At 40.3% G+C, this 44,995-nt stretch carries 35 protein-coding genes and 1 pseudogene; 26 read left to right on the forward strand and 10 right to left on the reverse strand.

Translation table 11 applies throughout. The annotated features are described in order from the left end of the window. Positions 1–111: pseudogene (locus V7L20_RS32275) on the forward strand (photosystem II q(b) protein); the annotation flags it as partial. Positions 112–181: 70 nt separating this feature from the next. Here V7L20_RS32275 and V7L20_RS32280 read toward each other — a convergent pair. The 3 genes from V7L20_RS32280 to V7L20_RS32290 form a co-directional block, all read right to left on the reverse strand. Beyond that, entirely contained in the window at positions 182–313 is a 132-nt protein-coding gene (locus tag V7L20_RS32280; RefSeq protein WP_334747994.1) for a hypothetical protein, read from the reverse strand. Continuing rightward, on the reverse strand, positions 300–530 hold the full coding sequence (gene mazE / locus V7L20_RS32285) for a type II toxin-antitoxin system MazE family antitoxin (protein WP_334747995.1): 231 nt from the start codon (positions 528–530) through the stop codon (positions 300–302). The genes V7L20_RS32280 and mazE overlap by 14 nt, the downstream gene beginning before the upstream one ends. Before the next feature lie 193 nt (positions 531–723). Then, entirely contained in the window at positions 724–1,518 is a 795-nt protein-coding gene (locus V7L20_RS32290) for a Tab2/Atab2 family RNA-binding protein (protein ID WP_334748025.1), read from the reverse strand. A 107-nt stretch (positions 1,519–1,625) separates the two neighbouring features. Between V7L20_RS32290 and V7L20_RS32295 the strand changes: the two genes are divergently transcribed. Continuing rightward, positions 1,626–2,048 (forward strand): hypothetical protein, encoded by a 423-nt coding sequence (locus V7L20_RS32295; protein WP_334747996.1) that lies wholly within the window; start codon positions 1,626–1,628, stop codon positions 2,046–2,048. Positions 2,049–2,071: 23 nt separating this feature from the next. Here V7L20_RS32295 and V7L20_RS32300 read toward each other — a convergent pair whose 3' ends face one another. The 3 genes from V7L20_RS32300 to V7L20_RS32310 form a co-directional block, all read right to left on the reverse strand. Next, positions 2,072–2,341 carry a YciI family protein gene (locus V7L20_RS32300; protein WP_334747997.1) on the reverse strand — a complete coding sequence of 90 codons (270 nt, stop codon included), beginning with the start codon at positions 2,339–2,341 and terminating at the stop codon, positions 2,072–2,074. Between the two features lie 107 nt (positions 2,342–2,448). Beyond that, on the reverse strand, positions 2,449–4,899 hold the full coding sequence (gene pheT, locus V7L20_RS32305; RefSeq protein WP_334747998.1) for a phenylalanine--tRNA ligase subunit beta: 2,451 nt from the start codon (positions 4,897–4,899) through the stop codon (positions 2,449–2,451). A 284-nt stretch (positions 4,900–5,183) separates the two neighbouring features. Further along, on the reverse strand, positions 5,184–5,678 hold the full coding sequence (locus tag V7L20_RS32310; RefSeq protein ID WP_334747999.1) for a hypothetical protein: 495 nt from the start codon (positions 5,676–5,678) through the stop codon (positions 5,184–5,186). Between the two features lie 1,135 nt (positions 5,679–6,813). On the opposite strand from V7L20_RS32310, the gene V7L20_RS32315 reads away from it, so the two are divergent. Beyond that, positions 6,814–7,998 (forward strand): hypothetical protein, encoded by a 1,185-nt coding sequence (locus V7L20_RS32315; RefSeq protein WP_334748000.1) that lies wholly within the window; start codon positions 6,814–6,816, stop codon positions 7,996–7,998. 341 nt (positions 7,999–8,339) lie between these two features. Here V7L20_RS32315 and V7L20_RS32320 read toward each other — a convergent pair whose 3' ends face one another. Next, a complete protein-coding gene (locus tag V7L20_RS32320; protein WP_334748001.1) occupies positions 8,340–9,770 on the reverse strand; it encodes a response regulator in 1,431 nt (476 codons plus the stop codon). Between the two features lie 754 nt (positions 9,771–10,524). Between V7L20_RS32320 and V7L20_RS32325 the strand changes: the two genes are divergently transcribed. The 23 genes from V7L20_RS32325 to V7L20_RS32435 all read left to right on the forward strand — a co-directional run bounded on the left by V7L20_RS32325 (position 10,525) and on the right by V7L20_RS32435 (position 40,955). Continuing rightward, positions 10,525–11,199: a vWA domain-containing protein gene (locus tag V7L20_RS32325; protein ID WP_334748002.1), complete on the forward strand. Its 675-nt coding sequence runs from the start codon at positions 10,525–10,527 to the stop codon at positions 11,197–11,199. Positions 11,200–11,250: 51 nt separating this feature from the next. Continuing rightward, entirely contained in the window at positions 11,251–12,033 is a 783-nt protein-coding gene (locus V7L20_RS32330; protein WP_334748003.1) for a PP2C family serine/threonine-protein phosphatase, read from the forward strand. Between the two features lie 55 nt (positions 12,034–12,088). After that, positions 12,089–14,257 (forward strand): tetratricopeptide repeat protein, encoded by a 2,169-nt coding sequence (locus V7L20_RS32335; protein WP_334748004.1) that lies wholly within the window; start codon positions 12,089–12,091, stop codon positions 14,255–14,257. 485 nt (positions 14,258–14,742) lie between these two features. Next, complete coding sequence (gene rfbF, locus V7L20_RS32340) at positions 14,743–15,516, forward strand: glucose-1-phosphate cytidylyltransferase (RefSeq protein WP_229555979.1); 774 nt, start codon at positions 14,743–14,745, stop codon at positions 15,514–15,516. A 171-nt stretch (positions 15,517–15,687) separates the two neighbouring features. After that, on the forward strand, positions 15,688–16,902 hold the full coding sequence (gene lhgO / locus V7L20_RS32345) for an L-2-hydroxyglutarate oxidase (RefSeq protein ID WP_334748026.1): 1,215 nt from the start codon (positions 15,688–15,690) through the stop codon (positions 16,900–16,902). Positions 16,903–17,451: 549 nt separating this feature from the next. After that, positions 17,452–18,480 (forward strand): NAD-dependent epimerase/dehydratase family protein, encoded by a 1,029-nt coding sequence (locus V7L20_RS32350; RefSeq protein ID WP_334748005.1) that lies wholly within the window; start codon positions 17,452–17,454, stop codon positions 18,478–18,480. A 110-nt stretch (positions 18,481–18,590) separates the two neighbouring features. Then, positions 18,591–19,859, forward strand: a complete 1,269-nt coding sequence (locus V7L20_RS32355) for a class I SAM-dependent methyltransferase (protein ID WP_334748006.1) — start codon at positions 18,591–18,593, stop codon at positions 19,857–19,859. A gap of 190 nt (positions 19,860–20,049) precedes the next feature. Continuing rightward, positions 20,050–21,057, forward strand: a complete 1,008-nt coding sequence (locus tag V7L20_RS32360) for a glycosyltransferase family 2 protein (protein ID WP_334748007.1) — start codon at positions 20,050–20,052, stop codon at positions 21,055–21,057. 49 nt (positions 21,058–21,106) lie between these two features. Then, a complete protein-coding gene (locus V7L20_RS32365; protein ID WP_334748008.1) occupies positions 21,107–21,958 on the forward strand; it encodes a phytanoyl-CoA dioxygenase in 852 nt (283 codons plus the stop codon). A gap of 214 nt (positions 21,959–22,172) precedes the next feature. Beyond that, positions 22,173–22,730, forward strand: a complete 558-nt coding sequence (gene rfbC, locus V7L20_RS32370) for a dTDP-4-dehydrorhamnose 3,5-epimerase (RefSeq protein ID WP_334748027.1) — start codon at positions 22,173–22,175, stop codon at positions 22,728–22,730. 92 nt (positions 22,731–22,822) lie between these two features. Further along, positions 22,823–24,055, forward strand: coding sequence for a glycosyltransferase (locus V7L20_RS32375; RefSeq protein ID WP_334748009.1), 1,233 nt, complete (start codon positions 22,823–22,825; stop codon positions 24,053–24,055). A 109-nt stretch (positions 24,056–24,164) separates the two neighbouring features. Then, a complete protein-coding gene (locus V7L20_RS32380; RefSeq protein WP_334748010.1) occupies positions 24,165–25,478 on the forward strand; it encodes an NAD(P)H-dependent oxidoreductase in 1,314 nt (437 codons plus the stop codon). A gap of 297 nt (positions 25,479–25,775) precedes the next feature. Further along, a complete protein-coding gene (locus V7L20_RS32385; protein WP_334748011.1) occupies positions 25,776–26,864 on the forward strand; it encodes a glycosyltransferase in 1,089 nt (362 codons plus the stop codon). 139 nt (positions 26,865–27,003) lie between these two features. Beyond that, the gene (locus V7L20_RS32390; protein ID WP_334748012.1) at positions 27,004–29,232 is read left to right on the forward strand and encodes a GumC family protein; all 2,229 of its coding nucleotides are present in this window, start codon (positions 27,004–27,006) and stop codon (positions 29,230–29,232) included. A 768-nt stretch (positions 29,233–30,000) separates the two neighbouring features. After that, positions 30,001–30,714, forward strand: coding sequence for a heterocyst development glycosyltransferase HepC (gene hepC, locus V7L20_RS32395; protein WP_334748013.1), 714 nt, complete (start codon positions 30,001–30,003; stop codon positions 30,712–30,714). Positions 30,715–30,801: 87 nt separating this feature from the next. Further along, positions 30,802–32,643, forward strand: coding sequence for a heterocyst formation ABC transporter subunit HepA (gene hepA / locus V7L20_RS32400; RefSeq protein ID WP_334748014.1), 1,842 nt, complete (start codon positions 30,802–30,804; stop codon positions 32,641–32,643). A gap of 119 nt (positions 32,644–32,762) precedes the next feature. After that, positions 32,763–33,602: a hypothetical protein gene (locus tag V7L20_RS32405; RefSeq protein ID WP_334748015.1), complete on the forward strand. Its 840-nt coding sequence runs from the start codon at positions 32,763–32,765 to the stop codon at positions 33,600–33,602. Positions 33,603–33,669: 67 nt separating this feature from the next. Further along, positions 33,670–34,872, forward strand: coding sequence for a glycosyltransferase family 4 protein (locus V7L20_RS32410; protein WP_334748016.1), 1,203 nt, complete (start codon positions 33,670–33,672; stop codon positions 34,870–34,872). Positions 34,873–34,934: 62 nt separating this feature from the next. After that, positions 34,935–35,927, forward strand: a complete 993-nt coding sequence (locus V7L20_RS32415) for a glycosyltransferase family 2 protein (protein WP_334748017.1) — start codon at positions 34,935–34,937, stop codon at positions 35,925–35,927. A gap of 209 nt (positions 35,928–36,136) precedes the next feature. Next, positions 36,137–37,339, forward strand: a complete 1,203-nt coding sequence (locus V7L20_RS32420; protein WP_334748018.1) for a glycosyltransferase family 4 protein — start codon at positions 36,137–36,139, stop codon at positions 37,337–37,339. Further along, entirely contained in the window at positions 37,257–38,210 is a 954-nt protein-coding gene (locus tag V7L20_RS32425) for a glycosyltransferase family 2 protein (RefSeq protein WP_334748019.1), read from the forward strand. The genes V7L20_RS32420 and V7L20_RS32425 overlap by 83 nt, the downstream gene beginning before the upstream one ends. A 105-nt stretch (positions 38,211–38,315) precedes the next feature. Then, entirely contained in the window at positions 38,316–39,752 is a 1,437-nt protein-coding gene (locus V7L20_RS32430; RefSeq protein WP_334748020.1) for an O-antigen ligase domain-containing protein, read from the forward strand. Between the two features lie 90 nt (positions 39,753–39,842). After that, positions 39,843–40,955, forward strand: coding sequence for a glycosyltransferase family 4 protein (locus V7L20_RS32435; protein WP_334748021.1), 1,113 nt, complete (start codon positions 39,843–39,845; stop codon positions 40,953–40,955). An 81-nt stretch (positions 40,956–41,036) separates the two neighbouring features. On the opposite strand, the gene V7L20_RS32440 is transcribed toward V7L20_RS32435, so the two are convergent. From V7L20_RS32440 to V7L20_RS32450, 3 genes are all read right to left on the reverse strand, one after another. Next, positions 41,037–42,269, reverse strand: coding sequence for an aspartate aminotransferase (locus V7L20_RS32440; RefSeq protein ID WP_334748022.1), 1,233 nt, complete (start codon positions 42,267–42,269; stop codon positions 41,037–41,039). Continuing rightward, positions 42,266–43,456 carry an iron-containing alcohol dehydrogenase family protein gene (locus tag V7L20_RS32445; protein WP_334748023.1) on the reverse strand — a complete coding sequence of 397 codons (1,191 nt, stop codon included), beginning with the start codon at positions 43,454–43,456 and terminating at the stop codon, positions 42,266–42,268. The genes V7L20_RS32440 and V7L20_RS32445 overlap by 4 nt, the downstream gene beginning before the upstream one ends. Positions 43,457–44,227: 771 nt before the next feature. Further along, positions 44,228–44,749 (reverse strand): Ycf51 family protein, encoded by a 522-nt coding sequence (locus tag V7L20_RS32450; protein WP_334748024.1) that lies wholly within the window; start codon positions 44,747–44,749, stop codon positions 44,228–44,230. Between the last annotated feature and the right edge of the window lie 246 nt (positions 44,750–44,995).

Consider the following 44,995-nt stretch of genomic DNA (forward strand, 5'->3'; position numbering starts at 1 on the left):
AACCTGGGTATGGAAGTAATGCACGAGCGTAATGCTCACAACTTCCCCTTAGATTTGGCTGCTGGTGATGTTGCTCCTGTGGCTCTAACTGCTCCTTCCATCAACGGTTAATTCTAAGCTCTAACTAAATAATAAAGCGCTCTCCCACAAGGGAGGGCGTTTTTTACTTTTAACAACAATATCAACAAAGAGATAATATTATATTTATTTTGCGATCGCACATGCGGATTTTTTTTGCTTCAGTCCCCACTGTTGGCTCAAGATTCACCCGACGTATTTCTCCTCGCCGATAAGTTAAATTACTCCCTGGCATTTATGCCGTCTCCAGCAATGCTATCCCAGGAAGCAATTTCAACTTGATATTCTGGATCTTCAGCATCCTGTTTGAGGGCTACAATCATTTCTGTTCCAAAAATTTTGCGGCGGTGTTCTGCTAGCAGTGTATTAATGTATGCACTACTATTTTCCTGTGCATACTGATCTACAAATCGCAGAATGTCTTCTTCTAAGGTAATTGTGACTTTGAGCATTTATAATTAATTTTTAGTATTACTATTTAGTATGACTTTATCATCATACGAAAATTTGCTAAACTTATACACCTGACCTATATAGGCAAATTACAGTAAAGCGTAGACATGTAGTGCCTTGCAGTCAGACATAGCTTTAGTCTATTTTTTTAGCTATAGAAATTAAGCGGATAAATATTTTTGGTAATTAATATCAATCTTCTACCCGCAACAACCAAAAGCCGCTATAAGTCATCCCGGAATCATCAGGTTGAACTAACAAAAAATGCAATCCTCGGCAATGCTTTTTTCGTTGTTCAAATGCTTGAGCTGCTGTTGTAACTTCTGGATCTTCAAAAGTGGCGACAATCCACCTATCCACTAAGCCAGCTTCTAATATTAAGCCGTCTGGTGCGCCAGATATATAATTCAAGCTTACGGGACGGGCTTGCTGTAACCATCTGGCTAGGCGCATTGATTGCCGTCCACCATAAATTACTACACCAGGGACGGGCACTGTTGAAGCTAAACCCAAATTGATGGGTTTACGATGTTCTGGAATGTGCAAAATGGGAATAGGGCGATCGCTAAAACTCGTTTCCACATCACTAGCAGCTAGACTCGCAAAACGCCATTGTTCTCCCCAGAGGTTTTCTGGTAATGGTGCTGGGGGTGGTTTATCCAGCGTTGAGGGATACTGCTTTTCTTGTAACCACTGCTTTAACGCCAAAGTGTGACGGGTAGGTTCGACATTTATACTTAAATTGCGTCCCGCCGCCTCAATTAAACTTAGTGACTGAGGACGAAATACCTGAATCACATCTGGCAATTTTTCACCTGCGGCTAGCTCAAGTTGAGCAGCTACCCAATTAGAATTTGCTGCTGACTGGAGACAGGTGGCTTCATACTCAAAGCTGCGAGTTGCGTCACAAATCAACAACTCCCATAAAACTTGTCCAGATGCATCTTGTGAGGGACGACGATAAAAATCAACCTGCCAAATTTTCATATATGGGGATGGGGTATTGGGCACTTGTACTGCCCTTCTCTTCTTAGGCTGCGCCCTAAGCGTAGCTATGCCGCAGGCTTTACGACTACGCTCAGGAACCGCGACTTGTGCCGACTTGTACTGAGCGGCGTCGAAGTAGCGAAGTCGAGGTAAGCCGAAGTATTGAGCATTGGGCATTGGGAGATGAGAGGGATGAGGGATCTGAGGAAGAGTTAAAACTGAATGTTTCAAGCTCAGAGGCTCAACGTTTGAGTAAAAAGGCTCAACGTTTGAGTAAAAAGGCTCAACGTTTGAGTAAAAAGGCTCAACGTTCGAGTAAAAAGGCTCAACGTTCGAGTAAAAAGGCTCAACGTTCGAGTAAAAAGGTTCAACGTTCGAGTAAAAAGGCTCAACGTTCGAGTAAAAAGGTTCAACGTTCGAGTAAAAAGGTTCAACGTTCGGGTAAAAAGGTTCAACGTTCGGGTAAAAAGGCTCAACGTTCGAGTAAAAAGGTTCAACGTTCGAGTAAAAAGGCTCAACATTTAAGCTGATCTGCCTATACCCCATGCTCAATTCAAAAAGCCTGAATCCATTCCTTAACAGAATACTCAGTCCAGATGCCATTTTTCCAGTAAGGGTCATTTTCGATTAACTGGCGTACAGTGGCTTCGTCTTCGGCTTCGTAGATCCCAAAAACTTTTGTGACATCCTTGGTGGGACCAATAGTAATCAGCACACCTGACTCTTTCTGTTTTGCTAATCCGTCTAAATGAGCTTCACGGTGTGGGGCGCGTTTTTCGAGAACGTCTTCGCAGTAACTTCCCCAGACTACATATTTAGGCATGGTTAATCAATTAAAAATTTAAATTCTTAGTTTACAGGGAACAGGGTACAGGGGATAGTTTTTCTTTGCTGTGCCCTGTCACCTGTAACCTTTTCCCTTCTTTACTCCTAACTTCTCAGGTTTACACCAAATTTTTCCACCAAGGCTTCGCGGACTTTATTGTGTACTGGTTCGACTTCAGCTTCAGTAAGAGTGCGATCGCTAGCCCGATAAACTAAGCGGAATGCTAAACTTCGCTGTCCTTCGGCGACATTTTTGCCCCGATATTCATCAAATAATTCCACAGATTCGAGCAAATCTTTACCAGCTTTGGTAATTACTTTTTCAATTTCCGCAACTGAGATTTTCACGGGTGCGAAAAAGGCGATGTCGCGATCGCTTGCTGGATAAGTAGAATATGGCTGGAATGTTGGAACCAGAACTTCATCTTCTCCCAGAGAATCTAAAAGTACATTTAGATCCAACTGGAAAACATAAACGGAATCTGGTAAACCTTTTTCTCGTCGCAATTGGGGATGGAGTTGTCCAAAAATACCCAGGCTGTTACCCCGAATCCACAGAGAAGCCGTGCGTCCTGGATGTAAGCGATCATCGCGGCGATCGGGTTGGAATTCTACCTGTAAGGCAAGTTGCCGAAATACACTTTCTAAAATGCCTTTGGCTTCAAACCAGGTGATGGGTTCTTCGCGTCCACTTTTTGACCATTTACCAATAGAAATATCCCCTCCCACAATCCCAGCCAGGGCTTCTGTTTCTTGCAAACCGTCTTCTTCTTGCCAGAAAATTTGCCCGATTTCAAAACCGTTAAGAGCACCATTACCCTGCTCTAAATTGTATTGAAAGGCATCAATTAATCCAGATATCAAATCGGTTCGCAGCGCTGAATATTCGACAAATAAAGGGTTTGACAGTACTATATTTCTGTCTTCCCCTGGTTTGACTAAAGAATAGTGAATTAATTCTGTCAACCCTTCAGCCCGCAGGAAAGCTCGTAACTTGCGAATCAATTCCTCATCTAAAGGTAGATAGCCAGCTTCCGCTTTTTCTGGCAAGGTATCACAGAATTTGTTGTAACCATAGAGACGGGCGATTTCTTCAATTAAATCAATTTCCCGCTCTAAGTCGCGGTAACGATAGGGTGGAACAGAAACTGACCATGTAGGTTGATGGTTAGTATCTTCTCTTGAAGGAGTTAATTGACATCCCAATGCAGTCAAGATGCGCTCAACGTCTTGTTCTTGCAGTTCAGCTGTATTTTCTCCTAAATCTATTGGCCCCAATATTTGATTAACGCGGTCTAAACGCAAGGCGATAGAACGACTCCAGGTAGACGGTTCGGGGCGGGTGTCGGCAATTTCTTGGTGAACAAGAATTCCACTAGCTAATTCGCTAATTAAGGATAGGGCGCGGCGATTAGCTATTTCCAACTCAGCGCGGTTAACTCCCCGTTCGTATCTGCCAGAAGCCTCACTTCTTAACCCGACACTCCGGGAAGAACGGCGAATTGCTACGGAATCAAATAAGGCTGCTTCTAAAACTAGGCTTTGAGTCCCTTGATGAACTTCTGTTTCTTCTCCACCCATGACTCCCGCCAGGGCAACGGGTTTGTCGTTCGCGGTGATTAATAAATTTTGGGTTGATAGGGTGCGAGTTTGTCCATCCAGGGTTTTGAGGGATTCTCCAGCATTGGCGAAGCGAACACCGATGGTTAAATTTTCGCCACCTGCAAGAGATTGTAGGCGATCGCCATCAAAGGCGTGCAGTGGTTGTCCCCATTCCAACAAAACGTAATTAGTAATGTCTACAACATTACTGATGGGACGTACCCCAGCAGCCCGCAAACGCTGTTGCAACCATTCCGGAGATGGGGCAATTTTTACCTGTTCAATTACCGTACCAATGTATGCAGGACAAGCTTGGGTATCGGCAATTTTTAAAGCTAAATTTCCGGCACTTTTGGTAATAGATACTTCACCAGGTTCAGGAATGCTCAACTTTTCACCAGTTAAAGCTGCTACTTCCCGTGCTACACCTACCATACTTAGAGCATCAGCGCGATTTGCAGTTGCGGTGAGGTCTAAAATTACATCATTTAAACCTAGCAACGGACGCACATCACTACCCAATGGTAGATTTTCCTGGGTAAAAATATGAATTCCGTCTACATCGGTGGGCAAACCGAGTTCCTTTAAAGAACAAATCATGCCCTGAGATGGGACGCCACGCAGTTTTGCAGGTTTAATTTTTAAATCAATCTTAGGTAAGTAAGTACCTGTAGTTGCCACTGGCACATAGATATCTGCCTTTACATTAGCAGCACCACAGACAATGTTTAAAGTTTCACCTGTACCGATATCCACTTGGCAAACACTTAATTTATCGGCGTTGGGATGGGGTTGACGCTCAAGCACTTTGCCGATAACCACGCCATTTGCCCAAGTGCGGCGATCTTCAATCTCTTCAACCTCAAACCCCGCCATTGTCAGGATTTCGGCTAATTCTTCTGGACTAAGTTTTATCTCTACTAGTTCGCGCAGCCAATTTAGAGAAATACGCATGGAATGTGCTTGTTTTAGGAATCGTCTTTTGCTCTTATTTTAGGGTGCAAGAAGCGATCAATGGCTACTCGCCCCGCAAGGCTTACCCTTTCACTTGAACAATCCTACTACGTTAGACTGGCAATGTAAAAATAAGTAAATACTGAGAATGTATCTACGCACAGAAGTAATACATTCTTTTTATTTGGTTGATTTTGACGTTAAACTACATACACCTCAATTTCTCACTTGTGAAAAATCTGGGTGTTTTGTTTCCGAAAAAAAGCGTGTCAAAGGTTTGTTATTTAGTTTTTATTAACAACAAGTTGAACAATGTAATCTTGGAGCGCGATCGTTTGTCCGCTTGGGTACGGGGAAACCCCTATCAATGTCACCGAATATTTATTTGAAAATTGAATTGGTAAAGCATCACGACCTGGTATAAGGGTTAGCATTAATGTTGAAAGTTGCTTACCATTTTTTCTGATGTCTAATTCAATAATAACTTGCCCTTGCCAAATACAAGTTACATTAGAAGGACACCGAGAATCTTCGATAACTTTTGAGAATTTGATTTCAATATTTTCAGTGGGTAGGTAAGCTGTCTTTCCATATTTAAGATAAAATGGACTATTTAAAATAGTTCCAACTCTAGCGATCAATTGTTGATGATTACCTTGAGCAATTGATTGAACTTCTATTCTTGAAGGTTTAATATTTGATAATAGTCCATAGCTAGGAAGACAATTTACTCCACCAATAAATGTTAAGATAACTGCTGCACTTACTACACTTTTCATTTTTTATACTCCATAGTCAGGAATTTTTATTAGTTGAGCCAGAAAGTAGGCTTATAAATTGTTCTGTTTTCTCCTATAGTGAAGCTTCAAAACACAAAATCTAATTAGGTAAATTTTGTGCGTAGGTGCAGCCTGCACTTCTCTACGAGACGCTCTTGCTAGCTTGCTTCCACGAAGTGGTACGGCAAGCTACTTCGACTGCGCTCAGTACAAGTCAGTGACTATCGTAGACATCGCTTCTGACATAACCATTACGATTGAGAGCCGTTTAGTTTCTCACGCTGCTTGAGCTAGAATCCCATAAAACCAGCAATCTAAAGACACTAGGTTTTCTCTCTGATTTCAAGAACTTCAACAACGCTTTTCAAAGAATTCATTGCTTAATTTATTTTGAAGATTCACTCTAGTTTTACTTTCTAGCATTATTACTCCATAGTTGAGCAATTATTACATTATGTAAAAGGGACATTATTTTTTCTCTGTTTTCAACAAACCCAGCTTTTTGCGATGAGCAATGACCACGATTTTACAAGGCGTAGTCCGCACTTTGACTGTGCTCAGTGACCATCGTAGACATGGTTTTGATGGAAAATAATCAAATGATAAATGCTGATTTTTTCGTTGGTTATTAACATTAGTTGCGCTCAAGAGTAATTTAGATGCGTTTGCTCTGGCGATCGCAGAACTTAAATCTTTAAAACTTAATAAAAACTCACAAGTAATACTTTTTCATTCAATAAACTACAAAAATAAGACTTTACTCTTTTTTGAAGTGTAATTATATTGCATTGTATTGTAGAACTCCAAAGAAATAAATTTGCCTTGTTTGATCTGAAAAATTCCTGTAAAAGCTGCCTCAAAAGCTTTCAAAATCAGGATTATCCGACAATTTTCTGAAATATACCTTAACAATATCGAAAGAATAGACAATCCAATCTAAAGAATCAGCAATCCAATCGAAATTTTGTTCATTTTAAATGTAAATTTTATTTTCTATACTTTTACTAAGTGTGGTGCTTGCTGTTGTTATTAGTATTTTTGATTGAAAATGAAAGTAAAAAAATGCTTTCATTTATGTCGTTGATGTTTCTCTTGATAGAGGAATTTAAGTTTAAGTAATAGGAGTTTAATTCTAATGGCAACTTCTGACAATAGCAATCAAACTGTTGGTTCACAAAGTACTAGCAACAATTTAACTGGTAATGGCAATTTTTCTTTCAGTGAAGGCAAATGGCAGTCTACCGATGGCAGCAGTTTAGATAGTAGCAGTGGCTTTGGTGGCGCTGCTAGTGGTAGTAATATTTTCGCTTCCTTCATTGGTGGTGGCAACTCATCCACAACCAGTGAAGATGGAAAGTACAAATATAATTATGAGCGACCACTTGACGAACGGGCTTTAACTGATACCAATAATCCGTTCAATCAACTAATCGGAGTCCTTGGCGGTGATATTAGTGCCTTAGGTGGTGGTAGCAACCCGTTTGCTGGCGCATCTGGTAGTAACGCATCTGGTGGCGGTAGCAAAGGGGTTGCTGGTAGTAACGCATCTGGTGGCGGTAGCAAAGGGGTTGCTGGTGGTGGCGCATCTAGTGGTAGTAGCAACCCCTTTGCTGGTGGTAGCGCATCTAGTGGTGGTAGCGACCTCCCTGGTAACTTACCATTTGACAGCACTCCGCCCTCCAAGGAAAGTAGTAGCAACCTACCTGAAACTGGCAATGGTCAACCTGTACCTTATAAGAGCGACAATTGGATATCTGATATTCAAAAACTAGATGGTGCAAATGCTATCAATAACAGTGGCCAAGGTAACGGTAACTGGCTATATGGTAGTAACAACACAACCGACGGTAACGGTAACTGGAATTTTGGTGGCGGTAACACAACCAACGGTAACGGTAATTGGAACTACGGTGATGGCGACAAAATCGAAGGTAATGGCAACTGGGGCTTTGGTAAGAATAACACAACCAACGGTAACGGTAACTGGAACTTAGGCAATAACAACGACATCTTTGGTAATGCCAATACACTACCTGGTAGTAAAAACGATATCCTTGGTAGTGGCAACACTGCCAATGTAACTAACAGCAATTTCCTTGGAAACCGGATTGAAGCCAGTGGTGATGACAAAACACTCGTTGGTAATGAAGGCTGGAATTTCTCTGTTAGTGGCGAACTGATATCGCTAGGTAGTACTAAGCCTAGCCAAAATATAGGAGCTGATGTCAACAGTTTACTCGGCAGTTCTGACCTTGTAACATCCGCCATGTCAAATCCTGGCTACAACAACCCAAATTATGATTTCTCTACCATAGCTTAAAAGTTTATAGCAGACAGGAGCCAGTTTTTGCATCGGTAAGTCTGTCTATTGTGGCAATGGCCCTTTTTGCCAACTTAAGTTGATTACATTTTGAATAGAATACTTCTGGGTTAAGCTTTGCAGATGATATTGCTCTTATTGAGCGGTGCAAGAATCAACCTTCTAGCACTTCAAAAATTTCAATCTGTAATTAACCCAGAAGTATTACTCTTTGAAATCTGGTGGGTGAGGTATAGAAAAAATAATTAACCGCAGATGAACACAGATACTTCTAGATTAGTAGTCATGTGTAGATTATCCCACAAAGCAATGTGCAAAAAAAGCTCATTGGAGTGTTTAATTTAAGTCAAATGCATAAAGATTATTTTTAGTAATTCGGCGCGAGTAAACGGTTTAGTCAGATATCCAGATGCCCCAACTAATTTGGCTTTCACTTTGTCTAAAACCCCTTTATTCCCAGTAATAAAGATGATAGGAGTCTTTTGAAATATAGAATTATTTCGTATAATCCGACACAACTCATATCCGTCTATTCCTAGCATGTTTAAATCCAACAGAATTAAATCCGGTTTATGCCTTATAATTGACAAAACGGCTTTGACTGGATCGTTAATAGTCACTACAGAAAAATTTTCATCTTCTAAGAAACGGCTAATTTCTTTAAGAATTGTAGGGCTATCATCTACAGAAACGATTTTGTGAGTTTTTTGTACCGTTACAGTAGCAGCCGTTACTATTTGGGAAGGAGGATTTATGTTATTTGATATTGTTGGTTCTTGAAAGTTCTCTTTTGGAGAAGGAGAAATCTGAGGTAATCGTTGGACAGTAATTATATTCTCTTCAGAAATATCCAGGTAAGAATTGAGAGTAGTACTTAGTTCTTTTTTGGTATTAACTAACTCTTTTATTAATTTTGGCAAAAGCGTAGGCGTAGCCCGCACTTCGACTACGCTCAGTGACCGTCGTAGACATTGCTCTTGAAATATATTTGATAATTTATCATAAGGTGGATCGGCTTCATGCAAGATAATCGCACCCTTAAGTATATAAGGGTATAAAGTGTGAGCCAGTTGGATTTCATCTTGATTCAAAATTACGGCTAGATGACACAGGCTGAAACCTTTCATCCAATTAGTTAAATCTGGCTGGAGTTTTGGTAAATCTTTTTGCTCAATTTTGCTATTAATCAATAGATATGGACGTTGATATGGAGAAGAGATTTGAGGAACAAAATCTTGCCATTTTTTTAATCTTACTTGGCAATGTTCTAGAATTTTTTCTACATCTAACCTGCAAATTCTTGGCATTCTATCAAGTGGTTCTGTTAATTCATATGTACCTTTTTTGATTAGCAAAAATGATTCAATCACCTCTTGTACTAATTCTTTAATTAGCACTGCTGCTTGTGTAGAATGTAAATGTTGTTGACTCACAAGCCAGGATATAGCCTGATACTCGGGAGGGTGGCTGGTTGAATTGCTGTCATCTTCAATTAACTGAGTGTGTAAATCAGGTTCAAACATTAGACGTAATTTAACCCGAACCTCACTGGTAAGCTGTGGAATTTGATGACTAAGGCGACGCAAATGACGCTCTAGCCGATCAAAGGGTTCCACTGAATGGGTAGCGTAGGTTATTCTTCCCTGTTCTAGGTAAATCGACCAAGAAACTGAGTTACTTAATGCTTGTAAACAAGTACTGTCGGAGCAATTGGATAACTGTCTTAACAAACTTAGAGGACGTAGTTTGACGAACGCACCAGAATTATTCATATTTATCAAGTTTTTTGCGGAATCAACAACCGAACATTTGTAAATTGAAAATATTAGCTATGAAATATTTTCTTCTTTGTAATATTTCTCTCCGTACAAAATATTATTTTTAAAATATGTATATATGTTAAAACTAGTAAATTATAAGTATTATTTGTTAAATTTAGCACATTATACTTACTCTAGCTATTTCAAAAAAATTAGGTGGGTATGAATAAACGTAAATATCTATCATAGCTAAACTATCAGTAGATGTTAGTTACTTCTCGATTTTACTTACTACCGACAACTTTTGACTGAAGACCTTAATAATGATGTTTATTTCTGCCCACTCACTGAAAGAGGTAAATTTGATTTCAAGTTTCCGCAGCTACACTGCCATACTTCTAAAGCTAATAAACTTAATTATGGTTAATTATTTTTATGTAAAAGAACGATTTTTCTACATAAAATCTTTAAAAATTTATATAGGAAAGTTTACGTATTTATTGTACTGTAGGGTTAATGGATATAATTTTTGGGTAGATACATTACAACAGGGAATGCTGCGTTTTGATAAACTCTTTTTTGCTAAACTAAGCTGTTCTCAAGTTCTTCGTAAATATGTAGAGAACTTCATGAAAAAAATTTGTTTAATAAAAATTAGAGCATCTACCACTAGATACTATATTCTGTAAGTCGCCTCGGCGACTGTAATTATATACTCTGAGAAAAGGGAAATAAGGCTTTGAACTTTAACATAACACAAAAAGTTATGGATGATACATTAAGACTTGATGAAGTAGTAGAATTTGCTGAGAACCCAGAACCACGTTGTCCTTGTGTACTTTTGCTAGACACATCTGGCTCGATGCAAGGAGACCCGATTGAGGCTTTAAATCAGGGTTTACTAAGTTTAAAGGATGAATTAGTTAAAAACTCCTTAGCCGCAAGACGGGTGGAAGTGGCGATCGTAACATTTGATAGTAATATCAATGTAGTACAAGACTTTGTCACAGCCGATCAATTCAATCCGCCGATTTTGACAGCCCAAGGATTGACTACAATGGGTGCAGGAATTCATAAAGCTTTAGACATAATTCAAGAGCGGAAATCTCAGTATCGTGCCAATGGGATTGCTTACTATCGTCCTTGGGTATTCATGATTACCGATGGAGAACCACAAGGTGAGTTAGAGCAAGTGGTAGAGCAAGCATCCCATCGCTTACAGGGAGACGAGGCAAACAAGCGGGTAGCATTCTTTACAGTTGGAGTAGAAAATGCGAATATGACGCGTTTAAATCAAATAACTGTACGTACCCCGTTAAAGCTGAAAGGATTAAATTTTATCGAGATGTTTGTTTGGCTGTCAACTAGTATGTCAGCTGTTTCTCATTCACAGGTAGACGAACAGGTAGCACTACCGCCGATTGGTTGGGGGACTGTTTAATTCAAAATTGCAGCTTGATGTTGATACAGGTAGCTGCTAGAAAAAAAATCTATGAACATATCAAAACAGATTGCTCAATGGCAGATTGTGGCTGCGTCTGTATGTGGTACAAGTCACTTAAAAAACAATCAGTTATGTCAGGATGCTCATCACTGGCAGGTATTATCAGATAACGTTTTAGTGGCAGCCGCAGCAGATGGTGCGGGTTCTGCTAGTCTTGGGAAAGTGGGAGCGATGATTGCTGTGGAGACAGCAATAGAAAACATTTCAAGCATTGGACTCACCCGCAAAAGTTTGAATGATGATGGTGATGTGCGATCGCTCTTAAATGATGCCATACTAGCCGCCAAAAAAGCTGTGGATGATGAGGCGGCTACCTGTGACAAACAGCCTCAAGATTTAGCAACTACCTTAATTGTGATGCTCGCCACACCAGAAGTTGTGGCTGTAATGCAAATAGGTGATGGTTTGGCAGTGGCAAAAGATAGCATGGGCAACCTCTTGGCACTTACTATACCTGACAGTGGCGAATACATCAACGAAACGACTTTTTTAACTTCACCTACTGCTTTAGATACAGCGCAGATGAGAGTCTGGCGCACGGACATAGTAAATGTTGGTATCATCACCGACGGACTACAAATGCTGGCTTTGAATATGGTTGTTGGCGAACCTCACAAACCCTTCTTTTTCCCCCTATTTGAATTTGTAGCTAATGCCGAGGATAAGACACAAGCGAAGGAGCAGTTGGTAAAGTTTTTACGCTCAGAGCGGATTACACAACGCACTGATGATGATTTAACACTGATTATAGCTGCATTCAACAACTCATAAGCAAAAAATTTACAGGTTTCACATCTTAAATAACTCCGTTAGCGGTAATTTCATTATGCAGGTACTACGTTGTTCCCCTAGAAAAGAAATCCTCAGTCTCAATGTCAGTTTGGGACGTGGCGGTGAGGCTTGTGTTTATGCAGTGCCATCCGATAACAACTTGGTGGCAAAGATTTACCATAAGCCAACGACTGCCCATGCTGATAAACTCCAAGCGATGCTTGCAAACCCGCCAGAAAACCCTACGGCGAGTTTAGGGCATATCTCTATCGCTTGGCCAGAGGATTTATTACGGGCGGCAGATGGCAAAAATATCATCCTGGGCTTTTTGATGCCACGCATTCAAGGGATGCGTCCAATCATCGACTTTTACAACCCCAGAACCCGTCGCCAACACTGTCCCCTATTCAACTATCAGTACCTGCTCCGCACGGCTCGTAACTTGGCGGCAGCTTTTGCAGCTTTGCACGCTAGTGGATATTGCATTGGTGATGTAAACGAGTCAAATATCCTCGTTAGTGACACAGCACTGGTGACTTTGATAGACACAGACTCCTTCCAAGTACTCGAACCAAACAGCAATGTTATTTATCGCTGCCCTGTAGGTAAACCAGAGTTTACCCCACCAGAACTACAAAATAAAACTTTTGCCCAGCACGATCGCGAAATTTCTCATGATTTATTTGGGTTAGCGGTGCTGGTATTTCAACTCTTAATGGAAGGCACACACCCATTTTCGGGGATTTTTCAAGGCTCTATTGAGCCACCCCCCTACGAAGCTCGGATTGCATCGGGTCATTTCACTTACAGCCAAAAGCGCTATGTGCCCTATCTTCCTACACCCATTGCACCCCCTTGGGAAATTCTTCATCCCAGTTTACAAGAACTATTTGTCCGTTGTTTTGAAGACGGTCACAACAACCCACAGCTGCGCCCCAGTGCCCAGGCTTGGCTATCAGCAATTGCAGAAGCCGAAGATTCCTTAATTACCTGCACGACAAATCCTCAGCATCGCCACAACAACCATATGCGTAGTTGTCCCTGGTGTGAACGTACCGTGCGATTAGGCGGACGCGACCCCTTCCCATCACATCGGGCTATAGAAGCTAGAGAACATCTCCAACCGCGAATCAAACGGAAAAAGCACTACACCCAGACACCGCATTTTCCACAGCGAACCATGTCACCGCACTCAGCTAATTATTGGCAGCCAGTAATTACCCCAAGCGGTAGATCTTATAAACCTTCTAAGAAGTCAAAGTTGTACCCGATTATTTGTTGCTTGCTGGGTTTTGGTTTACTGGGATATGCGGACGTAATGATCAAATTTACTCAGCCGTTGGTTTACCAAAATGCTTACACTCAACAAACACTGAAGTCTCGCCAGACAGACAACAAACTCAGCTTCGCTGATTACTATCAGCAAGGTTATACTGCTTACAAAGACCGAGATTATGAAAAAGCAATTGCCAGCTTTACCGGAGCAATTGAACAAGAACCGACACATGCTAGAGCGATTGTAAATCGTGGCAATGCTCGCTATAACATGAAAGACTACGAAGGAGCAGTTGTAGATTATACCCAAGCTCTCAAAATCAATCCCAATCAAAGCAAAGCTCTTGTAAATCGGGGTAATGCCCGCTATATGCTCGCCGAATATAGCAACGATCCCGATCTAGAGTATAACCTAGCGGTCGCAGACTATAATCGCGCTATTGGTCTGAATAATAATGAAATTGAAGCTTATATCAGACGCGGCATTGTCCGCAGCCAAATGGCTAAATATAGCGGTGAATCTCAACAAGCTTACAAAAGAGCGATCGCAGATTTTACTCACGCCATAAAACTTAATGTATTCAAAGCAGAAGCTTACTTTCAACGCGGTGTTGTCTATTATCAAATTGCTCAATATAGCAGCAATTATGAGCAAGAATATCATCAAGCGATCGCTGACTTTAACCAAGCATTAGCTATCAGCCCCAAACTAGCAAAAGTATATCTCAAACGAGGTATGGTTCGCTATGAACTAGCACAATATGGCGGTAGTGAATCTAACAAAAATCAGGCAAAAGCTATCGAAGATATACAGGCATCTGCCAAAATCTTTCTTGAGCAAGATGATATGGATAATTATCAGCAAGCACTCAGTAACATGTGTGTAGTTGTAGAAAACAAATGTGACCCTTTATTCCAAAGCTCAAGTAATGTAGAAAAAACTAACTAAAAATAGGTAAGTTTTATCACTTGCATATTATTGGTTTAGATTTCAAAAATCAAGCCTGATTAGGGTTAGCGTCAGCTAACCCTAGTTATTTATTGAGTAAAAATCATCTTTATATTGAGTAATTTGTTTTGCTATTTTTAGATATTCATAGAGCTTTTATATAGAAAAGATTTTAATTTATATTTGCTTCATAATTTTTTCAAAAATAATAGTTAGATTATTGACGGAGAAGAAAAAGAAATCAATTTTCTCTATCTAAGTGCATCCTCTTCATATCGATAAAGTTAAACAACTTTGGATTTTAGATTTTGGATATTGGATTTTTGATTAAAAGAGTTTTTTAGTACATGCCCCGCTATCAAAATGGGCAGAACAAATCTACTCATAAGCTCGTGACTTCGATGACTAATCCTAAATTGTAAATTCAGAATCTAAAATTGGCATGGTCAAATAATTATATCCCTACAAATCTCCGAGGTAATTGCATGAAAGCGGTGATTTTGGCTGGAGGACTTGGTACACGCCTCAGTGAAGAAACTAGTATCAGACCTAAGCCGATGGTTGAAATTGGTGGTAAGCCAATTCTCTGGCACATAATGAAAACTTACTCTGCTCACGGCATTAATGACTTTATTATTTGTTGCGGTTATAAAGGTTACATAATTAAAGAGTATTTTGCTAACTACTTCTTACACATGTCAGATGTAACCTTTGATATGCGATTTAACCAGATGAACGTGCATTCTGGCTATGCTGAACCTTGGCGTGTCACCTTAGTAAATACGGGTGATAATACAATGACAGGCGGACGCTTAAAGCGAATCAGCGAACATCTTGGTAATGAAACTTTTTGCTTTACTTATGGTGATGGTGTAAGTAATATTAATATCACCGAGCTAGTTAAATTTCATAAAGAACAAAAGACATTAGGAACCTTGACAGCCGTTCAACCAGCCGGACGTTTTGGTGCTATTTCCTTAGGATATGAGCAAACTAAAATTACCAGCTTTCGGGAGAAACCTGAAGGTGATGGAGCTTGGATTAATGGCGGTTATTTTGTGTTAGAACCAGAAGTAATCAATTTGATTGCTGATGACTCTACCGTATGGGAGCAAGAGCCATTAGAAAAACTAGCTGATATGGAACAACTATCAGCTTTCAAACATGATGGTTTTTGGCAACCGATGGATACTTTACGTGATAAAAACTACCTAGAAGGGCTATGGAAAAGCACTCAAGCCCCTTGGAAGGTATGGTAGAAAGAGTTGGGATAAGGGAGATGAGGGAGATGAGGGAGCAGGGGGAAAAAATAACCAATGCCCAATACTTCGACTCCCTTCGACTCCCTTCGGCGCCGCTCAGGGCAAGTGCCCCATGTCAATGCCCAACGACTTTATAAATTTAGTGTAATTTCAAGTACAATAATCCTAATGTATGATTTTGCGATTATAGGTGGGGGAATAGTTGGACTCTCTACAGCGCTAGCTTTAGGAAAACGCTATTCTAATGCACGTATTTTAATAGTAGAAAAAGAGAGTCAATGGGCATTTCACCAAACTGGCAATAATAGTGGGGTAATTCATTCTGGTATTTACTACAAGCCAGGAAGTTTTAAAGCTAAATTTTGTCGTGACGGTTCTCGCTCTATGGTAGAGTTTTGTCAAGAGCATGGAATTGAGCATGAAGTTTGTGGTAAGGTAATTGTTGCAACTGAAGAACAAGAACTACCACGTTTAGAAAATCTCTACAAACGCGGCTTAGACAATGGCATAGAAGTTAAGAGAATTAGCCCCGAAGAAGTCAGGGAAATCGAACCTCATGTAAAATGTGTAGGTGGAATTCGGGTATTCTCAACTGGTATTGTTAATTACAAGCAAGTTTGTTTGAAATATGCCCAACTAATTCAACAGCAGGGCGGGGATTTACACCTCAATACAAAAGTTTTGAAAATCTTCCCAAGTGGTAAAAATCAGGTACTGGAAACAAACAACGGTAACTTTGAAACCCGGTTTGTAATTAATTGTACTGGATTGCATAGCGATCGCACGGCTAAATTAGGTCAAGTTGAACCCCAAGCAAAAATCGTTCCATTCCGGGGAGAATATTACGAACTCACCCCAGAAAAACGTTACCTGGTCAAGACACTAATTTACCCAGTTCCCAATCCAGATTTTCCCTTTCTGGGTGTTCACTTTACCCGGATGATTGATGGTAGCGTCCATGCAGGGCCAAACGCGGTGCTGTCACTCAAACGGGAAGGTTACAAAAAAACTGACTTTGACTTACAAGATTTTCTTGAAGTCATCACCTATCCTGGTTTTTGGAAGTTGGCAGCAACACATGCTGATGAAGGTATCCAAGAAATCATTCGTTCTTTTAGTAAAGCAGCCTTCACCAGAAGTTTGCAAAAATTAATTCCCGAAGTTCAAGCAGAAGATTTAGTTCCCACCCATGCAGGAGTCCGCGCTCAAGCCTTAATGAACAATGGCAAGCTTGTAGACGACTTTTTGATTGTTTCCGGTCAAAACTCTATTCATGTTTGCAATGCTCCTTCTCCTGCGGCCACATCTTCTCTAGAAATCGGTAAAGCGCTTGTGGCAGAAATTCCGCAACTTTCGCATCTAGATATTGCAGTAACTGCATAGATAACATAGTTATTACTTCCGGGCTGCTGAATAAAAGGATGAATCTTGTATAGTGGGCATCTTTTCCAGCCTGGAAATACAAGGGATGGCTATCTTAACCTATCCCACAAGAAAAAGTGTAGTGCATCAATTAAGACCCATTATAGAGTGCTGCTACCCAATGGGTAATATCATGTCCGCCAAATTACCCATAATAAAAGAACTCCACCCCGTTCTTTGGGAAGGGAGACAAAGCACAGCTTTGGCGGGGTTATCCGGGTTTAACAACTAATCAAGCGGACATAATATAAGTCGGCGTTGGCAAACTATGTAATGACTTTTAGCCGAGTTATATATAGCGCTTTTGGGTTGAGTCCAATAACCTAACCCCTAACCCCTTCCCTACAAGGTAATGAGAGTAAAATTCAAAGCCTCTCTCCTCTTAGAAGAAAGGTCGAGTTATTGCATACAAACGAAAAATATAGCGATTCCCTTTTGGATGTAACACGTAGTAGGGCGAATATTTGTGCGCCTCTAATTTAACTCATCAATACAAAGGCATTAACCACAATGAAAATATTAGTAACTGGAACAGAAGGCTATCTTGGTTCGTTATTACCCTCTCTGTTAATTGAACGAGGACATGAAGTTATCGGTCTAGATACCGGTTTTTATAAAGTTGGTTGGCTATACAACGCTAATGGGGTGACACCCAAAACCCTCAACAAAGATATTCGCAACATCACCCCTGATGATTTAGAAGGTGTTGAAGCCATAGTTCATATGGCGGAACTCTCCAACGACCCAGCTGGACAATTAGCGCCTAACATTACCTACGAAATTAATCATATAGGTTCAGTTCGTCTAGCTAGCCTAGCTAAGGCTATGGGTGTGCGCCGCTTCGTATATATGTCTTCGTGTAGCGTCTACGGTGTTGCTACCGCCGGTGATGTCACAGAAGAATCCCCAGTTAATCCTCAAACAGCCTACGCAGAATGCAAAACTCTTGTAGAAAGAGATGTCACACCACTGGCTGATGATGACTTCTCTCCCACTTTTATGCGGAATGCAACTGCCTTTGGTGCTTCTCCCAGAATGCGCTTTGATATTGTTTTAAACAACTTAGCAGGGTTGGCATGGACTAGCAAACAAATCAAAATGACCAGTGATGGCACACCCTGGCGGCCATTAGTCCACGCACTGGATATTTGCAAAGCAATAGTCTGCACTTTGGAAGCACCACGCGACATTGTACATAACCAAATTTTCAACGTGGGAGATACAGCAAATAACTATCGCGTCAAAGAAATTGCAGAAATTATTGCCGATATTTTCCCAGATTGTAAATTGTCCTTTGGTAACAACGGTTCAGATAACCGCAGCTACCGGGTATCCTTCGAGAAAATCAATAAAATCCTACCTGGATTTAAGTGTGATTGGAATGCCCGACTTGGTGCGCAGCAGTTATTTGATTTATTCAGTCAAATAGATATGGCTGAAGATACTTTCTTGTTTAGAGGATTTACACGCTTAAAGCAACTAGAGTATCTGATTCGTACCGAGCAAATTGACAAAGATTTTTTCTGGACTAAAAAGTAGTTAGAGTAGCCTAGCAGTAGTGAACAAATAATCTAATATTCCGAATCAATACTATTTGATTCGGAGTTATCCTACCTATCAAATTATTTGCAATTAGTGAGTTAAAGTTTATGGCGATCGCAAAATGTCGTTTCAGTGGTCAACCCCTGCACCAAACCTTTATTGATCTAGGAATGTCACCTTTAGCCAATGCGTATTTAACAGCAGAACAGCTAAAGAATGCAGAGAAATTTTATCCTCTCCATGCTTATGTTTCAGAAGACACTCTTTTAGTTCAATTAGAACAATTTGAAACACCAGATCACATTTTCAGCGATTATGCTTATTTTTCTTCTTATTCGGTAAGTTGGCTAAAACACGCCAAGGCTTACACCGAGATGATGATAGAAAACTTTGGCTTTAATTGTAATACTCAAGTTATTGAAATTGCCAGTAACGATGGCTATCTTCTGCAATATTTTTTAGAAAAGGGAATTCCTGTTTTAGGAATAGAACCAGCCGCAAATATAGCTAAAGTTGCTGAAGATAGAGGCATTCCTAGTATTAACAAGTTTTTTGGAGTTGAAACCGCCAAAGAACTTGTGATAAAAGGAAAACTAGCTGACCTTTTGATAGGTAATAATGTTTTAGCTCATGTACCAGATTTAAATGATTTTATAGCTGGAATGAAACTCATCCTCAAACCTAATGGTATTTTGACGATGGAATTTCCTCACATTTTGCAACTTATTCAACAAAATCAGTTTGATACTATTTATCACGAGCATTTTTCTTATTTTTCATTTCTGACTATTGAAAAAATCTTTGCAGCACACAACTTGCAACTGTTTGACGTAGAGGAATTACCAACTCACGGCGGTTCTTTAAGAATTTATGCTAAACATGACTACGCTGATAATCACAGTATTAGCGACCGAGTTAACCATCTGAAAGTAAAAGAAATCGCCGCTAGGCTGGATCAAATAGAGACTTACATTACATTTGGAGAAAAAGTCAAAGAAACAAAGCGTAAGCTATTAAATTTTCTTATGACGGCTAAAGCAGAAGGTAAATCAATCGCTGGTTATGGCGCACCTGCTAAAGGCAATACATTGCTCAATTACTGTGGAATTGGTAAAGATTTTCTCGATTACACTGTAGATTGCAATCCCTACAAGCAGGGATTATTTCTACCTGGAACTCATATTGCCATCTTTGAACCAGAAAAAATCCGCGAAACAAAACCAGATTACCTTCTAATATTGCCTTGGAATCTCAAAGAAGAAATTATGGAACAAATGGCATTTATTGGCGAGTGGGGTGGACAGTTTGTAGTGCCAATTCCTGAAGTAAAAATTTATCCAAGTCCTGTTAACGATCACCTTTTAATAGTCTTGTGATTAATGTATTCGAGAATACGTTTTTTATTACTAATCATTTAATTGATTGAATAATCAATGGTTAGAAAAAAGTAATTAAAAAGCGTATCTTTTGGAAACATTGTTATCAAGCACAATTAGACTATAGAGCAACTTAATAATTGATAAAATAATCTTATCGTCAATTATTAACTACATAACTTAACTGAATATGAATAAATTGCTTACTATTGCCATTCCTACATTCAATCGTGCTGGTTTACTGGATAAACAATTAGCATGGCTAGCTCAAGCTCTTAAAGGTTTTGAAAATGATTGTGAAATTTTAGTTTCTGACAATTGTTCAACAGATAATACTCAAGAAGTAATCCAAAAATGGCAAGAAATACTTAGTAATATTACATTTAAATCAAATAAAAATTTAAAGAATTTAGGCGTAGTCAAAAATATTATGTATTGCCTAAAATCTACAATTACAAAATATATTTGGACTATTGGTGATGATGACCCAATTCAAGATAGAGCCATTGCTTATGTGATTACCAAACTTAAGCAGCATGAAGATTTATCATTATTGTTCCTCAACTTTTCTGGCCGGAACCAAATTACTGGTGAACCAGTCCACCCACCAACAATTGTTGGTAATCGTTGGTTTGACGTTGATAGTGAAAATGGTGATGGTGATGGTAAAGCTATCTTTGAACATTGTTTTTCAAAAAGTGTTGGTGCAGTTATTTTTCTGACTGCTACAGTCTACCGCACTGACCTAGTAAAACGCGCTCTCCAAAATTGGCAAGATGCTGAGAATAACTGGATATCTTTAGCATATTTAGCAGGTTATTGTGCTGCTAATGGTAGTGTAATTGTCACTCAAGAGACTTATTTAGAATGTGTTGTTGGTGTGAGTTATTGGCAGAAAGAACCAAAGTCTGCACTCTTAATGCAATACAAACATATACCCGAAGTGATTTTGAAACTGGAAGAGAATGGATATTCTAAGCAGTTTTGTAGACGGATGCTTTTGCAGAACGGTAAAGAAGTCAATTTAAAAGTTTTCTTGGGTGCTTTAAGAAGATGGCCAATGTCCGCCATCAAAATAGTAGTTCCATTTTTAGCTTTAGTTAGCTTGTGTGTTTTTGACGTGATGGTTTCTAAAGAATTCGCTTTAGCAGAATCAAGTGAAATATCTACTCAAGAAGTGCAAAATTATAAGCAGTAAGCTATTAAATTCCTAACAAATATGTATTAAAAAGAGCAGGATTTACGACATGTTTAGTGCAATTAAACGTAAAATATCTACACTGTCTTCTGACTTTGAATATTATGCAGCCCGTTGGAAGCATAGCAGAAAGCTGCCAGCATTGGAAGGACGCGATCGCAACATTCTAAAGGCTCTTAAAAAAGATGGCGTTTACGTCACAACACTGGCAGATTTAGGGTTTAACTCTAGCTCAGAACTGCTCAAAGCTGCTTACTATCAATTGTCTCAGATGGAAAATCCTAACAACGACCATCTAGACGAAAAGTTACCACAAATTACTACAGTAACAAGTTTACCAGAATTTTATGCCTGGGGAATTGAGAAAAGACTTCTTAACATCATCGAAAATTATATTGGTCTTCCTGTTGCTTTTCATGGCGTACATTTACGCAAAGATTTTCCCAGCAAACATCAGTTTGGCACACTGCTATGGCATAGTGATGCCGAAGACCGTCGCATCGTGAAAATATTCATCTACTTGAATGATGTAGAAGAAAAAACTGGGCCTTTTGAATACATTCCCCGTTCTTTAACTTCCTTATTTAGTTGGAATTATGTTCGACTTTATTACAAACTTTGGAAGTCAGGCTATATGGGTATCGATGATGAAGAAGTAAAACCAGTCATCCCCAAATCAGCTTGGAAATCTTGCTTAGGTCCAGCAAGTACTGTAATTATTGTAGATACGAAAAATGCTTTGCATCACGGCACAGTCCGCACAGAAGAACGGTCAGCGCTATTCTTTTGTTACACTGCTAATCCTCCTAAAAGACCAAACCTCTGCACCCAATACTGGGATAATACTTATCCTAGAGTAGAGTTACGTTCTGTATCTGATGCAGTTAAAGTATCAACTTAAAAATGTTCTCGCCAGAAGAATATCTAATTTAATTAACCGCAGAGGTACAGAAAACATAAAGAAAGGTAAGGAAAAGAGTTGCACCCGATTTATAGGTTTAGGACTAATACAAAATATCTCTCTGCACCCTCTGCGCCTCTGCGGTAGCCTGCGGCAAGCTGCTGCGCGTCTACGTTTAATTTCTTTACTCAACATTCATCTCAAAGGAATCATAATGATTTTCATCGAAACCGCACTCAAAGACGCATTCATTATTGACTTAGAAGAAAAGCCAGACCATCGTGGTTTTTTTGCTCGGTCTTTCTGCGCTCAAGAATTTGAAGCACATGGATTAAAGCCAACAGTTGCCCAATGTAACCTATCTTTTAACTATAAAAAAGGCACTATCCGGGGAATGCACTATCAAATTCTGCCAGCAGCAGAAACGAAATTAATTCGCTGTACTAAAGGCGCAATTTATGATGTAATTATTGATATGCGTCCAGAATCTCCTAGCTTTTTATCACACATTGGCGTAAAGCTAACCCCAGAAAATCGTCGCGCTTTGTATGTTCCAGAAATGTTTGCTCATGGCTATCAAGCACTTACAGATGAGACTGAAGTTATATATCAAGTGGGTGAATTTTACACGCCAGGCTATGAAAGAGGTTTACGCTATGACGACCCATTCTTTGCCATTGATTGGCCTCTAGATGTGACTGAAATATCTGAGAAAGATTTAAATTGGCCTTTGTTGAGAATGATGACTGTTGGCGGTACAGCTTCCAGATAACTATAGATTCTTTCTCTATGCCAGGTGTTTTTTGTAGAACATACTGGCTGCTCTGTATGAGTTAATCTAATAATTACTTAAGGTAGAAATAAATGCCAAATAATATTCTATCTCGTATCGGTAATACTATCTCTTTTGTCTGCAGAAAAGTCCAAGACCGGATCAATTACGCTAAGACTTTACAGGTTGTCTCTCTAAAACCTAAACAGCTTTCAAAAGGAAATGTACTTCTTTCTTATCGGATTGAACCATTCCTCTTAAAACCTGGTCAGCCAATGCCTAAAGACCATACTTGGTACTGGGAAGTTTGGCAAATAGCTCAAACTTTTCTAACTTTAAGCTATAACGTTGATGTTATCCAGTTCCACAATGATAAATTCGTTCCTCAAAAAGATTACGCATTTTTCATTGATATCCGTCATCGAATGGAAGCGCTTGCCCCAAAACTCAATAAGGATTGTATCAAGATTTTCCACGTTGACATTGCGAATATGGTGTTTCGCAATGCAGCAGAATGTAACAGGCTTCTAGAACTACAACGCCGCAAAGGTATCACCTTAAAACCACAGCGATTTGAAGTTCCTAATTTAGGAATTGAATATGCCGATTGCGCGATTGTATTGGGTAATGATTTCACAACCGATACGTTCAAGTATGCTAAAAAACCAATGTATCGCATCCCAATTTCATCGCCTGTCGTTTATCCTTATGCCGACAATAAAAATTTTGAAGCAGTAAGAAAACGTTTTCTGTGGTTTGGTGGTAGTGCTTTAGTCCTCAAAGGATTAGATTTAGTTTTAGATGCCTTTGCCCAAATGCCAGAATATCATTTAACAGTTTGTGGTCCAATAAGTAATGACAAAGAATTTGAGAAAGCTTTCTATAAAGAACTGTACCAAACACCTAATATCCACACTTACGGTTGGATTGATGTTAGTAGCCCTGACTTTATAGAGGTGACAAATAACTGTCTAGGGCTTGTTTATCCTTCCGTTTCTGAAGGGCAGTCAGGAGCAGTAATCAGTTGCTTACAAGCTGGTTTAATTCCGATTTTGAGCTATGAATCTGGTGTAGATGTTCACGATTTTGGTGTGATTTTCGATAATCTTTCCATTGATGAAATTATGGCGAAAGTTAAAAGTATTTCCAATTTGCCTGTAAAAGACCTAAAGCTGATGTCTCATCAGGCTTGGGAATATGCAAGAGCAAATCATACCAAAGAAAAATTTGCTCAAATTTACAGAAATATTGTGGAGCAAATTATCGAAAATCACAGCCAGAAAAAACAGACATTTAGCAAACAACTGGTTGCTAGCGATCACTAATCTTAATTTCCATGAAAATGTACTTAATATTTAACTGTAAAAAATTATTAAGTGCAAAATTATCCATAATTTGTATCACAACTAACAGTTCCAGAAAGGAGTTTAGTTCATGATTATTATCGATCGCGCCTTACAAGCTCGTGCAGCAGCAGGAAATCCTATCAAAGTGGGAATGATTGGTGCTGGTTTTATGGGTCGAGGAATTGCCAACCAAATTGTCAATTCAGTGCCAGGAATGGAGTTAGTTGCTATCTCCAATCGCCAGATTGATGCAGCCAAACAAGCTTATTCGGAAGCAGGAATTGAAGATATTCAAGTTGTTGCAACTGTCAGCGAATTAGAAGATGCGATCGCTAACGGTAAGTATACAGTCACAGAAGACGCTAAGTTACTGTGTCGGGCTGAGGGCATCGATGCATTAATCGAAGTCACAGGTGCAGTAGAATTTGGCGCTCACATCGTCATGGAAGCGATCGCTCATTCCAAGCATGTGATCATGATGAATGCCGAACTCGACGGCACTATTGGCCCCATCCTTAAAGTCTATGCTGACAAAGCAGGTGTGATCCTCAGCGCCTGTGATGGCGATCAACCAGGGGTACAAATGAACCTCTACCGCTTTGTAAAAAGCATTGGTCTAACTCCGTTATTGTGCGGTAACATTAAAGGACTCCAAGACCCTTATCGCAATCCCACCACCCAGGAAGGATTTGCTAAACGTTGGGGTCAAAAGCCCCACATGGTGGCTAGCTTCGCGGACGGAACCAAAATTTCCTTTGAGCAAGCGATCGTTGCCAATGCCACAGGCATGAAAGTCGCCAAACGGGGAATGCTAGGATATGACTTCAACGGTTATGTCGATGAAATGGCCCATATATATGATGTTGAACAACTCAAAGAACTGGGCGGCATTGTCGATTATGTAGTTGGAGCAAAGCCAGGCCCAGGCGTATATGTATTTGCGACTCACGACGACCCCAAGCAACAACACTATCTCAACTTATACAAATTAGGCCAAGGCCCACTTTACAGCTTCTATACTCCTTATCACCTCTGTCATTTTGAAGTTCCCTTGTCTGTAGCGCGTGCTGTCCTATTCGGTGATGCCGTCATGTCTCCACTAGCAGGCCCGCGAGTAGATGTTGTCACCACCGCCAAAATCGACCTGAAAGTAGGAGAAACCTTAGATGGTATCGGCTACTACATGACCTACGGACAATGTGAAAATTCTGATATCGTCCAACAGCAAAATCTTCTACCAATCGGTTTAGCTGAAGGGTGTCGTCTCAAACGAGATATTTTTAAGGATCAAGTCCTCACTTATGAGGATGTAGAATTACCTGAAGGCAGACTCTGCGACCAACTAAGAACTGAGCAAAACACTTATTTCGCCCCAGAAAAAATCTTAGTAGCAGTTGGGTAATATCGGTTTCAAAAATATTTGCAACAAATGAATTGGCTGTAGGGGCGTACAGCTGTATGCCCCTAATACGTTTCGGATAAGATCCCCCCGCCTGCGGCGACCCCCTTAAAAAAGTGGTAAAGAGGAGAAAAAGCCCACCTTTTTAAGAGGGGTTGGGGGGATCTCCGAAGCCCCTATATATTTGTCGTAAGAATTTAGTCAAGAGGATAGGAGTTATACTGCTAAACACTAAAGTTGTTAATGATAACTTGCTGGGGAGCGTTGAAACAAACCCAATCGAAACTTTAGGTCAAATTCATGAAAATTGCTCTAGTCCACGATTATTTAACCCAGCGAGGTGGGGCAGAGCGTGTGTTTGAACTGCTTTGTAAGCGCTATCCCGAAGCAGATATTTTCACATCTCTGTACGATCCAGAAAAAACTATTGATCTAGGCGATCGCGTAGTCAACACAACCTTTTTACAAAAGATTCCTGGTGCAGCAAAATATTTCAGGTCAATGGCTCCTCTATATTTTCCTGCCTTTCGTGCCTTGGATCTGCAAGACTACGATCTAATTATTAGTAGTAGTACAAGCTTCGCCAAAGCAGTGCGAAAAAATCCCAATGCTCGCCACATTTGCTTTTGCCATAATGTTACCCGTTTCTTATGGGATACAGCAACTTATTTAAGAGAGTACGGAGACTATAGATATTTTGCTCCTTTAATCGAGCAAATATTTCAAGTAATGAGAAAGGTAGACCTGAAATATGCACAGGAGCCTGACCTTTACATTGCTAATTCTAGTGTTGTTGCCCGCCGTATTGAAAATATTTATGGCAAAAAGGCAATGATGATAAACTATCCAATTGATACTAATAAATTTCTTTTTTCCGATATAAAAGAAGAATATTATCTGGCCTCAGCCAGGATGATCAGCTATAAGCGCCTTGATATAATAGTTGAAGCTTTTAATTGGCTGGGATGGCGATTATTAATATCAGGTGATGGTCCAGAACAAGCACGGTTAAAATCCAAAGCATTAAAAAATATTGAGTTCTTGGGACACGTAAGTGATAGAACCCGCAAAGACTTGTTTTCCAAAGCCAAGTCTATTATTGTCGCAGCCTTAGAAGACTACGGATTAGTTCCAGTAGAGGCGAATGCTAGCGGCACACCAGTCATCGCTTATGGAGCAGGTGGAGTATTAGATACTCAAATACCAGGTGAAACCGGAGTCTTTTTCAAAAGACAAACACCCGAATCTCTACAAATTGCATTACTAGAAGCCAATGATATTTCTTGGGATTACGATCGCATCCGTAACCATGCAGTAGCAAACTTTTCAGAAAAAGCCTTTTTTGGGAAAGTTGAGCAAATTATTAACCAAGCTTGTGGTGTGCATTAAATATTCATTTGATTTCCTAATCTCTTTCTATTATAAGATTACCTATTTATTTTTATCTATCCTCCTGGGTGGTTTGTAAAAAAATAGGTATTCTTCGGGATATCTCTTAGCGTAAGTCTTGAAGACAAGGATAATAAAAGTGGTTCAAAGTAGTCTAAATCCTCATATAATTCCAGCTTCTGAAACTGAACCAAGTTACGGACAATTGTTTGCCGTATTGGTGCGAAGATTTCCTTGGTTTCTAGCAGTATTAATTACTTCTATTGCTATTGCAGGCATGGTAACTTTTAAAACCAAGCCAACTTATAAAAGTTCTATGCAATTGCTAGTAGAACCAAACTATCAAGGTAAGACAGAAGGAGCGGGGGTAGACAACCAATTTACTGACTCTAATGTGGTTATAGATACTGCAACCCAGCTTAACTTGATGCAAAGTTCAGGACTCATCCAAAAAGCAGTTGATAAACTTCAGTCAGATTATCCAGATATAAGTGTAGCTGAAATTAAATCTTCCTTAGTCTTAACTCAATTAAGGAGCAAAGAAGATAATGTTGCTACTAAAATCTTTCAAGTTGAATACACTGCTGGAGATCCAGAAAAGACACAAAAAGTTCTGGGTGCAATTCGACAAGTTTATGTGGAATATAACAAACAACAACAGAATTCGCGTTTACAAAAAGGTCTGCAAATTATCAGAGAGCAGTTAAGTAAAGCCAGTGAAGAAGTAAACGCGGCTGAGACAAATCTCCAAAGGTTTCGCAGAAATCAGAACTTAATTGATCCAGAGTCACAAGCCAAAGCTATTGAAACAGCTTTAAATAATATTGCCCAAGAAAGACAGACAACTCGTGCCCAGTATGGCGAAGCATTAGCACGCCAAAAATCTTTGGAAGAACAACTTAACCGTTCTCCTCAAAATGCTCTAGTTGCTTCTCGTCTGAGTCAATCTACTCGCTATCAAGGCTTACTAAACGAAATTCAAAAAAGCGAACTGGCATTAGCACAGGAACGCTTACGCTTTACAGATGAAACTCCGAGTGTGCAAAAGCTTAAAGAACAGCTTCAAAGCCAGAAGGAATTATTGCAACAAGAAGTAGGAAGAACTTTAGGCGAAAAGTCTGCTAGTGCATTCACGAATGGAGACTCTCTTCTTGAAAAAGGACAGCTTGGGCAAATTGATCTTAGCCTAGCTGGTCAGCTAGTAGAAACGCAGACCACTATAGTTGCTTTAACTGCTCGCGATCAAACTTTGGCCCAGAAAGAAAACGAGTTGCGTTTTGAAATTAAACGCTTCCCGCCTCTTTTAGCTTATTACAATCGGATGCTACCGCAGTTGCAATTTAGCCGTGAAAGGTTAGAGCAGCTTTTAAGAGCAGAACAGCAATTGCGGCAAGAACTTTCCAAGGGTGGATTTAATTGGGAAGTTGTGGAAGAACCTCAAAAAGGCGGACAATTAGGCCCCAATCTCCAACAAAACTTGCTATTAGGTGCTGTGGTTGGGTTTATGTTAGGAGGCATTGCTGCCTTTATTCGAGAATCGGCTGATGATGCAGTTCACACCACTGCTGAGTTAGAGAAGCAAATGGCCATGCCGTTGTTGGGAACAACTCCCAAATTACCGCCAGCCAAACCTAAAGAATCAATGATCAAGTTGCCTTTTGGGAAGCCAGAAGTTCTTGCCCCCTGGACAATTCAGGTGTTGCAATCTCCACCGCGTTGGGAATCGCTGGATCTGATTTACAAAAACATTGAACTTTTAAATACTGTTACTAATTTAAAATCTTTGATGATCACCTCGGCTTTAGCCGATGAGGGGAAATCAGCTTTGGCGTTGGGTTTGGCGATGAGTGCTGCCCGTTTACACAAAAGGGTACTACTGATTGATGCCAACCTACGCGATCCCAGTTTGCACGAACAACTGAATCTTCCTAATGAGCAGGGGCTTTCAACTCTATTGGCAAGTGATGCAACTCTACCCAACCAGATTAGTCTTCAATACTCAGGTTCCGCCTACATTGATATTTTGACAGCTGGTCCCAAGCCTGCTGATCCAGCTAATCTGTTGAGTTCCCCTCGGATGATGGAATTAATGGCAGCATTTGAGGAAAACTATGATTTGGTACTCATAGATGCTCCTCCAGTTCTTGGCTTAGTGGATGCCATGCTTACCGCATCATCTTGTCGTAGCGTGGTCATGGTGGCAAGCATTGGGATTGTAACGCGAAGTCAGCTTAATCAAGCTACAGCCATGCTGAGTAAGTTAAATCTGATTGGGGTTGTAGCTAATGGGGTATCAAACTCTAGTAGTAATTACGTACCTTATATCAAACAACAGCAATTAGCTTTACGTCAAGCTGTAGAAAAATAGCTAGTACGACAACGAAAGATCCCTAACTTCTTAGAGAAGTCAGGGATCTTTCCTGTTTCTAGTCTCTGGGTGGAAATGCATTAAAAGCGGTTCTGCCACGAGTGAGGGAAGCGGCAGCCCCCCATTAGGCATTCCCTGTGGGAGACTGGGAACGAGGTAAACTTTGATTTTCTGGTAGGGGTAATACCCTGTGGGAAGCTGCTTTGCGTCTACATGAATTGCCTCTACGTTTTTATAATACAAAATTTAATTTTGTTGCAATCAGGAAAAATTCAGTATATTTATGCTTTCTTTACAGCTTTTCAGAGAAATCACTGGCTCTTTAAAGAGTAAATAAAGAATTTATTTAAGCGATCGCTATTTCTACATACTCTTATATTCTAGAAATTAAAGCACCTTCATAAAGGCTAGAAGATAACAGGGGACTGGTTTTTGGTTTTGTTAAATATATCGATACAATAAATACCCCAATGCAATTAAATGTCGATATAGATTCATGGCTAATTTGCCTCTACATTTTTCTACTGTCAGTAGTTACCGGAAAATACTGATTGCTCATGAATATTGATAGTAACGTTGATTTGTACATCTCTACACCAGCAGAATTCTGCACAATGTGTGCCTGGCTGAGTGGCAAATACTAGCATATTTTGCCCTCAATTATCTCCAAATTTTTGGAGTGACAACAAGATTCGGATTTGGGTCTTTGGCATTGATAGCCTTTGATAACGCCTCAGAAATTCACTCCTGTATAAACCCAAAGAGATTATGACAACTTCAATAATTCCAACTCTAAAGAATTTGTATGATGTAACCCAGGAACAACAAGATAATCGTGGGTACTGCACACTTCAGTGGCGACGGGGTAAGCTGTTGGTGAAGCCGCTTGGACAAGTGAAACAACCATATCTACCTTCATTAAATAGTAAGCGATCGCTAGTAGAATGCTTACAACATTCTCCGGTAAGTTTGGTAAGCATAGATCCCAAACTAGGTGAGGCTTTGCTTAGATTTTGGGCAGATGCATGTGAAGAAGCACAAAAACCAATATTCCTAAGCATACCCGTTAGTAAAAAACTGTCTAACCAACCCTTCTGGCGACTAATTGATTGGATTGCTGCTTCGGTGTTGCTGCTATTAGTAAGTCCAATCATGTTGGGATTGGTTGTGTTAATGCATGTTTACTCGCCAGGGTCTATTTTTTGCCGTGAGTGCCGTGTTGGAGAACGAGGTAAACTGTTTCAAGCAATAAGGTTTCGCACGCAAAACACCACACTGTTAGGGCGTTCGATGCGTAAATTCAGTCTCGACAATCTACCACAGTTATTTAACGTGCTGCGGGGTGAGATGAATTTGACCGGATCTCGTTGTTGGACTTTAGAAGATGCAGTACGGCAATTAAATAAACTACCAGAAATTAAAGCTTCGTGGGAAGTAGAAGCACAGTCTCACCTATTAAATCTAGATAGCCAAACACTGTAACTTATCAGTGCGGTAATTGATGATTTTATCTACCACACTGAGGCTATAGCGGTATATCTACCTTGCCAAACTATTATTATAAAATCAATGCATTTCCAATTTCTTGAAAAACTCCGTAGTCTGCTCAAAGCTTCCAGCTTCTGGCAAGACAACTATTTAATATTGCGAGAATTTAAACACTTTCGCAAAATTGTAATTTTAGCTCTGATATTCTCAATTCTGGCAGCAACTTTTGAAGGTGTAAGTATTGGTTTTTTACTGACATTTTTGCAAAGTTTAACTAGTCCCAACGCTCAACCTGTCCAAACAGGAATCGAATGGTTTGATAATTTAGTATTGGGGGTGAATACTTCGCCAATTAATCGTCTATACCGAGTATCTTCGCTGATTTTATTGAGTACTTGGTTACGTGTTGCCTTCAATTATTTTGGACAAGTTTATACTGAATTGTCTCAACTGCATTTTGGCGATCGCTTACGTAAGCAAATTTTTGAACAGTTACAATCTTTATCGTTAAGTTACTTTGCCAAAACTCGTTCTGGTGAACTAATTAACACAATAACCACAGAAATTGAAAGAATAAGACAAGGTTTCAGTGGCGCAGCCTTTTTAATAACTAGGGGAATCACAACTCTTGTCTACTTAATTTCAATGTTTTTAATATCATGGCAACTGACTGTGATTTCAGCATTACTATTTACACTTTTAGGTGTAGGTTTATCTAATCTAAATGCCAGAGTCAGAGAATCAAGTTTTGGCATGACAACTGCTAATGCTAATTTTACATCAACAACCATAGAATTTATCAATGGTATTCGTACGGTTCATTCCTGTGGTACTCAAGAATTTGAGCGCCAGCGTTATTACAAAGCTAGCGACAAGGTAGTAAGTACTACAACTAAAGTTGTATTCACTTGGACACTTGTTAAACCAATTGCTGAAGGGGTAGCTACTACGGTGTTGGTGGGAATGATTATTTTGGCATTCACTAGCCTAGTTAGTAATGGAACGCTACAAGTTGCTTCTTTGCTAACATTTTTCTTTGTGCTATTTCGCTTCATCCCGTTTGTTCAAGATATTAATGGCACACGAGCATTCCTCAATACTCTCTATGGCTCGGCAGATAACATTAAAAACTTGCTTAAAAGTGATGATAAAAACTATTTTAAAAATGGAATACTTAAGTTTAAAGCTTTAGAAAGGGCAATAAATTTAGTATCTGTAGATTTCGGCTACGATGACAAAAATATAGTGTTACATAATATTACCCTAACAATTGAAAAAGGGAAAATGACAGCATTAGTCGGAGCCTCTGGTGCTGGTAAAACAACTCTTGCTGATTTAATTCCCCGATTTTACAATGCTACAGAGGGAAATATTTATATCGATGAACTTGATATCCGGCTGTTTGAAATTAACTCTCTCCGTCGTCAAATAGCTGTCGTCAGTCAGGATACTTTTATCTTCAATACTAATGTTTCACAAAATATTGCTTATGGTAGTCCCCAAGCTACTAATGAGCAAATTCAAGAAGCTGCTAAACTAGCAAATGCGCTGGAATTTATTTTAGAAATGCCCGAAGGTTTTAATACCCAATTGGGAGATCGGGGTGTTAGATTATCTGGAGGACAAAGACAGCGAATTGCTATTGCACGGGCGCTACTAAAAAACCCAGAAATTTTGATTTTGGATGAAGCAACTAGTGCCTTAGATTCTGTATCCGAGCGCTTAATTCAAGATTCATTAGAAAAGCTATCTGTTGGTAGAACAGTAATTGCGATCGCTCACCGTCTTTCTACTATTGCTAAAGCCGATAAAGTCGTAGTGTTGGAAGCAGGGCGGATAGTAGAACAGGGCAAATATCAAGAATTACTCGGACGTAAAGGCAAGCTTTGGGAATATCACCAGATGCAATACTACAATTCGTAATACTCGCCTCTGACGAGAAGCAAGCTACGTAATGACGCTCCTACGTCGCTACCGCTAACTAATTCAGAAATTACAAATTTGTTTCCTTACTCAATTATTTATATAACCAGGAAAAATAAATGGTAAATCTTGGCTATCATACTGCTAAAATTCAGGGTAAATTTAATCGCTCCCTATATAAAGCAGCCATTTCTCAGATTATTAGCATCCCGATAAAACAAACTCGACACGTTCCAATTAGTGTCTATGCTTTATCATGTGAACGTGATCTGCCAGAACAAGTGGCAAGTATTCGCTCATTCATTCGCCATGTCGGCATTCCAGATACATTCACTATAGTTTCTGATGGCAGCTACACTGAGTCTAGTTGTAATTTACTTTGCCGCGTCCATCCCTGCGTTAAGGTAATACTTTTACAAAACTTCCTAAGAACGGATTTACCTCAATGTGTTCATGATTATGCCCAACTACATCCAATGGGCAGAAAATTGTCGGCATTAATGTCAATTCCTGTTAATGGAACTACGATTTACACTGATTCTGATATTTTATTTTTCCCTGGCGGGATTGACTTAATTGATTTGAGTAAGTCGGATGAAAAATATTCTCTTTATCTACCTGATTGTTCTATGTCACTAGATAAGCGAATTATTTATGATGATTCTGAAAAGTCAAATCCAGTAAATGGTGGATTTATATTATTTAGGCATGAATTTGACTGGAGTTTTGCTATCGAACGTTTAGCAAATCTTCAAGAATCTCCTACTTATTTTACTGAACAAACAATTGTCCATTTAACAATGCATTACAATCATGGTAAGCCTTTATGCACAAATAAATATGTTCTCAATGTAGAAGATCAGTTCATTTATCCAGATAAATCTGCAAGTAAAAACATTGCTCTCAGGCATTATGTGAGTGATGTGAGACACAAATTATGGTTTAACGTTGGCATATAAGTTGATGACCTTAAGCCTCTATTTAGATGAGGAATCAAATTAGTAATAACGTAAAAAATGGTGTTTAATGCTTAACTCAATCAATGATACCAAGCGGAATGATGAGCTATTACATAGGGGTATTTTTGAAGAAAACCTGATTTATCAATGCTCCAATTTTGATGTAGGTGAGGGCGGAGGTGTTGAAACTTATTTAGCTTCTCTGTTTGAACATCGACCACCTGAAGTTAGCGATCGCGTGATAAAATCGCTTAAGAATGTTGACCAAAGCCAGTTTAAACTGCTGCATCTCCACAGCCCAGATTTACTCTTGCAGCTTACAGGCGAGTGTCCCACGGTTTTCAGCGTTCATAATCACTCATTGTATTGTCCTAGCGGCACAAAGTATTTAGCTGGACAGCGAACAATCTGCGATCGCAACTTCTCTTACTTAGGTTGTACTTGGGGTAAATTAATAGATAAATGCGGTAGCCGTAGACCGTTAAAAACTCTTAAAGAACTTCAAATTACTCATCAGTTATTAGATACCTTAAAAAAAGTAAAAATTACTTTTGTTGCTAATAGCGAATATGTGCGTCAAGAGTTGATTCAAAACGGTATACCCTCTGAGCGAACTGTAACGCTACACTGTGGTATCTCTATACCACAAATAACAACTGCACCTCTGAGTTTAGAAATCCATCAAAATCATAGAATTTTGTTTGTTGGACGCATTGTTTCTGATAAAGGTCTGGAATGGTTACTCAAAACCTTAATACATACTAGTCCGCAAATTCAACTTGATATTGCAGGTGAAGGCTGGGAACGACCACGGTTAGAAAGATTAGCAAACACACTAGGATTAACTAACCGAATTACTTGGCATGGTTGGTGCGATCGCAACACATTAAATAACCTTTATGAACAGTGTTTTGCAGTCATTTTTCCTAGCGTTTGGCCTGAGCCTGCCGGTCTTGTCACTCTAGAAGCATACTCTCGTTATCGACCTGTAATTGGTAGTGCAGTCGGAGGGATTCCCGAACATTTGCGAGATGGAGAAACGGGTATTCTTGTTCCAGGTAATGATGTAAAAAAACTGGCAGATGCTATTTATAATTTGTACGGAGATTATGAAAAAAGCCGACATATGGGCGAACAAGGTCATACTTTATTAATGAAAGAATTTACCATGAATGCTCATGTAAATAATCTCCGAACAATTTATGCAGAAACAATAGCTGAATTCCCTTCTAGAGTGAAAAAAATATATAGTATTCCTCAAGTAAAATAAGCTTAGTTTGGTATAAATATCTAATTGTTCATCTTTTACCTATAAAATATAAAGGAAAAACTATGTTATTGTCTCAAGAATCTCAACAGCCTTTAGTTAGCGTTATTATCCCTACCTATAATCGACCAGAGTATCTCAAGCAAGCGATCGCTAGCGCTGTTAAACAAACTTATCAAAATATTGAAATTATTATTTCTGATAATTGTAGTTCAGAAAATCCTCAAGCACTTGTGGCATCTTTTGGTGATTCACGCATTAGGTTTTGGCGGCATCAGCAAAATGTGGGTATGATTGCTAATCAGCAACACGCCTTCAAAATGGCGCGAGGTAAATATGTTGCTAGTCTCCATGATGATGATATCTGGAATGAGGATTTTTTAGCAAAGCTAGTACCACCTTTAGAAGTAAATTCTGAGTTAATTCTCGCTTTTTGTGATCAATATATTATAGATGCTAATAGCATAATTAATAATGTTGGAACTGAAGAAAATACACGCAGTTATAAGCGAGACAAGCTAGCAAAAGGAATTCATCAACCTTTTTACAAAATTGGATTGGTAGATAAAAGTATACCCACTGCTGCATCTTGTGTGATTCGTAATAATATTATCGATTGGGATAGTATGCCCTCAGAAGTTGGCGGAATGTGGGATTTATATTTAACTTATCTCTGTTGTATATCTGGTTATGGCGCTTACTATTATCCAGAAAGATTGACGCGATATCGTGCCCATGAGCAAACTGACACTATGCTCAGTGGTAGTCGAGATATGCAGGCAAAAATCCGCAAAGCTAAAAGCGAAATGTTTTGTTATCAAGTCTTTATGGAAGACGCTCGTTTACAGCAATTTAAGACTTATTTTCAGCAAAAATGGTTAGAAGCTAATACAACTTTGGGAATTGGTTTGCTACGAAGTGAACAGATAGCCGCAGCACGTCCTTATTTTTGGCAGGCGTTGAATAAACAAAAATTTGATATACGAACTATGGCTGCACTAACTCTTAGTTTTACTCCGCGTTTTTTCGCAGACAAATTAATAGAAATCTCTAAATGATAGAGTAATCATGTCTAAATTGTAAATTTTTTTAACGTAGATGCAAAGCAGCTTGCCGCAGCCTACCACAGAGACGCAGAGAAGCCAGTGCGTTGCGGGGGTTTCCCCCGTTGTAGCAACTGGCGCGACACAAAGATAAGAAAAATAAGATTATTTTAACTTTTACTTTGCGTCTTGGTTTCAGCTTATTTTACCAAGTAAGGTAGTGTATGAAACTTTGTATTGTTACTCATAAAATCAAAAAAGGTGATGGTCAGGGGCGAGTAAATTACGAAGTTGCTCAAGAAGCAATACGTCGTGGTCATCAACTGATATTATTAGCTAGTGAAGTCGCACCAGAACTAAAAGATAATAGCCAAGTTAATTGGATTAAAATTCCAGTCAAAGGTTATCCCACAGAATTTGTACGTAATTTAATATTTGCCCAAAAAAGTACAGATTGGTTACGTCAAAATCGCTCTGAGATTGATTTAGTTAAAGTTAATGGAGCAATTAATCTGGCTGCGGCTGATGTAAATGCTGTACATTTTGTCCACAGTTCATGGTTGCGATCGCCTGTTCATATTTCCCGCAATCGCCGAGACTTATATGGTTTATATCAATGGTTGTTTACGGCTTTTAATGCCCGTTCCGAAAAACAGGCTTTCCAAAAAGCGCAGGTTGTCGTAGCGGTATCCGAGAAGGTAGCACAGGAATTAGTTAACATTGGTGTGCCCCGTTCTCGCATTCGCGTAATTATTAATGGCGTTGACTTAGAAGAGTTTGCCCCTGGTGAAAGCAATCGCCAAAAATTAGGTTTACCGGAAAACGTTACCCTAGCAATGTTTGCCGGAGATATCCGCACACCCAGAAAGAACTTAGATACGGTGCTGCACGCCTTGGCAAAAGTTCCCGATTTACATTTAGTAGTGGTGGGACACACCCAAGGTAGCCCTTTCCCAGAATTAGCAGCGTCTTTAGGCTTAAGCGATCGCGTGCATTTTGTGGGATTTCGCTGTGATATCCCCCAAATTATGCAAGCAGTAGATTTATTTGTTTTTCCTTCCCGATACGAAGCTTGTAGCCTCGTATTGTTAGAAGCACTTTCTTCAGGATTGCCAGTAATTACTGCCACAGCTACCGGGGGCAGTGAGTTGGTAACACCAGAATGTGGCATCGTCTTATCCGATTCAAATGATATTGATGCTTTAGCTGTGGTGTTGATGTCTTTGGTGAGCGATATCCCGTTGATGCAGCAAATGGGCAAAGCCGCTCGCTTTGTGTCCGAACAATATAGCTGGACTACTATGGCACAAACTTATGTGGATCTATTCGAGGAGTTAAGCAAGAATGCGGAACACTGTTCTGATACCGACTTATCGCCGTCCACAAGACCTATCACGCTGCCTTTTGGCGCTACAGGAGCAAATTAAACCCGTTGAGCAGGTGATAGTGGTTGTCCGTGACACGGATGTAGAAACTTGGGAATTCCTCGCCCAATTCAAAGCGCCTCATCTGCCACTGCATACCGTAAAAGTGACACTACCGGGGGTAGTAGCAGCCCTCAACGCCGGATTAGCAGTAGTGGAGGGTGATATTGTTTCCATTACTGATGATGATGCTGCACCTCACCCGGATTGGTTAGAGCGCATCGCCGCTTACTTTAGCTGTGATAGTCGCCTCGGTGGCCTTGGTGGGCGTGATTGGATATACCACGGCAGCAAATTAGAAGACGAATCCCGCCCAGTAGTGGGACAGTTGCAGTGGTTTGGGCGAGTAATTGGCAACCATCACCTGGGAGTGGGAGAACCCCGCGAAGTCGATATTCTCAAAGGCGTAAACATGAGTTTTCGTAAGGAGGCAATCGGACAACTGCGCTTTGACGAGCGGATGCGCGGTACTGGAGCGCAAGTACATTTTGAAATGGCATTCACTCTGACATTAAAACGGGCTGGTTGGAAGATAATTTATGACCCTAATGTTGCTGTAGATCACTATCCAGCACAACGCTTTGATGAAGATCAGCGAAATAATTTTAATGAAATTGCCTTTATTAATTTAGTCCATAATGAAACATTAATTTTATTAGAGCATTTGCCATTTATCCGTCGGCTTGTATTTTTATTCTGGGCAGTATTCGTAGGTACATGTGATAGTTTGGGTTTCGTTCAATGGCTGAGATTTTTACCTAGTCAAGGGCAATTGGCGGGAAAAAAATTGCTAGCATCCTGGCGTGGACGTTGGCAAGGATATAAACAATTCGTAATTCATAATGACGCTCCTACGTCGATACCACTACGCTAACGTAATTCGTAATTGCAGACAGATTATTTCATTTTGAATTCTTTTTAATTATTTAGATTTACTAATGTGTAAATCTAAAATCTAAAATCTAAAATCTAAAATTGAATGAATTCTAGACAGATACTTTTCAATAGTTTTTTACAAGAAAACTATTCTCCTGAGGAGCGATCGCAACAGGGTTGGATGGCGATCGCAGGCTTTATATTACTAACTGTAGCTTGCTATTTTGCTGGTGCTACTGCCGCATTGCGCCTAATTTATCCAGTGATGGCTTTAGTAGTAGCCATATTTTTATACTTGCGGCATCCCATTCTCTATATCAGCTTTACCTGGTGGATCTGGTTTCTCACGCCTTTGGCTACCCGCTTAGTTGACTATCGCGTGGGCTGGGACGCTACCCGTCAGATGCTCATAGCACCCTATTTAGTGGTATTTGTAACTATAGCAACATTCTTACGACACTTTCCCCGCGCCTTACGTCAAGGGGGCTTGCCGTTTGTCTTGGCTTTTATCGGAGTCTTCTATGGCTTTCTAATCGGTCTGATTTATAACCCACCAATCCCTGTAGCACGCGGTCTGTTAGATTGGCTCAGTCCGATTATTTTCGCTTTTCACTTATTTATAAACTGGCGAGATTATCCTAGCTATCGCCAGAATATTCAGCGAACATTTCTCTGGTCTGTGTTAATTTTAGGAACGTATGGCGTATATCAATTTGTGGTAGCTCCTGAGTGGGATAGGTACTGGCTTATCCAATCAAAACTATTCATGAGTTCTGGAAACCCTGTACCTTTTGGAATGCGCGTCTGGAGTACATTGCACTCAGTCGGCCCCTTTGGTTCTGTTATGCAAGCTGGGTTGCTGTTGTTATTTACCAGTTCTGGAAGCTTAATTTTTCCTGCTTCAGTTGTTGGTTACTTGTCCTTCCTATTGACACAAGCACGTACTAATTGGGGGGGCTGGTTATTAGGAATAATTATGATCGTGGGTTCAGTCAAAACCCGAATTCAAATGCGCTTAATCATCATAATTGTGGTGATGGCAATTTGTGTTGTGCCATTGACAACTATCGAACCAATTGCTGGGGTTGTAGCAGCCCGGTTACAAACTTTTTCTAATCTTGAAGAAGATAACAGTTTTAAAGATAGATCGGGAAGTTACGATAAAAATCTTGGTTTAGCTCTTTCTAATGGTCTAGGTAACGGGTTAGGAAATATTTGGAAAGTTAACGAAAAAACTGGACAAATCGAAGTGGTGGTTATTGATAGTGGCATTTTAGATATGTTTTTCACTCTTGGTTGGTTTGGAGCCATCTTTTATATGGGTGGACTATTTTTATTAATTATTAGCGTCAGTAGTTATGGTGAAGGCCGTTTCGATAGTTTTATCAGTGCTGCCCGCGCTATTGGTATCAGTTCTTCTACACAGCTAATTATTGGTAGCGGCATGTTAAGTGTGGCAGGAATGATTCTTTGGGGATTTTTAGCTATAGCTATGGCAGGACATAAGTATTATCAATATCAAAAGAATTATGAATTATAAATTAATCCAAAAATATTTGACTGGATGCAAATTATTTTTTGTAGTTAGTTAAAAAACAAAATCTGACAACTTAAATAGGACTGATATATTATGAAAGCAATTATTGTAATGCCACTAGCCGAGCAACGAGGTGGCGGTGAAATGATGCTTTGGGATTTGGTGCAGCAAGGCCGTAATGCTGGTGTTGAGTGGCTGGTGATATTTTTAGAAGACGGCCCGATGGTAGAACAAGTAAAGTCTCTTGGTATTGATGCACGAGTTGTAGAAAGTGGACGTTTACGCCAAATCCACCGTTTTATTGCCGCCGTTTTTCGCATAGCTGCGATCGCTCGCCGCGAAGGTGCAGATATAATTGTCAATTGGATGTGGATCACACATATATCTGGAGGTTTGGCAGCAATGCTAGCGGGCTTACCTGCTGTGTGGTATCAGCTAGAAGTGCCTAGTGATAAAACTTGGTTGGTACGAATCGCAACTTTAATACCAGCCCGTGCGATTATCACTCTCTCTCAAGATGGCAAGCAAGCACAGGCAGAAATTTGGCCCCACAGACCAACACCTTTGGTTTATCCTGGTGTCGCATTAGACCGATTTGAGCCTAATGCTTTACCTACTCCAGAAGAAGCACGGCGGAAACTGGGCTTACCTTTACACGGACCGTTGATTGGAATTGTTGGGCGATTACAACGATGGAAGGGAATGCACGTACTGGTGCAAGCAATGCCCAAAATTTTACAAAAGTATCCTGATGCTCATTGTGTAGTGGTTGGCGGTAAGCACGATTTAGAACCGGATTATCAGGAGTTCTTAAAAGCAGAAATTGCCGCCTTGGGTTTGAAAGAGCAAGTAATTATGGCTGGGCTACAGCGTAATATCCCTGAGTGGGTACAGGCGATGGATGTATTCGTTCATGCATCGGATAAAGAGCCGTTTGGGATTGTGATTATTGAGGCGATGGCGCTGGGTAAACCTGTGATTGCTGGTGATGCAGGCGGCCCAACGGAGATTATTACCGATAGCATGAATGGATTATTAACACCTTACGGTGATGCAGAGAAATTAGCGATCGCAATTCTCCGCTATCTTGATGAGCAAGAATTTGCCCAAAGTGCCGGAGTAGCTGCCAGACAACGCGCCCTCGATTTCTCAACGCAGAATTATGCTCAAAACTTTATTAGTGTACTTCGTTCTGCTAAGGCTTGATCCTCCTAACCCTGAATACTGTTTAGTTAAACACGATCGGCAATCATTTTAGTCATGTAATGTTGGGTTTCCTTCCTCTAATCAACTAATCAGATCAGCCATCGCTCCTGAAGTAGAAACTACGCTTTCAGGTTGATAGCTAATACCAGCTTGCTTGAAGCGATGTAAAGCTTCGCCCAAGCGATCGCAGTCTGCAATCAAACTGATCCTGACATAACCCTCACCTGCAACCCCAAAAGCATTACCTGGGGTAAGAACAACGCCAGTTTGCTGCAACACATTCAAGGCAAAATCTGTGGAACCCATACCCACAGGACACTTCACCCAAAGATACATAGTCGCTTTGGTTTTGGGGATATCCCAACCCAATTCTCCTAACCCTTGAATGAGCAAATCGCGGCGGGTACGGTAGCGTTGTTGTACTTCGTGCAAATACACATCTGGCAGTTGTAAAGCGGTTTCGGCTGCTGTTTGTAATGCGGCAAAAATGCCATAATCCAAGTTAGTTTTTAGTGTCCGTAAACCCTGAATTACATGGCGATTACCCACCACAAACCCAACGCGCCAACCAGCCATATTGTAGGTTTTAGATAAGGTGTGAAATTCCACACCAATTTCTTTGGCGCCAGGAATTTCTAACAAGCTAGTAGGTTGATAACCATCAAAAGCTAACTCGGCATAACACAAATCATGCACCAGTAAAATTTCATATTTACGGGCGAAGGCGACGATTTCTTCAAAAAACTCGCGGGGTGCTGTGGCAGCAGTAGGATTACTGGGATAGTTGAAATAGAGAATTTTAGCAAGTCTAGCAACCTCGTCAGGAATAGCAGCTAAATCAATTAACCAGTCATTTTCTGGTTTGAGGATTAAGCTGTGAATTTTCCCGCCTGCGATCGCTGGGCCGCGAAAATGGGCGGGATAAGCTGGGGAAGGAACTAGAACTAAATCACCAGGGTTAACGTAGGCGATCGCTAAATGGGTTAACCCTTCTTTAGAACCCAATAGCGGCAAAGCTTCACTATCAGGATTGAGAACCACACCATAACGGCGATGATACCAGTTAGTAATCGCCCTACGGAAATTAGCAGTCCCCTCAAAAGGAGGATAACCGTGATTGGCGGAATCTTTTAAAGCAGCGATCGCAGCTTCTACAACTGGTGCTGGTGTTGCACCATCAGGGTTTCCCATACCCAAATCAATTAAATCTAACCCTTGTTCCCGTGCTTTAGTTTTCAGTTCATCTAAACGGGCAAATACATAGGGCGGCAGTTTTTGTATACGTTCTGCTGGGACAATCCAATTTAAACTCATGCTTCAACCTCGTCACTGATTCCCTTGGGCGAAACTCGATTCATATCTCTATTATCTATGGGTGCAGTGGTGGAAACCATTGCTGCCATCAACTGTTCTGGCGCGACTTTAAACGGTAGTCGATGGATGTCAGAATTAGGAACTAGGGCAATTTCGGTGGCTGTTTGCAACTCGCCTAATGTAATATTGCCCAATCCTAGATCGCTTAATTTTTGGGGTAGTCCAATTTCTGTGTAGAACTTTAACAACTGTTGCCGTGCCGATGCTGCTAGTTGATTGCCTTGTAGCATTTCTTCTAAACGCAGTTGCACCAAAATCCCAAAAGCAACCTTTTCACCATGAATACTACCATGTCCTGAAATATGCGTTAAACCATTATGCACGGCATGGGCCGCAACTGTACGACACTGCGCCCCTCCAAGTCCTCCAACTACCCCAGCTAATAAAACATTTGCGTCTACGACTTCTCGCCAAACCTCACTACTTGGTTCTTTCAAGGCGGGGGCTGACTTTTGCAACAAGATATCTCGCAAAACTCGTGCTTGTTGCACCGCAGCAATAATTAAGGTGTCTTGCAAATGCCCACTGCTAACTGAGGCTTCATACCACTTAGCGATCGCATCACCAATTCCAGCTACTAAAGTTCGTTGTGGTGCAGTTTTAATCAAGTCATAATCAAGTATCAATAAATCGGGACAACGAGACAGTCCCACATCGTAAAGAAACGCCCCCTCTTGTGAATAAACATTCGACAAGGCACTCCAAGCTGCACAGGTAGACGCTGATGTAGGAATTGTCACCACTGGCAACTGTAACTGATGCGCGACTAATTTCGCCGTATCTAAGGCTTTGCCACCACCAACACCGATAATTACATCAGCTTTATGTTCTTTTGCTTTCTTCTGTAAAGATTTCAGGCTAACTTCACAGCAGTCTGCACTGTATGAAGCTTGGGCAGTATGTAACTGTTGTGTTTCTAAAACTGGGAGCAAATTTTTTCGGCTGATGGCCAGAGTAGAATCACCTGCCACAATTAAGGGACGACTTCCTAAACAGGCGATCTCTGCTGCGGCTGCTTGCAACACTCCAGAACCACAGATTACTTTTGCTGGGGCAACTGTGAGCGTCAATAATGAACTAAAGGTTTGAGTAGACAAAGAAGGTTGAGTAGAAAGTTGATTAGACATATAATTTGGTTTACCAAAACCTTGATATTTTTTAATCTAATAGACTGGTGACAAGAAATACTTGTTGCCAAACTGTTTTTTGGATGGCTCCAACCTCACACTCGACTCATTTGGATTTGAGCCAAGCAATAAACTACACAAAGTAGTTTCACGAAGTTCCTTGATTCTATAGTGCCCATTAGCTTGAAATTCCGAACTATCAAAGTTTTGAATAACCGTACAATTAATTAACATTACCATTCTCAGATTCCCAAGAAAAGGGATTGAGAACTGAACAATCTATCGATGGTCATTCCAGCTATGGATAGGTGCGTCGGGTCGAACATTTATCTATACTCTCCACAGCTAATTTATTTGCAGCAAATACTTGTAAAAATGTCAACAGTGGTAATTATGAGAAAAACTGATAAATCACAACTGCCAGTACCCACTACCCGCACGTTAATTAACTTTTTCCCAAGGTGTAACCACTAAAAGTGTAAATATCTTAATCTAAAAATAACTATTAATGTATCGGTAAATACAAAATAAATTATGTCATCCTGGTAACAGGTAAATTATTATCAAGTCAGGCAGGAGGCAGGAGGAAAACTGCCCTGGAGCTTTCTGATGCTCCGGCTTTGCTGTGGCCCCCGTTCGGCTACGCTACTTCGACTATGCCCAACTCTACCAGAGGCTGCGCCTTAAGCGTAGCTATGCCGCAGGCTTTACGACTACCAAGAGGACAAGCTTAGTACAAGTTATGGTATGCCTGCCCCTGCTCCCTGCCTGTTAAGCGGTAGGTTTTGGCAATTGGGCAAATTTTTCTGTGTAAATTTCGACTGCGATCGCAGAATTTTCCCGATAAACGAGTGATCGCTTAGCCTCACCCAAGTAAACTGGTAAAGAAGTGCCTGGTTCCGGGTGGATAATGGTACGAGCGCGAACTGTCAACTTGTCCTCTTGCCGTGTACCTGAGCGACCAGAAGAAAACAGATTACTAACTGCTTGGCGTAGAGTTGCATCTAATTGTGTGGGTGTAATTTGGGGTGATGTGGCAATCACCGCTTGTGTTGACCCATTGTCATAAACTAAAGTGTACCGAGCTGCTCCTGGAATCACAGTCCGACTCAAGGGGACTATCGAGAGTGCAAATAAACCAGCCGTCAGCACCAGCATAAAGCCAGTCGTACCCACCAGCCGAAAGCGGATGCCCCATTTGAGAATAAAAGCCAAAAATGTTAAGGCAGCAAATAGCAAGGTAGCGATGCCTGACCATTGGGTGTACTGAAGAAAATCAGCTGTTGTGAGCATAAAGTTGGTTATGGATGCGTCTTTGTTTCGTTACCGACATACCCATTTTACCGAGAGCTTACACCGATTAACTGTGAGGTTGCATAGAACGATCTGCTCAGAGCAATTTGTATCACCAAGCCTGATTTTGTGCAGCTTCACATTAAATTGGTATTACCCCTCTTTTGTTACTTTGGGGAGAGTATAATCAGGAAGGAAACCGGAAATAGTAATTAGTAGGGATGGTTACGCCACGCAGAGAAGCAG

The sequence above is a fragment of the Nostoc sp. genome, from assembly GCF_036916735.1.
Taxonomy (GTDB): Bacteria; Cyanobacteriota; Cyanobacteriia; order Cyanobacteriales; family Nostocaceae; genus Nostoc.

Coding starts and splice junctions, on each gene's coding strand:
- V7L20_RS32405 (WP_334748015.1), top strand. CDS start 32,763: ATGGTAAATCTTGGCTATCATACTGCTAAAATTCAGGGTAAATTTAAT.
- V7L20_RS32365 (WP_334748008.1), top strand. CDS start 21,107: ATGTTTAGTGCAATTAAACGTAAAATATCTACACTGTCTTCTGACTTT.
- V7L20_RS32450 (WP_334748024.1), bottom strand. CDS start 44,749: ATGCTCACAACAGCTGATTTTCTTCAGTACACCCAATGGTCAGGCATC.
- V7L20_RS32360 (WP_334748007.1), top strand. CDS start 20,050: ATGAATAAATTGCTTACTATTGCCATTCCTACATTCAATCGTGCTGGT.
- pheT (WP_334747998.1), bottom strand. CDS start 4,899: ATGCGTATTTCTCTAAATTGGCTGCGCGAACTAGTAGAGATAAAACTT.
- hepA (WP_334748014.1), top strand. CDS start 30,802: ATGCATTTCCAATTTCTTGAAAAACTCCGTAGTCTGCTCAAAGCTTCC.
- rfbF (WP_229555979.1), top strand. CDS start 14,743: ATGAAAGCGGTGATTTTGGCTGGAGGACTTGGTACACGCCTCAGTGAA.
- V7L20_RS32335 (WP_334748004.1), top strand. CDS start 12,089: ATGCAGGTACTACGTTGTTCCCCTAGAAAAGAAATCCTCAGTCTCAAT.
- hepC (WP_334748013.1), top strand. CDS start 30,001: ATGACAACTTCAATAATTCCAACTCTAAAGAATTTGTATGATGTAACC.
- mazE (WP_334747995.1), bottom strand. CDS start 530: ATGCTCAAAGTCACAATTACCTTAGAAGAAGACATTCTGCGATTTGTA.
- V7L20_RS32410 (WP_334748016.1), top strand. CDS start 33,670: ATGCTTAACTCAATCAATGATACCAAGCGGAATGATGAGCTATTACAT.
- V7L20_RS32440 (WP_334748022.1), bottom strand. CDS start 42,269: ATGAGTTTAAATTGGATTGTCCCAGCAGAACGTATACAAAAACTGCCG.
- V7L20_RS32300 (WP_334747997.1), bottom strand. CDS start 2,341: ATGCCTAAATATGTAGTCTGGGGAAGTTACTGCGAAGACGTTCTCGAA.
- V7L20_RS32320 (WP_334748001.1), bottom strand. CDS start 9,770: ATGAATAATTCTGGTGCGTTCGTCAAACTACGTCCTCTAAGTTTGTTA.
- V7L20_RS32425 (WP_334748019.1), top strand. CDS start 37,257: ATGCGGAACACTGTTCTGATACCGACTTATCGCCGTCCACAAGACCTA.
- V7L20_RS32280 (WP_334747994.1), bottom strand. CDS start 313: ATGCCAGGGAGTAATTTAACTTATCGGCGAGGAGAAATACGTCGGGTG.
- V7L20_RS32355 (WP_334748006.1), top strand. CDS start 18,591: ATGGCGATCGCAAAATGTCGTTTCAGTGGTCAACCCCTGCACCAAACC.
- V7L20_RS32350 (WP_334748005.1), top strand. CDS start 17,452: ATGAAAATATTAGTAACTGGAACAGAAGGCTATCTTGGTTCGTTATTA.
- V7L20_RS32415 (WP_334748017.1), top strand. CDS start 34,935: ATGTTATTGTCTCAAGAATCTCAACAGCCTTTAGTTAGCGTTATTATC.
- V7L20_RS32310 (WP_334747999.1), bottom strand. CDS start 5,678: ATGAAAAGTGTAGTAAGTGCAGCAGTTATCTTAACATTTATTGGTGGA.
- V7L20_RS32375 (WP_334748009.1), top strand. CDS start 22,823: ATGCCAAATAATATTCTATCTCGTATCGGTAATACTATCTCTTTTGTC.
- V7L20_RS32430 (WP_334748020.1), top strand. CDS start 38,316: ATGAATTCTAGACAGATACTTTTCAATAGTTTTTTACAAGAAAACTAT.
- rfbC (WP_334748027.1), top strand. CDS start 22,173: ATGATTTTCATCGAAACCGCACTCAAAGACGCATTCATTATTGACTTA.
- V7L20_RS32385 (WP_334748011.1), top strand. CDS start 25,776: ATGAAAATTGCTCTAGTCCACGATTATTTAACCCAGCGAGGTGGGGCA.
- V7L20_RS32380 (WP_334748010.1), top strand. CDS start 24,165: ATGATTATTATCGATCGCGCCTTACAAGCTCGTGCAGCAGCAGGAAAT.
- V7L20_RS32330 (WP_334748003.1), top strand. CDS start 11,251: ATGAACATATCAAAACAGATTGCTCAATGGCAGATTGTGGCTGCGTCT.
- V7L20_RS32325 (WP_334748002.1), top strand. CDS start 10,525: ATGGATGATACATTAAGACTTGATGAAGTAGTAGAATTTGCTGAGAAC.
- V7L20_RS32315 (WP_334748000.1), top strand. CDS start 6,814: ATGGCAACTTCTGACAATAGCAATCAAACTGTTGGTTCACAAAGTACT.
- lhgO (WP_334748026.1), top strand. CDS start 15,688: ATGTATGATTTTGCGATTATAGGTGGGGGAATAGTTGGACTCTCTACA.
- V7L20_RS32420 (WP_334748018.1), top strand. CDS start 36,137: ATGAAACTTTGTATTGTTACTCATAAAATCAAAAAAGGTGATGGTCAG.
- V7L20_RS32435 (WP_334748021.1), top strand. CDS start 39,843: ATGAAAGCAATTATTGTAATGCCACTAGCCGAGCAACGAGGTGGCGGT.
- V7L20_RS32445 (WP_334748023.1), bottom strand. CDS start 43,456: ATGTCTAATCAACTTTCTACTCAACCTTCTTTGTCTACTCAAACCTTT.
- V7L20_RS32290 (WP_334748025.1), bottom strand. CDS start 1,518: ATGAAAATTTGGCAGGTTGATTTTTATCGTCGTCCCTCACAAGATGCA.